Annotated in this window: 36 protein-coding genes and 1 pseudogene (1 of these 37 running past the window's edge); 26 read left to right on the top strand and 11 right to left on the bottom strand. The window is 57.2% G+C overall.

Annotated elements, in window-relative coordinates; genetic code table 11:
- From A1830_RS19920 to A1830_RS19870, 11 genes are all read left to right on the top strand, one after another.
- Positions 1–1,831: the end of an SDR family NAD(P)-dependent oxidoreductase gene (locus A1830_RS19920; protein WP_067710189.1), read on the top strand. Its footprint begins 14,525 nt before the window's first position; 1,831 of the gene's 16,356 nt are visible here — the last part of the coding sequence; the start codon falls outside the window, past its left edge; its stop codon occupies positions 1,829–1,831.
- Positions 1,828–2,847, top strand: coding sequence for an NAD-dependent epimerase/dehydratase family protein (locus tag A1830_RS19915; RefSeq protein WP_067710187.1), 1,020 nt, complete (start codon positions 1,828–1,830; stop codon positions 2,845–2,847). Before A1830_RS19920 ends, A1830_RS19915 begins: the two co-directional genes overlap by 4 nt.
- Before the next feature lie 20 nt (positions 2,848–2,867).
- Complete coding sequence (locus tag A1830_RS19910; RefSeq protein ID WP_067710185.1) at positions 2,868–4,112, top strand: aminotransferase class I/II-fold pyridoxal phosphate-dependent enzyme; 1,245 nt, start codon at positions 2,868–2,870, stop codon at positions 4,110–4,112.
- Between the two features lie 22 nt (positions 4,113–4,134).
- Positions 4,135–4,416, top strand: coding sequence for an acyl carrier protein (locus A1830_RS19905; protein WP_067710183.1), 282 nt, complete (start codon positions 4,135–4,137; stop codon positions 4,414–4,416).
- A gap of 70 nt (positions 4,417–4,486) precedes the next feature.
- On the top strand, positions 4,487–6,511 hold the full coding sequence (gene fabD / locus A1830_RS23540) for an ACP S-malonyltransferase (RefSeq protein WP_073981071.1): 2,025 nt from the start codon (positions 4,487–4,489) through the stop codon (positions 6,509–6,511).
- Positions 6,508–12,315, top strand: a complete 5,808-nt coding sequence (locus tag A1830_RS19895; protein ID WP_231877685.1) for a non-ribosomal peptide synthetase — start codon at positions 6,508–6,510, stop codon at positions 12,313–12,315. The genes fabD and A1830_RS19895 overlap by 4 nt, the downstream gene beginning before the upstream one ends.
- Before the next feature lie 103 nt (positions 12,316–12,418).
- The gene (gene solG / locus A1830_RS19890) at positions 12,419–15,910 is read left to right on the top strand and encodes a solanimycin non-ribosomal peptide synthetase SolG (protein ID WP_067710177.1); all 3,492 of its coding nucleotides are present in this window, start codon (positions 12,419–12,421) and stop codon (positions 15,908–15,910) included.
- A complete protein-coding gene (locus A1830_RS19885) occupies positions 15,907–20,790 on the top strand; it encodes a non-ribosomal peptide synthetase (RefSeq protein ID WP_082804222.1) in 4,884 nt (1,627 codons plus the stop codon). Before solG ends, A1830_RS19885 begins: the two co-directional genes overlap by 4 nt.
- Positions 20,783–22,060 carry a solanimycin biosynthesis cytochrome P450 SolI gene (gene solI, locus A1830_RS19880; RefSeq protein ID WP_067710175.1) on the top strand — a complete coding sequence of 426 codons (1,278 nt, stop codon included), beginning with the start codon at positions 20,783–20,785 and terminating at the stop codon, positions 22,058–22,060. The genes A1830_RS19885 and solI overlap by 8 nt, the downstream gene beginning before the upstream one ends.
- A complete protein-coding gene (gene solJ, locus A1830_RS19875) occupies positions 22,053–22,760 on the top strand; it encodes a solanimycin biosynthesis MBL-fold hydrolase SolJ (RefSeq protein WP_067710173.1) in 708 nt (235 codons plus the stop codon). Before solI ends, solJ begins: the two co-directional genes overlap by 8 nt.
- 76 nt (positions 22,761–22,836) lie before the next feature.
- Positions 22,837–23,439, top strand: coding sequence for a MaoC/PaaZ C-terminal domain-containing protein (locus A1830_RS19870; protein WP_231877684.1), 603 nt, complete (start codon positions 22,837–22,839; stop codon positions 23,437–23,439).
- A 66-nt stretch (positions 23,440–23,505) separates the two neighbouring features.
- Here A1830_RS19870 and A1830_RS19865 read toward each other — a convergent pair whose 3' ends face one another.
- The gene (locus A1830_RS19865; protein WP_067710171.1) at positions 23,506–24,900 is read right to left on the bottom strand and encodes an MATE family efflux transporter; all 1,395 of its coding nucleotides are present in this window, start codon (positions 24,898–24,900) and stop codon (positions 23,506–23,508) included.
- A gap of 347 nt (positions 24,901–25,247) precedes the next feature.
- Here A1830_RS19865 and edd point away from each other — a divergent pair, with 347 nt between their 5' ends.
- Both edd and A1830_RS19855 read left to right on the top strand, forming a co-directional pair.
- Positions 25,248–27,068 carry a phosphogluconate dehydratase gene (gene edd, locus A1830_RS19860; RefSeq protein ID WP_067710169.1) on the top strand — a complete coding sequence of 607 codons (1,821 nt, stop codon included), beginning with the start codon at positions 25,248–25,250 and terminating at the stop codon, positions 27,066–27,068.
- Positions 27,069–27,080: 12 nt separating this feature from the next.
- A complete protein-coding gene (locus tag A1830_RS19855) occupies positions 27,081–27,716 on the top strand; it encodes a bifunctional 4-hydroxy-2-oxoglutarate aldolase/2-dehydro-3-deoxy-phosphogluconate aldolase (protein WP_067710167.1) in 636 nt (211 codons plus the stop codon).
- On the opposite strand, the gene aceK is transcribed toward A1830_RS19855, so the two are convergent.
- The 3 genes from aceK to aceB all read right to left on the bottom strand — a co-directional run bounded on the left by aceK (position 27,668) and on the right by aceB (position 32,492).
- The gene (gene aceK / locus A1830_RS19850; RefSeq protein WP_067710165.1) at positions 27,668–29,425 is read right to left on the bottom strand and encodes a bifunctional isocitrate dehydrogenase kinase/phosphatase; all 1,758 of its coding nucleotides are present in this window, start codon (positions 29,423–29,425) and stop codon (positions 27,668–27,670) included. The genes A1830_RS19855 and aceK overlap by 49 nt on opposite strands.
- 131 nt (positions 29,426–29,556) lie before the next feature.
- Entirely contained in the window at positions 29,557–30,861 is a 1,305-nt protein-coding gene (gene aceA / locus A1830_RS19845) for an isocitrate lyase (protein WP_067710163.1), read from the bottom strand.
- Between the two features lie 32 nt (positions 30,862–30,893).
- Positions 30,894–32,492, bottom strand: coding sequence for a malate synthase A (gene aceB, locus A1830_RS19840; RefSeq protein ID WP_067710161.1), 1,599 nt, complete (start codon positions 32,490–32,492; stop codon positions 30,894–30,896).
- A 1,143-nt stretch (positions 32,493–33,635) separates the two neighbouring features.
- On the opposite strand from aceB, the gene A1830_RS19835 reads away from it, so the two are divergent.
- The 3 genes from A1830_RS19835 (at position 33,636) to A1830_RS19825 (ending at position 36,241) form a co-directional block, all read left to right on the top strand.
- Positions 33,636–34,130 carry a hypothetical protein gene (locus tag A1830_RS19835; RefSeq protein ID WP_231877683.1) on the top strand — a complete coding sequence of 165 codons (495 nt, stop codon included), beginning with the start codon at positions 33,636–33,638 and terminating at the stop codon, positions 34,128–34,130.
- An 812-nt stretch (positions 34,131–34,942) separates the two neighbouring features.
- Positions 34,943–35,404 (top strand): Hcp family type VI secretion system effector, encoded by a 462-nt coding sequence (locus tag A1830_RS19830; RefSeq protein ID WP_067710159.1) that lies wholly within the window; start codon positions 34,943–34,945, stop codon positions 35,402–35,404.
- An 18-nt stretch (positions 35,405–35,422) separates the two neighbouring features.
- Positions 35,423–36,241: a DUF4225 domain-containing protein gene (locus A1830_RS19825; protein ID WP_067710157.1), complete on the top strand. Its 819-nt coding sequence runs from the start codon at positions 35,423–35,425 to the stop codon at positions 36,239–36,241.
- Here A1830_RS19825 and A1830_RS19820 read toward each other — a convergent pair.
- Complete coding sequence (locus A1830_RS19820) at positions 36,219–36,548, bottom strand: hypothetical protein (RefSeq protein WP_067710155.1); 330 nt, start codon at positions 36,546–36,548, stop codon at positions 36,219–36,221. The two genes, A1830_RS19825 and A1830_RS19820, sit on opposite strands and share 23 nt — an antisense overlap.
- Before the next feature lie 1,426 nt (positions 36,549–37,974).
- Between A1830_RS19820 and A1830_RS19815 the strand changes: the two genes are divergently transcribed.
- Together A1830_RS19815 and A1830_RS19810 are read left to right on the top strand one after the other, a co-directional pair.
- A complete protein-coding gene (locus A1830_RS19815; RefSeq protein WP_067710153.1) occupies positions 37,975–38,808 on the top strand; it encodes an RNase A-like domain-containing protein in 834 nt (277 codons plus the stop codon).
- 2 nt (positions 38,809–38,810) lie between these two features.
- Positions 38,811–39,119, top strand: coding sequence for a contact-dependent growth inhibition system immunity protein (locus A1830_RS19810; protein WP_067710151.1), 309 nt, complete (start codon positions 38,811–38,813; stop codon positions 39,117–39,119).
- 208 nt (positions 39,120–39,327) lie between these two features.
- Here A1830_RS19810 and A1830_RS22805 read toward each other — a convergent pair whose 3' ends face one another.
- Positions 39,328–39,570: a hypothetical protein gene (locus tag A1830_RS22805; RefSeq protein WP_156485045.1), complete on the bottom strand. Its 243-nt coding sequence runs from the start codon at positions 39,568–39,570 to the stop codon at positions 39,328–39,330.
- Positions 39,571–40,461: 891 nt separating this feature from the next.
- Between A1830_RS22805 and A1830_RS19805 the strand changes: the two genes are divergently transcribed.
- The 3 genes from A1830_RS19805 (at position 40,462) to A1830_RS19795 (ending at position 46,412) form a co-directional block, all read left to right on the top strand.
- Positions 40,462–44,286 (top strand): YobI family P-loop NTPase, encoded by a 3,825-nt coding sequence (locus tag A1830_RS19805; protein ID WP_067710148.1) that lies wholly within the window; start codon positions 40,462–40,464, stop codon positions 44,284–44,286.
- A gap of 436 nt (positions 44,287–44,722) precedes the next feature.
- Positions 44,723–45,481 (top strand): tyrosine-type recombinase/integrase, encoded by a 759-nt coding sequence (locus A1830_RS19800; RefSeq protein ID WP_067710199.1) that lies wholly within the window; start codon positions 44,723–44,725, stop codon positions 45,479–45,481.
- Positions 45,482–45,716: 235 nt separating this feature from the next.
- On the top strand, positions 45,717–46,412 hold the full coding sequence (locus tag A1830_RS19795) for an RES family NAD+ phosphorylase (RefSeq protein ID WP_073981067.1): 696 nt from the start codon (positions 45,717–45,719) through the stop codon (positions 46,410–46,412).
- Positions 46,413–46,681: 269 nt separating this feature from the next.
- Here the strand turns inward: A1830_RS19795 and A1830_RS19790 are convergent, their stop codons facing one another.
- Together A1830_RS19790 and A1830_RS23535 are read right to left on the bottom strand one after the other, a co-directional pair.
- Positions 46,682–48,550, bottom strand: a complete 1,869-nt coding sequence (locus tag A1830_RS19790) for a DUF4209 domain-containing protein (RefSeq protein WP_067710144.1) — start codon at positions 48,548–48,550, stop codon at positions 46,682–46,684.
- Between the two features lie 47 nt (positions 48,551–48,597).
- Positions 48,598–48,907: pseudogene (locus A1830_RS23535) on the bottom strand (recombinase family protein); the annotation flags it as partial.
- Between the two features lie 219 nt (positions 48,908–49,126).
- Between A1830_RS23535 and A1830_RS19785 the strand changes: the two are divergent.
- Together A1830_RS19785 and A1830_RS24115 are read left to right on the top strand one after the other, a co-directional pair.
- On the top strand, positions 49,127–49,318 hold the full coding sequence (locus A1830_RS19785; RefSeq protein ID WP_067710142.1) for a hypothetical protein: 192 nt from the start codon (positions 49,127–49,129) through the stop codon (positions 49,316–49,318).
- Positions 49,290–49,580 carry a DUF3289 family protein gene (locus A1830_RS24115; RefSeq protein ID WP_082804221.1) on the top strand — a complete coding sequence of 97 codons (291 nt, stop codon included), beginning with the start codon at positions 49,290–49,292 and terminating at the stop codon, positions 49,578–49,580. The genes A1830_RS19785 and A1830_RS24115 overlap by 29 nt, the downstream gene beginning before the upstream one ends.
- Here A1830_RS24115 and asnB read toward each other — a convergent pair.
- The 3 genes from asnB to A1830_RS19765 form a co-directional block, all read right to left on the bottom strand.
- Positions 49,531–51,156, bottom strand: coding sequence for an asparagine synthase (glutamine-hydrolyzing) (gene asnB, locus A1830_RS19775; RefSeq protein ID WP_067710138.1), 1,626 nt, complete (start codon positions 51,154–51,156; stop codon positions 49,531–49,533). The genes A1830_RS24115 and asnB overlap by 50 nt on opposite strands.
- A 670-nt stretch (positions 51,157–51,826) precedes the next feature.
- Positions 51,827–52,756: a homoserine O-acetyltransferase MetA gene (gene metA, locus A1830_RS19770; protein ID WP_067710136.1), complete on the bottom strand. Its 930-nt coding sequence runs from the start codon at positions 52,754–52,756 to the stop codon at positions 51,827–51,829.
- A 114-nt stretch (positions 52,757–52,870) separates the two neighbouring features.
- On the bottom strand, positions 52,871–53,713 hold the full coding sequence (locus A1830_RS19765) for a LysR family transcriptional regulator (protein ID WP_067710134.1): 843 nt from the start codon (positions 53,711–53,713) through the stop codon (positions 52,871–52,873).
- Positions 53,714–53,872: 159 nt separating this feature from the next.
- On the opposite strand from A1830_RS19765, the gene A1830_RS19760 reads away from it, so the two are divergent.
- The 3 genes from A1830_RS19760 to A1830_RS19750 are packed head-to-tail and all read left to right on the top strand — an operon-like array spanning position 53,873 to position 57,595.
- Positions 53,873–55,081 (top strand): M20 family metallopeptidase, encoded by a 1,209-nt coding sequence (locus A1830_RS19760; RefSeq protein WP_067710132.1) that lies wholly within the window; start codon positions 53,873–53,875, stop codon positions 55,079–55,081.
- On the top strand, positions 55,078–55,881 hold the full coding sequence (locus A1830_RS19755) for a transporter substrate-binding domain-containing protein (protein WP_067710130.1): 804 nt from the start codon (positions 55,078–55,080) through the stop codon (positions 55,879–55,881). The genes A1830_RS19760 and A1830_RS19755 overlap by 4 nt, the downstream gene beginning before the upstream one ends.
- On the top strand, positions 55,868–57,595 hold the full coding sequence (locus tag A1830_RS19750; protein WP_067710127.1) for a M28 family metallopeptidase: 1,728 nt from the start codon (positions 55,868–55,870) through the stop codon (positions 57,593–57,595). The genes A1830_RS19755 and A1830_RS19750 overlap by 14 nt, the downstream gene beginning before the upstream one ends.
- Positions 57,596–57,671: the final 76 nt, after the last annotated feature.

Here is a 57,671-nt window from a genome sequence, read left to right as displayed (position 1 = left end):
CATTGAGCTGAAGGCGCTGGCTAATGCGCTGCGTCGGCAGACGGATGCCTCGCAGTTCTGCTCGCTGGGAACGAAAGCGAACCTCGGGCATATGGAGGCCGCATCCGGCATCTGTTCGCTGATCAAGGTGCTGTTAAGTATGCAGCATGGGCGGATATCGCCCTGCGCAAACCTGACCCACATCAACGCGTCTTTCGATCATCAGGCATCGCCCTTTACCTTCCCGCGTGAGGCGTGCGACTGGAGCCGCAATGCGCGAGGTTCCCGCCTGGCGGGGATCAACTCCTTCGGCATGGGCGGTTCCACCGCATTTGTCGTTGTGGAGTCGCCAGAGGCCGACGCGCCGCAGCCTGTTGCGGGCAGCGACAGGGATGTCACCCCGCAGATTGTGGTGCTCTCCGCGCGCCGGGCTGAACGCCTGACCGCTTATGCCAGCGCCCTGCGGGACTTTGTGCAGATGCAGGGCAGCAGGCTGAATCTGGCCGATCTCGCCTGGACCAGCCAGACCGGACGAGTCGCCTTTGAAAACCGGCTGGCGGTGGTGGCAACCAGCAGCAGTGACCTGCTGGCGAAGCTGGGATCCTTTATTGCCGACCCTGACGCCGGCCAGGCAAACCCTGACATTTACAGCGGCAACGTGCGCGAGCGGAGCGAAGTCTCGCAGCTGATCGCCGGTGAGGCAGGAAAAAGCTTTGTCCGCGAACTGGTGCAAACGCAGCAGCTTGCGCGAGTGGCGGCGCTCTGGTGCCGCGACTGTGACGTTGACTGGATGCTGTTACACCGCGATGCCCCGCGTCAGCGCGTGGCCTTTCCTGGCTATCCCTTCGCAAGCGAGCTGTGCGACCTCTATGCCGCCCTGCGTGTTGACGCGCCGCGCCGGGCCGCAGCCGATGAAACGGCCTCTGCTGCGGTGCCGGTTCCGGTGTCCGGGGCGATTGAGGGCCCCGCGTTTCCTCAGGCGTGGTTTGCTTCCCGGCTAAGCGACCGCAAAGCCGTGGCGCTGAGCAAAAAGCAGCTGAAAGCGTTCTGGACGAGCGAAACAGCAAGCTGCACGGAGTCAGGCTCGCTGCTGACCGCCCTGGGCCTTATCACCGGGGAAAGCCAGGAGGACGCTTTCCGCACGTTAGCCGGACATTGTCTGGTGGAGCGGCAGCCGGGTAGCGATACCGTAGCGGCGCTGCAGGCCTGCACGCAGCGTCTGGAAATAAGCCTGGAAACGCTGATCGCCGCAGGCTGGGCGCTGCTGATCAACCGCCATACGAAAGCCACCGCCCCGGAGTTCGGCTGGCTGCGATCCGCCGGATCGGATCGCGAATCGCCGCTAACCCCCCTGCCGGTGAGGATCCAGGCCGTCGGGCGACAGAAGATCGCCCCCTGGCTCGCGGCCATAGAGGAACAGCTTGCACAGCGCCTCGATCATGCTGGCACCGCGCCAGGACAGATTGCGCCGTGGACGCGCGGCATCGCCCCGTTTGAAAGCGCGCTAATCCTGACCGACCCCGCCACAGACACCGTCCCCGCCACGGCTACTGTCAGCGCCAGTGAGGCTCGCCTGGTTGATGATCTTTTCGCCGCTCACCCCACGCTGCATCTGGCGCTGTGGGTCCAGGTTGAGGCACATGGCCTGCATTTACGCCTGGGTTATCGGGCGGACAATCTGCCTGCCGCACCGCTGGAGCCGCTGCTGGAGCAGCTTGAGATCCTGCTTGAAGGACTCGCCAGCCACCCTGACCGCAACCCGGCAGCGCTGACGATGCGCAGCAAACACGAAGGGCGAAAAGCCTTCTGGAACACGCTTGAACAACTTAATCCGCAGGAGCAGGCCCAATGAAAGTATTGCTTACGGGTGCGAACGGGTTCGTCGGACTCAACGTGGTGACCGCGCTGCTGGCGGCGGGTCATCAGGTGACGGCCTGGGTGCGTCCCACCTCCAATCTGACCTTCCTTAAGCCTCTCGGCGTCGACCTGTTGCAGGGAGAGCTGCACGACCGGGTGGCGCTGCGTACGGCGATGGAGAGGCATGACGCCGTGATCCATACGGCAGGGAATACCAGCAGTAACCGTCGTGACTGGCCGCTGCTGGAAGCGGCGAATATTGCAGGCACCCATGCGGTCACCGACGCGGCGCTGGAGAGCGGTATCGCACGCCTGGTCTATACCAGCACCACGTCGACCATTGGTGCCCGTAACGACCCGTACGCCCTGGCGACCGAAGAGACGCCGCTGCGCGGTTTTCGCGCGCGCAATCCCTATGCCATCAGCAAACTCCGCGCCGAGACGCTGGTGCGCCGCGCCTGCGACCGCGGGCTGTCTGCGGTGATCCTCAATCCCGCCGAAGTGCTGGGCGCATTTGATTATTCCATGCAGTGGGGGCGCATGGTGCTGGCGGTTTACCACAACCAGCTCCCCTTTATGCCGCCGGGCGGCGCCAGCTTCTGCGCCGCCGCCGATGTCGGCCAGGCGCACGTCAGCGCGCTGACGCGCGGTCGCAGCGGCGAGAACTACATCATTGCCGGGACCAACGCGCACTATACCGAGCTGATCGCCAAAATCGAATCGGTCCTGCTGCGTAAGGTGGATGTCCCGCAAACCCATTATTCGCGTTTCTGGCTGAAAACGCTGTTGCAGGAAAAACTCCCCTGGCTGGTGCGCGGCGAACCGGTAGTCGATGCCTATCGTCTGCGCGTATTCGGCGGGGTTTATTACTTCAGCAGCGCCAAAGCAGAGCGCGAACTGGGCTATCAGCCCACTTCCCTGCGCCGAATGGTAAGCGACTGTGCCTCCTGGTATGAGGCCAATGGCTTTATTGCATCCGGGCAACCTGAAACATCCTCCGTGAAAGAGTAACCCTCTAAGGTGTCGTATTAATGGATTTCCGTGAACTGATTGAACTTGAGCGCAAACCCTTCAGGGAGCGCGTCGAACTGAAATATAGCGCGTACCAGAAAGAGGTCGAAAAGGGCCTGATGATAGGGCGTGAGGGTTCGGGGCCGGTCGATGCGAGGATGCAGTATAAGGATCTGCGCGACGAGACTTTTCGCGACGTACTGGTATTTGGATCGAACAGCTATCTTGGCATGGCTAACCATCCCTATATCAAAGCGAAGGTGATTGACGCGGTAGAGAAATATGGCATCGGCACCGGGGGATCGCCCGCATTTTCAGGCTACACCCGACAGCATAAGGCGCTGGAAAAACGCCTGGCCGCGCTGGCCGGGCATCAGGATGCCGTACTGCTACCCAGCGGCTATATGGCCAACCTCTGCTGGGTGAACGGGCTGATGAATCGTAACGATATCATCATCTATGACCAGAACAGCCACGCCAGCGTGGTGAATGCCATCAGGATGACCGGCGTGCCTTTCTTCACCTTCGATCCGGAACGTCTTGATGAGTTTGAAGCGCTGCTGCCGAAAATTCGCGAGCGATCCAAACCGGGTGCGCAGATCTTCTCAACCGTCGAGGGCGTTCGCTCCACGGACGGTTCGATCATCGATCTTAAGCGCTACATTGATATCTGTCGCAAAAACGACATCATCACCATCCTCGATGACGCGCACGGCCTGGGTACGCTGGGACGCTCCGGCAAGGGCACGCTTGAACATCTCGATCTGCTGGGTCAGGTCGACCTGCGGATGTCTACCTGCAGTAAGTCGCTCGGCGCGCAGGGCGCCTTTGTGTCCGGCAGCAATGAGTACATCTTTATGCTGCGCAACTTCTCCTATCCCTATCTGTTTACCTCGGGTCTGGCACAGCCGACCGTGGCGGCCATTTCTGCCGCGCTGGATGTGATGGAAAACGAGCCTGAACGCATGGCGCGCCTGCATGAGAATGTCCGCTACATGCAGGATCGGCTGGAATCAAACGGCTTCAATATCATTCGCGGCGAAGCCGGGATTATCCCTATTTTCTTCAGTAAAAGCGGCGTGGCCGGGAATATCAATCGTCTGATTTATGAGCGAGGCCTGTTCGCCAACATCATGGAATACCCGATGGTTCCGCCCGATAAAGAGCGGCTGAGGCTGTCGCTGATGTCCTCCCATACGCGGGAAGAGATAGACCAGGCGGTAGAGATCATCCTTGATGCCGCACGCGAATTCGATGCGATTTAAACACTGATAAAGAGGGATTGAAATGCGCAGTCAGCAGGAGCTTTTGGCCGTGGTGCTCGACATCATCAACGAGATTATGAAGACCGGCTTTACGCCCGAAACGGTGGATATGGAGTCATTCCTCGGCGGTGAGCTGGGGGTGAACTCGGTGGAGATGCTCGAAGCCTGGTACGGCATCGAGAAGCAGCTAAACATCAGAGTTAATGATGGCGAGAAGCGGGATATCTACACGCTGGGCGACCTGATTCGGGTTATTCAACAGCACCTGCCTGCGGAGGCGCAAGCCTCTGCATTCGGGTCCTGAGCCACAGGCTAGTGACGGAATAACCAGGCGGCGCCTGGTTATTATTCTGGGAAAAGGTAATAGGCGACTCATGTCTTCTTCAATTTGGGTATTTCCCGGTCAGGGATCGCAGCATAAAGGGATGGGAAAGGCGCTGTTCGATCGTTTTCCCACGCGGGTCGACGAAGCCGACAGCGTGCTCGGTTATTCGCTGCGCGAGCTCTGCCTTGATGACCCGCAGGGCGTGCTGAACGAAACCGCATTCACCCAGCCCGCGCTCTTTGCAGTTTCCGCGCTTGGGTTTCTGGCAAAGCGCGAAACGGGCCTGATGCTGCCTGACGCCTACGCGGGCCACAGTCTGGGTGAGTTTGCCGCGCTGTTCGCCGCCGGGGCCTTTGACTTTGCTACCGGCGTGGCGCTGGTGAAGGCGCGCGGCGCGCTGATGTCAGCGGCACCGCGCGGCGCAATGGCGGCGATCCTCGGCATCGATCGACTGCAAGTGACTGAACTGCTGGCCTCCTCATCCTTTTCCGGCATTGATATCGCCAACGTAAACTGCGCCCAGCAGACGGTGATTTCCGGCCTGTACGACGACATCGCTGGCTGTGAGTCGCTGTTCACCGGGGCCGGAGCGCGCTTTGTGAAGCTGAACGTCAGCGCCGCGTTTCACTCCCGCTATATGCGCGATATCGAAGCGCAGTTCAGCGAGGCGGCCTCGGGCTTTACCTTTCATCCGCTCACGGCGCGCGTGATTTCCAACTACACGTCCCTTCCCTATCCGCAGACTGATTATCTGCCGCTGCTGACGCGGCAGATAAGCCAGCCGGTGCGCTGGTACGAGAGTCTTTCGCGCCTGCTGGCGCAGGGTGACGTCGAGCAGAGCGAGATCGGGCCGGGTCAGGTACTAACCCAGCTGTTCGCAAAAATCAAAGCGCAGCCGATGGCACTGCCAGCGGGTACAGCAGCGCCGGGTACGCAGTCGACGCAGCCAGCGGGCGCAGCAGCACCTAATGCCCAGTCGACGCAGCCAGCGGGCGCAGCAGCACCGAATGCCCAGTCGACGCAGCCAGCGGGCGCAGAAGCGCCGAATGCCCAGTCGACGCAGCCAGCGACAGCGGATGCCAACGCCGTGCCGGGCAGGCCGCGCCTGGTGTTTATGTATAGCGGGCAGGGATCGCAGTATTACGGCATGGGCCTGGAACTTTATCAGCAAAACAGCGCGTTCCGCAGCGCCATGGAGAGGTGTGATGCCCTGTTTCGCCAGCATACCGGCAGCAGCCTGCTGGCACCGCTCTATGACGAGGCCCGGCGGCGAAATCCACTCTCTGATGTGATGCTCTCCCATGCGGCGCTGTTCAGCCTCGGTTTCAGTCTGACCAGCCTGCTTCAGGCCGAAGGGATCGAACCTGACGACGTGCTGGGCTACAGCCTGGGCGAATACGTCGCGGCGACCGTGGCCGGGGTACTCAGCCTTGAGGATGCGATGAATATGGTGGTGTGCCAGGCGAGCCTGCTGAAAGAGCACGCGCAGGACGGCGGCATGCTAAGCGTCCTCAGCCCCGTGACGCACTTCCACCAGCACCCCGAAATTTATCAGGGAAGTGAGCTGGCCAGCATTAACTTCCAGAAAAACTTTGTGGTTAGCGGCGAGCGGGCAAGCCTGCTGGCGGTAAAACAGCGCCTGAGCCAGCAGGGGATCGTCTCGCTGCTGCTGCCGGTTGAACACGCCTTTCACTCGTCGGGCGTTGATGCCATTGAGCAGGCGTTCTGCGCCTTTGCACACACGCTGACCTGCCACCCGGCCCGACTGCCGGTTTACTCGGCCATGCAGGGGACGTCCGTTGAGCGCTGGGAGAGCAACCGGTTCTGGCGGGTGGTACGGGAACCGGCTGATTTCTATGGCTTAGTCAACGGGATGCCCGGACGGGAGAATACCTGTTTCATCGATCTTGGCCCGGCGGGCACCCTGTCGACCTTTCTTAAATATGGCTTTGCCGACCGTCTTCAGCACCGCGCGGCGATTAACCAGTTCGGCAGAAACGTCGAAACGGTTTCGGCCCTGGTGAACAGCGTTAAAAGCCTGTCGGGCTGGTCAGAGAGGGAGCAAGGCGCATGACTTTCGAGCAGAATCCATCCTTCGGACAGAATACGTCCTGTTCCTCCACAACAATGCCGCTGCTGACGATGCCGGTGTCGCCTGCGCTGCGGGCGTCGCTGAGCGCACTGGCGCATCCTGAATCTATGGCGCTGGACGCCCTGCTGATCGCCGCCTGGGGCCTGCTGTTGAGCAAGTACAGCGGCGAGGATGAGGTGATCCTGGGCTATCCCGCTGCCGGTACGGCGGGGACCAGCCCGCTGCGCCTGCGTCCGGAGGCAAACCGTCCGCTGGCCGAATGGCTACAGGAGATTGACGCGCAGCTGCGTCCTTATCCGCCGCGACGTGCCAGCAGCGCCGATGGGCTGCCGGACCGTGCCGACGGGGTGCAGGAGCCGATGCGTTACGCCTCGCGGGTCAGCATCGGGAACGAAAGCCGCGCCGAAGCACTGCACGGCCAGCCTCCGGCACCTCACGACATCGCCAGCACTGCGCCACTGCATAACGACCCGCTACCGGCACCGCATGGCATCGCCAGCACTGCGCCACTCCACCTTACCCTGCATACCGGGGCGTCAATGTCGCTGACGCTGCGCTATGACCGGGAGGCGTTCAGCGAAGACGGGGCGCGCATGCTTCTCGAGCGTGTGCAGCAGCTCCTCGCCAACATGGTACAGGACGCCGGGCAACGGGTCGGCGAGCTGTCGCTGCTGAACGCGGCAGAAACGGCGCGGGCGATCCATGACTGGAACGCAACCGGGCTGGATATCGCGCGGGATTGCTCGCTGTATACGCTATTTGCGGCACAGGCCGCGGCCCGCAACGAGGCGACGGCGCTGGTGGCGGGCGATCTCCGTCTCAGCTACCGCCAGCTTGCCGACCGTGCCGGGCAGATTGCAGCAGGGCTTAGCCGCGTCGGCGTGGTCAGGGGCGATCGCGTGGCCCTGAGCATGGAGAAAACGCCGGAGCTGATCGCCGCAATGCTGGGGATAATCAAACTCGGCGCGGCCTATGTGCCGGTAGGACTGGACGCGCCTGCCGAACGGCGGGCGTTTATTCTGCGTGATGCGCAGGTCAACTGGACGCTGACGCGCCGCGCCGACCGGGCACATTTTGCCGCTGATGACGCCCACACCCTGCTGTTTGTCGATGACTACGCCGAAGAGACGCAGGAAGAAATCGCGGTGAACACGCGGGACGCCGTTGATGCGCACACCCCGGCCTATATCATCTATACCTCAGGTACCACGGGCACCCCGAAGGGCGTGGAGATCACCCACCGCAACCTGATTAACTTCTGCGCCTGGTGCGACAGCACCGGCATTTTCACCGCCGGAGAGGCGATCACCCAGTTCGCGCCCTACACCTTTGATGCGTCAGCGGGCGAAATTTTCGGCACCCTGACGCGCGGCTGCGAGCTGCATCTGCTGTCGAATGCGCTGATCCATAATCCGCCGGATCTGATGGCGTACATGGTCGCCAACGCTATTCGTTTTTCTGCCTTTCCTCCCTCCTATCTGCGTCAGCTGGATCCGGCCCGCGTGCCGCAGGGCATGACCATCCTGACCGCCGGTTCGGCCCCCACCGCCGAGCTGATCGCACAGTGGAGCGGGCGCTGCCGCTATATCAACGGCTATGGCCCGACCGAAACCACAATTATGTCCTCGGCGTGGATGCAGGGCTTTGAGCAGGGCGGGGATAACCGCCTGAGCATAGGCCGCCCGATTGCCAATACCCGCCTCTATATTGTCGACAGCATGGGCCAGCTCTGCCCGCCGGGCCTCACCGGTGAGATTTGGATCGGCGGCGAAGGCGTTTCACCGGGCTACATCAACCGCCCGGCGCTGACCGCAGAGCTGTTTATTGCCGATCCCTGGATAAGCGGCGGGAAGGTTTACCGCACCGGCGATACCGGCCGCTGGCTGGACGATGGCCGCATTGAATTCATCGGGCGACGTGACCACCAGATCAAGCTGCGCGGGTTCCGCGTGGAGCCGGGTGAAATCGAGTCGCAGATTGCCGCGCTTGCAACGGTCAGTGAGGCCGCGGTGTTGGCCCTTCCGGCCGCAGACGGGGAGATGCGCCTGGTGGCCTGGGTTGTGCCGGCGTCAGCCGACGGAGAGCCTCTGGTCGCCCGCTGGCGCGAGGAGCTGGCGACCCGGCTGCCGGACTATATGATCCCGGCGGCGTTTGTCCTGATGCCCGCGCTGCCGCTGACCGCCAACGGCAAGATTGACCGTAAAGCCCTGCCCGCGCCGGGAGAGAACGACCGGGAACGCCAGGACTATCAGGCGCCCGGAGCCGGTATCGAATCGACCCTGGCGGATCTGTGGCAGTCGCTGCTCGGCATCCGCCAGGTGGGACGGCAGGATCACTTTTTCAGGCTGGGCGGCCATTCGCTGCTGGCGATGCAGCTCTCCGCCAGGCTGCGTGAGCAGAACCTGCATACCGACGTGCAAACGGTGTTTGCTTACCCGGTGCTGGCGGACCTGGCCGGACGTATCCGTCAGCAGGAGGCGGTGCCGTTGGGTGATGCCCTGCCGCCTGAGCTGATTACTCCCTCAACGACGGTGATCACCCCCGATCTGCTGCCGCTTATCGATCTCACCCAGCGGCAGATTGACCTGATTGTGGCCCGGACCCCGGGCGGCGTGGCCAGCATTCAGGACATCTATGCGCTGACGCCGCTACAGGAGGGCATTCTGTTCCATCACCTGCTGAATGAGCAGGGCGACCCCTATCTCCAGGTGGGCCATCTCTCATTTACCCGGCGGGATACCCTGGAGCGCTATCTGGCGGCGATCCAGCGGGTGATTGACCGACATGACATCCTGCGCAGCGCCTTTATCTGGGAGGGGCTGGAAACGCCCGCGCAGGTGGTGCTGCGCAGCGCACGGCTGCACGTCACCGAGCTGAGCGCGGTTGCCGATACCCCCGCCGTGGCGCAGCTCAGGTCGCTCGTCGATCCGCTGGAAAACCGCATCGACCTGTCACGGCCCCCGCTGCTGCACGTCGCGGTGGCTTACGACCCGACAGAGGCCCGCTGGGAGATGCTGCTCTCCATCCACCATCTGGTGGATGACATCTTTTCACTGCAAATTCTGCTCGCCGATATTCAGGTATTTCTTCACGGCCAGGGCGACGCACTGCCGCCCGCCCGGCAGTTCCGTCAGCAGGTCGCCCAGCGGCGGCTGCACGATGATGCCCGGCGTCAGCAGCTGTTTTTTGCGCAGATGCTGGCGGATATTGATGAGCCGACGATGCCGTTTGATCTGCAAAGCGGCCATGCTGACGGGCAGCGGCTGATTGAGTTCAGCCGCGCGCTTGAGGCTCCCCTGGCTGCGCGTTTGCGCGAGCGGGCGCGGCATCTGGGCGTGAGCGTCAGCAGCCTGTGCCATCTGGGCTGGGCCAGGGTTCTGGCGGCCGCCAGCAACCGCGACAGCGTGGTTTTCGGAACCCTTCTCTCCGGCCGTATGCAGCTGGCGGACGGCGAGCTGATTATGGGTCCGTGCATTAATACGCTGCCGCTGCGGCTCGATCTGGGCGGCGTGGACGCCGTGAGCGCCGTCCATCAAACCCATGCGCGCCTGACCGGGCTGATGGATCATGAGCAGACGCCCCTGTCGCTTGCCCAGCAGGCCAGCGGTATCGCGGCCCCCACGCCGCTGTTCAGCGTCCTGTTCAACTATCGCCACAACCGTCCCACAGAGACCAGCGTGACCGGCACTCTCGAGCAGGAGGGTGCGATCTGGCACGGTTTTACCGAAGGCACGCACTACCCGCTGACTCTCTCCGTCGATGACGCGGGCAATGGGTTTACCGTTAACGTGCAGGCGGTCGGCGCCCTCTGCCCAGAGCGCATTTTTGGCTATTATCGACAGAGCCTGCTCAGCCTGGCAGCGGCGCTGGAAGACGGGGTCCTCGCCCCGCCTGCGGCAGCATCCTGGCCAGTGTGCGGACTGAACATTCTGCCGCCGCAGGAGCGTCAGCGGCTGCTGGAAACCTGGAATGATACGGCCGCGCCCTTCCCGACGGATGCCACCGTCCACCAGCTGTTTGAGCGGCAGGCCGCGCGCCAGCCCCAGGCTCTCGCCCTGCAAATGGGGGCGTGCCGGATCAGCTACGATGAACTCAACCAGCGGGCGAACCGGCTGGCGCACTACCTGATATCGCTGGGGGTCACGCCGGATACGCGCATTGCGGTCTGCACCGGGCGCAGTGAATCAATGCTGGTCGCGCTGCTGGCGGTGCTCAAGTCGGGCGGGGCCTACGTGCCGCTCGACCCGGAATATCCCCCCGCGCGGCTGGCCTGGATCCTTGAGGATGCCGCGCCCGCCGTACTGATGGTCGATGCACGCGGGCGCGAGCTTTTCGCGACGGCGCAGACGGCGCAGACGACGAGCGTCAGGCTGGTCGACCTGGCACAGGATGGCGATCGCTGGGCTGGGCTGCCCGTCGCCTGCCCGGAAGTGCAGACGCTGAACGCCCGCCATCTGGCCTATGTGATCTACACCTCTGGCTCGACCGGCAGGCCAAAAGGGGTGATGGTGGAGCATCGCCAGGTGGTGAATTTCCTCACCGCCATGCAGACGCTGTTTACCCTGACGCCCGCGGATCGGCTGCTTGCCGTCACCAGCATCTCCTTTGATATTGCCGCGCTGGAACTCTACCTGCCGCTGATGACCGGCGCAGCCGTTGTGCTGGCCAGCCGCGAACAGGGGATGGACCCCTGGGCGCTGCATCATCTGCTGACCACCGCCGACATCACCCTTATGCAGGCCACGCCGACCACCTGGCGTGCGCTGCTGGATACCCGCGCCGCCCCCTGCCCGCAGCTGAAAATCCTCTGCGGCGGCGAGGCGCTGCCGAGCGATCTCGCCACGCGCCTTTATGCCTGGGGGGCATCGCTGTGGAACCTCTACGGGCCGACGGAAACCGCCATCTGGTCAACCTGTAATCGCGTAAAGGCAGAGGATGTGGCGCTGTTCAGCCAGCCGATTGGTCATCCGATCGCCAACACCCAGGTTTATCTCCTGGACGCGCACGGCGAACCGGTGCCAGCCGGAGCGGTGGGCGAGCTGTATATCGGCGGCGAGGGCGTGACGCGCGGCTATCATCAGCGCCCCGATCTGACGGCGGAGCGGTTTATCCCCAATCCCTTTGCCACCGGCGCGTCACTCTATCGCACCGGCGACTTCGCAAAATTTATGCCGGATGGCCGACTGGTCTATCTGGGCCGCGCCGACCACCAGTTGAAGCTGCGCGGGCATCGCATTGAGCTGGGCGAAATCGAAGCCCGCCTGCTCAGCTACCCTGGCGTGCGTGACGCCGTGGTGGTGACCCAACCCGATACCGGCGGCCAGCCGCAGCTGGTGGCCTATACGGTGCCGGCCCAGGCCGACGGAGATCGGGTGCCGTTCAGCCGCCTGGCGCTACGCCACTGGCTACAGGCGGCGCTGCCGGACTATATGGTGCCGGCGGCCTTCGTGACGCTCGACGCCCTGCCGCTGACCCCCAACGGCAAGACGGATCGCAGCGCATTGCCGCTGCCGGATGATACCGCCTTTGCCCGACGCGCGTACGAGCCACCGCAGGGCGCGATGGAAACCACCCTGGCCGCCATCTGGGAAACGCTGCTCGGCGTGGAGCAGGTGGGACGGCAGGATCACTTTTTTGAACTCGGCGGCTATTCGCTGCTGGCCGTGCGGCTGCTCGAACAGCTGCGCCAGCGCGGGCTGAGCATTGAGATACGCACACTTTTCGATACCCCGGTTCTGGCCGACCTCGCGGCCCGAACCGTTGAGCTGACGGAGACGCGCTTATGAAGACCCTGATCCCGGCATTTTTGACCCGCGAGCGTACTCGCTTCCTAACGTTGCATGATGAGAGCAGAAATAAACCCATGAATATTAAAAGGAATAAACAGGCATGAGCGATTTCGACCAGTTACTGCTTGCGCTTGAGGAAGCTAAGATCTCGATTTCGCTGGATGGCGACGATCTGGTTATCACGGCGGCGAAAGGCGCCCTGACCAGCGAGATAAAAAGCGCCCTGCGCGAGCATAAGCCGACGTTTATTGATGCGCTGCGCAACGGCAAACGGCTGTCCAATGCCTTTGAGGTGGTGGTACCGGCCAACAAGATAACCCCGGATACCCAGGCGATCGTCCCCGGTATGCTGCCGCTGATCGACTTTACCCAGTCTGATATCGACTACGTCGTTGACCAGGTGCGCGGCGGCGTGAGCAATATTCAGGATATCTATTCGCTGGCCCCGCTTCAGGAGGGGATCCTTTTCCACCATATGCTGGCCAGCAAGGGCGACCCCTACCTGCAAACCGGCAGGATGACCTTTGACAGCCGTGAAAAGGTCGACAGCTATCTGGCCGCCGTGCAGAAGGTTATCGATCGCCACGATATCCTGCGCACCGGCTTTTACTGGGAAGGCGTCTCCACCCCCTGCCAGGTGGTACAGCGGCAGGCGAGCCTGCACGTCCACGAGGTCGAACTGAACCCCGCCGACGGCCCGGCTGCCGAACAGCTTGCCAGCCGCTTTGACCCGCAGCACTATCGTCTGGATCTCGCAAAGCCGCCGCTGCTGCATGCGTTTGTCGCCTGGGACGAGCGTCAGGGCTGCTGGGAGATGTATCGTCTGCTGCATCACCTCATTGACGACATTTCCTCGGTGCTGATCCTCTCCGCTGAAATTCACACCTTCCTGGCGGGACGGGGGGCGATGCTGCCCGAACCTCAGCCCTTCCGCCGCCTGATTGCTCAGGTGCGCCTGGGCAAGACGCCGGAAGAGCATGAGCGCTATTTCCGCAGCACGCTGTCCGATATTGAAGAGCCCACCGCGCCCTACGGCCTGGTCAATATGCTCGACGATTCCGCCATTATCGAGGTCACGCGTAAGGTGCCGCAGCGCCTGAACGACCGCCTGCGCGCTCAGGCCCGCCAGCTTGGCGTCAGCCTTGGCAGCATTTGCCATCTCGCCTGGGGCCAGGTGCTGGCCTGTATCAGCGGGCAGGACGCGGTGGTTTTCGGCACCATTCTGTTTGGCCGTATGCACGCCGGGAAAGGGGCCGACCAGATTATGGGGCCGTTTATCAATACCCTGCCGCTGCGCCTGGATATGTCGGGTGCCAGCGTCGAGGAGAGCGTGCGCACCACCCACAAGCGCCTGGCGGAACTGCTCAGCCATGAACATGCCTCGCTGGCGCTGGCGCTGCGCTGTAGCGGCATTTCTGGCGCCACCCCGCTGTTTAATACGCTGCTTAACTACCGCCATAACCGGGAATCTGAGAGCACCGCGCTGGACTTCGCCTCGCCGGGCGCGGATCAGTGGGATGGCTTTGAGGAGCGCACCACCTATCCGATTACCCTGTCGGTGGACGATTATGGCGATGGTCTGGGCCTGAACGTGCAGGTGGTGGAGTCGCTCGACCCCGAGCGCCTGTTCGCCTATATGCAGCAGACCCTTGAGAGTATCGCCAGGGCGCTGGATGATGCGCCGCATACGCCGATTCAGCAGATCGCCATTCTGCCTGACGCCGAGCGTAAGCAGCTGCTAAACGAATGGAATAATACCGCCCGGCCTTATCCGCAGGTGACATACACCCATCAGATGTTCGAGGCGCAGGTCAGGCTGACGCCGACCGCCACGGCGGTACGCTGTGAAGACCAGCAGCTCACCTATGCCGAACTGGACGCGCGGGCGAATCAGCTGGCGCACTATCTCCATCAGCAGGGGGTGAAGCCGGACGATCGCGTCGCGCTCTGCCTCGATCGCAGCGTTGAAATGGTGATTGGCCTGCTGGGCATTCTGAAAGCGGGGGGCGCTTACGTTCCGCTCGATCCGGACTATCCGGTCGATCGCCTCGCCTGGATCCTGGAAGATGCGCAGCCGAAGCTGCTGCTGCTCGACAATCGCGGCCGCGATGCCACGGCAGCGCTCAACACCCGCAATATCGCCACCTTCAGTCTGGATGCCGCGCAGCTGGCCGGGTCATCCCTGCCCGCTTCACCGCTGCCACCGGAGGCGGTGGGACTGACCGCGCGAAACCTGGCCTATGTGATCTACACCTCCGGCTCAACCGGTAAGCCAAAAGGGGTGGAGAACGAACATCGCGGGCTGATCAACCGACTGCAATGGATGCAGGAGGCCTATCAGCTCGACGATCGCGATGCGGTATTGCAAAAAACCACCTTCAGCTTTGACGTTTCGGTATGGGAGTTTTTCTGGCCGCTCTCGGTAGGTGCAACGCTGGTCATGGCACCGCCGGGCGCGCATCGGGACACTCAGGCGCTGGCGCAGGTGATTCAGGCGAACCGTATCACCACCATCCACTTTGTCCCCTCGATGCTGAACCTGTTTTTGCACAGCGGGGATGCCGCCGCCTGCGGTTCCCTGCGTCAGATTATGTGCAGCGGTGAAGCGCTGAGCACCGCCAGCGTGCAGCTCTGCCACAGCGTACTGCCGGACACGCAGCTGCATAATCTCTATGGCCCTACCGAGGCGGCCATCGACGTCACCGCCTGGACCTGCCCGCGGGATATGCCTTCGTCTGCCAGCGTGCCGATTGGTCGCCCCATCGCCAACCTGCGCATCTATCTGCTCGACGGACACCAGCGTCCGGTGCCGCAGGGGGCGACGGGTGAGCTGTATATAGGCGGCGTCGGGGTGGCGCGGGGTTATCTCAACCGCCCTGACCTGACCGCAGAACGCTTCCTGCGGGATCCCTTCTCGCCGCAGGCTGACGCGCGGATGTACCGCACCGGCGACCTGGCGCGCTATATGGCCGATGGCGATATCGAGTACCTGGGGCGCAACGACAATCAGGTCAAAATTCGTGGGTTCCGCATCGAGCTGGGCGAGATTGACGCCGCGCTGCTGAATCAGCCCGGTATTCGTGAAACGGTGGTCGTAGCCCGCGATGATGTGCAGGGCCAGCTGCGTCTGGTGGCCTATGTGGTGCCGGAAGTAGAGGGCGAAGCCGGGGAGCTCAGCACGCCGGTGCGCATCGCCCGGTGGCGTACCGCCCTTGCCGCGCAGCTGCCGGACTATATGGTGCCTGCGGCGTTCGTCCTGCTGGACGCGCTGCCGCTGACCGCCAACGGCAAGCTGGATCGCAAGGCGCTACCGCTCCCGGATGATGCCTCATTCAGCCGCCGCACCTTTGAAGCCCCGGAAGGCGACGTCGAAATCGCCATGGCTGAGCTGTGGCAGACGCTGCTGGGCGTTGAGCGCGTAGGCCGTCATGATAATTTCTTCGAGCTGGGCGGCCACTCGCTGCTGGCGGTACAGCTGATGGAGCTTCTGCGCCAGCGCGATTTGAGTACCGAGATCCGCGCCCTGTTCGCGAGTCCAACGCTGGCCGAGCTTTCTGCCCGCACCATTGAACTCGATGAGATGAGACTATGAGTCATCTGGATCCACTCTTAACCGCCCTCGACGAGGCCAGCATCGCGCTGAGCCTCGAGGGTGAGTCACTGGTTATCAAAGCCCCGAAGGGGGCTTTAACCCCGGCGATCAAAGATGCGCTGCGGGAGCACAAGGCGGCGCTGGTCGCCCTGCTGGGCGAGGGGAAACCGCTCTCCACGCGGGAGGGGAGCCAGGGTTCCGGCGTCCCGGCTAACCGCATCACGGCGGAGATGACCCGGCTCACCCCGGAGAAGCTGCCGCTGATTGATCTTACCCAGCAGGATATTGACCATCTGCTTGCCCAGGTGCCGGGCGGTCTGGCCAACGTGCAGGATATCTACGCGCTGACGCCGCTCCAGGAAGGCATCCTCTTTCTGCACCAGATGAACGAGACGGGCGACCCCTATTTGCAGTTCGCCAAAGTGTCGCTGACCGACCGTGCCGTGCTGACGCACTACGTCGGGGCCGTTCAGCGGACCGTGGAGCGGCACGACATTCTGCGCACGGCGTTTTTCTGGACGGGGCTATCCACGCCCGCGCAGGTCGTTCTGCGCCAGGCGAGGGTGCGGGTCACCGAAGTGGTGCTCGATCCTGCCGACGGGCCGATTATGGATCAACTGGTCAGCCGGTACGATCCGTCGCACTTCCGGGTCGATCTCACCCAGGCCCCGCTGCTGAATCTCTTTACCGCGCAGGATCCGCAGACCGGCCGCTTTGAAATGCTGATGATGCAGCACCATCTGATCGATGACATCACCTCGATGCAGATCATGATCCAGGAGATCGCCGCCTTTATGCTGGGCCGGGGCGGCCTGCTTCCGCCGCCGCAGCCGTTTCGCCGTTTAATTGCTAAGGTGCGCAGCAGCGCCTCTGACGCAGAGCAGGCGCGTTTTTTCACCGAGATGCTGGGCGATATCGACGCTCCAACCCTGCCTTTTGGCCTGGCCAGCGCCGGAGCGGATCACGCCAGCGTGGTCGCGCAGCGTGAGGACGTTGACCCGGCGGTGGTTGCGCGCCTGCGCACGCACGCACGCCGTCTTGGCGTCAGTATGGGCAGCATCTGCCACCTCGCCTGGGGACAGGTGATGGCGCGGTCAGCCGACAGCGACAGCGTGGTATTTGGCACCGTGCTGCTGGGGCGGTTGCAGGCGGGCGAAGGCGCCGATCAGATTATGGGGCCGTTTATTAATACGCTGCCCATTCGCCTTGATCTGGGGGATATCCCGGTTGAGGAGAGCGTACGCATAACGCACCGCCGTCTGGCCGCCCTGCTTAACCATGAGCATGCGTCCCTCGGCCTGGCGCAGCGATGCAGCGGGATTGCACCGCCCACGCCGCTGTTCACGACGCTGTTTAACTATCGTCACAACCGCCAGCGGGAGAGTGAAAACGCGACGCCCGCCGGTGAGCGCGATGCGGTCGAGTGGAAAGGCTTTGAGGAGCGCACCGATTATCCGCTGACGGTATCCGTCGATGATTTTGGCGAGCTGCTGCGTCTGGAGGTGCTTGCCGCGGCACCGCTTCCCGCAGCGCGCCTGGCGGGCTATCTTCAGCAGGCGCTGAGCAGCCTGGCCGATGCGCTGGATAGCGCCCCCGCCCAACCGATGCACGCGCTGAACATCGTGCCTGCCCGCGAGCGTCGCAGGCTGCTGGTCGGGTGGAATCAGACGGCCAGGCCCTGGCCTGCGAATGAGACGGTCCACCAGCTGTTCGCGCAGCAGGTGGCGCGCACGCCAGACGCCCCTGCGGTTTTCGAAGGCGAGATCGCGCTAAGCTATCGCCAGCTGGATCGGCAGGCTAACCTCCTGGCACAGGCGATCGTCGCGCAGGGCGTGGTGCCGGGCGACTTCGTGGCGATCCTGCTACCGCGCAGCCGGGCGCTGCTGGCAGCGTTGCTGGCGGTCCTGAAAGCGGGGGCCACCTGTGCGCCGCTGGACCCCCAGGCGCCGGGCGAGCGCCTGCGCTGGATGGCGGAAGACTGCGCCGCCCGACTGCTGATTACTGACGCGCAGCAGGCAAAGGTGGAGGCGATTGCCCTGCCGGTTCTCTACGCCGACGGCCCGGAAGTGGCCCGCGCCAGCGATGCGCCGCCGGTTGCGGCGTGTTCCGCGACGGCCCCGGCCTGTATTATGTATACCTCCGGCTCTACCGGCCTGCCAAAAGGCGTGCTGGTGCCACATCGCGCCATCGCACGGCTGGTGATCAATAACGGCTTTGCCGATTTTGGACCAGGCGATCGCATGGCGCTGGCCGCTAACCCGGCCTTCGACGCGAGTACGCTGGAGGTCTGGGCACCCCTGCTCAACGGCGGCAGCTGCGTGGTGATCGACAGCGATACGCTGCTCTCGCCCCCCGCCCTGGTTCGCACGCTGAAGCAGCACCGCGTGAATCAGATGTGGCTGACCGTGGGCCTGTTTAACCAGATTTGGCGCGATCTGGCCCCGGTGATGCCACAGCTGGAGAATCTCTTTGTCGGCGGCGACGCGCTGGATCCGGGCATCATCGCTCAGGTGCTGCGCGGGGCGAGACCCGCCCGGCTGATTAATGGTTATGGTCCGACCGAAACGACCACCTTTGCCACCACCTTTCCCGTTCAGCAGGCGACAGCCGGTGCCGCCAGCATTCCCATCGGGCGTCCGATCGGCAACACCCGCGTCTACGTGCTGGACAGCCATCGCCATCCCGTGCCGCTGGGCGCGGTCGGTGAGCTGTATATTGGCGGCGACGGCGTCGCGCTGGGGTATCTGCATCAGGAGGCTCTGACCGCCGAGCGCTTCATCGCCGATCCCTTTGTCGCCGACCGCCAGGCGCGGCTCTACCGCACCGGCGATCTGGTGCGCTATCAGGAGGACGGCAACCTGCTGTTTATCGGGCGTAACGACCAGCAGGTCAAACTGCGGGGCTTTCGCATTGAGCTGGGTGAGATAGAGGCGCAGCTGGCTGACCACCCCGACGTGGAGAAAGCGCTGGTGCTGGCGGTGGATCATCACGGCAGCAAGCGTCTTATCGCCTGGGTGGTTGCGCCGGAGCGGTCGGATGCGGAAGCCGGGTTACAGGCCTGGCTTGCCGAACGTGTGCCTGATTATATGGTGCCTGCGCGTATCCTGACCCTGGATCGGTTCCCGTTGACCGCCAACGGTAAAGTCGACCGCAAAGCGCTGCCCGCCGCTGACATTCGCGACAGAATACAGCGTGCGCCGCGCAACGAGCGCGAAGAGGTGCTCTGCGCGCTGTTTGCCGAACTGCTTGAGCAGCCGCAGATTGGGATTGATGATGATTTCTTTGCGCTGGGCGGCCACTCTATTCTCGCCACCGGCCTGATTGGTCGTATTCGCGCCAGGCTCGGCGTGGAGCTGTCGGTACGGGTGCTGTTTGAGCACCCGACGGTGGCGCGCCTTGCCGGGCAGCTCAACGCCCAGGCTCAGGTTCGTCCGCCGGTGCGTCGGCTGGATCCGCGTCCCGATCCGCTCCCGGCCTCCTATGGCCAGCAGCTGATGTGGGTCGGGCAAAATACCCGTGGCGATAACGCGTCGCTGAATACGCCGATTGTTGTCGCGCTGGAGGGCGAGCTGGATCTGCCTGCGCTCAGGGCCGCGCTCGGTGACCTGGTGGAGCGTCATGAAACGCTGCGCACCCGCTTTGCGGCGGTGCAGGGCCAGCCGGTGCAGCTCGTCGTCCCCTTTACCGACATCAGTCTCACCATTCCCTGTACCGACGTTGCGCCAGAGCAGGCAAAACAGGCGGTGTTTGACGCCATCACTTCGGTGTTTGATCTGGCGGTGGATTTGCCGTTCCGCCCTTCCGTGCTGCGCCTTGGGCCGCAGTCCCATATTCTGGTACTGCTGCACCACCATATTGCCTGCGACGCCTTTTCACTGGCACCGCTGACGCGGGATCTCACCCTCGCCTATCAGGCGCGGCTGGCCGGTAAGGCACCGGCATTCCCGCCGCTTCCCGTACAGTATGCCGACTATGCGGTCTGGCAGCGCAGGCTGCTTGGCGATCCCGATGATGCCGCCAGCCTCTTTTCGCAGCAGCTGACCTGGTGGAAGCATACCCTTAACGGCCTGCCCGCCACGCTGAATTTACCGCTGGATCACCCCCGCCCGGACAAACCGAGCTATCGCGGCAACATGCTGCCGCTGTCGGTTACGCCGGCGCTGCATCAGCGTCTGGCCGGGCTGGCGCGCGAGCGTAATATGACGCTGTCGATGGTATTGCAGGCCGCGCTGGGCATCTGGTACAGCCTGCTGGGCGCGGGCGACGATATCCCGCTGGGCGCGATTTCAGCCGGGCGCAGCGATGAAGCGCTTAACGATCTGGTGGGCTGCTTCCTGACCCAGTGGGTGATGCGCGTCGATACCTCGGGTGACCCGCAGGTCAACGAGGTGCTTGATCGGGTGCGCACCCAGGCACTGACCGCGTATGACTACCAGGATATTCCCTACCTGAAACTGGTCAGCGAGCTGCTGCCCGTGCGCTCACCGTCGCATTATCCACTCTTCCAGACCATGCTGATCCTCCAGAATACGCCGCCAGCCCTGTTTAATGTGCCCGGACTGAAGGCCAGCGTGCTGCCTGCGCACAGCGGTAACGCCAAGTGGGATATCTACTACACGCTGTTTGAAAACCTCTCCCCAACGGGTGAGGCGCTCGGCATGGAGGGGATTATGGAGTACGCAACCGACCTCTTCACCCGTGAGACGGCGGAGCGCATGGCGGCCGGTTTTCTTGCCACGCTTGCCGCCGTCGCCGACGCCCCATTCAGCCCCCTTTCACGGCTGGCGGTCGCGGGCCGCGCGACGCCCCTTTCTTCGACGGCAGCGGGTCAGACTCCGGTTTTATCCCCCTTCAATCAACAGGTAAGTGAACATGACTGAGCAATCACCGGCTGCGGCGGAGGATATCAACGCCATCCCGCTGGCGCAGCTTAACCCGGCGCGCAGGGATCGTTTCGCCAGTGATACCGTACTGCCGGTTTTCGCGCGTTTACGCCGCGAAGATCCGGTGCATTTCACCGCCGAAAGTGAATTCGGGCCTTACTGGTCGCTGACGCTGTGGGACGACATTCGGGCGGTGGGCACCAACCACCGCGACTTTACGTCCACGCATAATATCGATCTCAAATCGCTTGAAGAGAAGCACAAGCTTGATGCCGCGCTAAAAGCGCTGGGCCATGAGCGGCGAAAAAGCATCGGCTTTATCACCATGGATCCGCCGGAGCATACCCGGCATCGCAAGGCGGTGGCACCCGGCATGGGGCCTTCAATGCTGGCGACCATGGAGCCGCTGCTCCGCGAGCGGGCGGGCGGCATCCTGGATGCGCTGCCGGTCGGCGAGCCTTTTGACTGGGTGGATCGGGTTTCCAAGGAGCTGACGGCAACGGCGCTGGCGACGCTGTTCGATTTCCCGTTTGAGGATCGCCGCAAATTAACGTTCTGGTCAGATATGCTGATGGCCGAGCCGGGGCACGGCCCGGTTAAGAGCTGGGAGCACAAAGCGGAAGAGACCATTAAGTGCTATCACGCCTTTGAGGCGCTGTGGGAGCAGCGCCGTCATGCGCCGCCCGGGAATGACCTGATCTCGATGCTCGCCCATCACCCGGAGACGCGCGACATGTCGCTGGAGCAGTTTCGCGGCACCCTTGTTCTGCTGATTATCGGCGGCAACGACACCACCCGAAACACCCTCTCTGCCAGCCTGTACTGGCTGAACAAGTATCCCCAGGAGCTGGCGAAGCTGAGGGCCAATCCCAGGCTGATGCTGCCGATGATTTCGGAAACCCTGCGTTTCCAGACGCCGATTTCGTTTATGAGCCGCGTGGCAACGCGGGATGTAGAGATACGCGGCAAAACGATCCGCGAGGGTGACCGCGTGGTGATGTGGTATCTGTCCGGCAACCGCGACGCCTCAGCCATTGACGATCCCGATACCTTTTGTATTGACCGGGAGCGGATTCGCCGACATCTCTCCTTTGGTGTGGGGGTACACGCCTGCGTCGGCAGCCGGGTTGCCGAGATGCAGCTAACGGTTATCTGGCAGGAGATCCTCAGGCGCTTCAGGCGTATTGAGGTCCTGAGCGAGCCTGCGCGTAACTACTCCAACTTTCTGCACGGCTTTGAGAGTCTGCCGGTGATTATCCATGAATAAGCCTGAAAGTGACCCTCTAAACCCGGCCGCAGAGGTGACGATCACCACCATCAAGGTGAGTCGTGCCCCCTTTATTAATAACAGCTATATGGTGCTGGATCCGCGCACGGGAAAGGCGTTACTGATTGATCCGGCGTGGGAAATGGCGGCCTATGAACGGGCGCTGGAGGCGGCCAGCGCAGAGCTTGCGGGGATCCTGATCACCCATGCCCATCCCGATCATATCGATCTGGCCGCACCGCTGGCCGAACGGTATCGCTGCCCGGTGTGGATCTCACATCAGGAAGCGGAGTCGTCGGGATTCCGCGTTCCCACTATGCGCACTTTCGGAGAGTGCGCCTGGGAAGTGGGGGGCATCCCGATCCGCCCCATTATCACGCCGGGCCATACGCCCGGCAGCACCTGCTACTGGATCGGTCAGGCGCTTTTTACCGGCGATACGCTGTTTATTGAGGGGTGTGGCCTGTGCCCCGATCGCGCCGCCGCAGAGAGCATGTATTCGAGCCTGGAGCGACTTAAGACGCTCCTGCCCGGCGGGGTATGCATTTACCCGGGGCACAGCTACGTGCAGCCACCGGGTTTGACCTTTGAAAAGGTGTTTGATTTTAACCTCTATTTATCGTTTAGCAGCGCGGAGGTGTTTGCCAACTTTCGCCTGCGCCCGGGACAGTCAAAGGCGGGCTGGATGGCCTTTTCATAGCAGGGGGCGGGCAACAAACAGTGCGCAGCGGTATTACGCGTGGTTATTTAGGGGATACTTTTAAGGGGTTTTGATCGTGAACATACGTGGGGAAAATGCGGTAAAAATGGCTTCAGGCCGTGGTAATTGCGGCGCGACGGGGAAAGTGCCGACCACGGGAAACCCGCAGGCGGCAGGGAGTGCGGCGACAGCGAAAAATCCGGTGACGGCAGCAGGTCTGGCGGCGGCGACTGACCCCGCCCCGCCCCGGCTGCATTTTTGCGATCTTACCGTAGGCCAGGTGTTTCACAGCGCTGAGTATTACGTCGGCGCAGATGAAATCATCGAATTTTCAAAAAAATACGATCCCCAACCCTTCCATATGGACGACGAGCTGGCGAGGGATTCTATTTTTAATGGCCTGGCCGCCAGCGGATGGCATACCGTGGGAATTACCATGAATCTGCTGGTAAAAAGTCTGCCGCTGGCGAACGGCATTATCGGGACCGGGGTGGAAAAAATTAGCTGGCCCAGGCCGACGCGGCCCGGCGATATTTTGCGTATTAAAGCTAAAATCACCGAGATTGCGCCCTGTCCGCTGCGGCTGGACAGGGCACGGGTGAAAATTCACATCTGCACCTTCGGGCAGGACAACCGGCTGCGTCAGGATCTGATGGGGAACCTGCTGATCCTGAAATAGCCCATCGGCCGCAGAGACGCGGCGGGTTAATCTCAGCAATATCAGCCCGCGCGATCGTCAGCGAAGCTACTCGTCTGCGGTCACGTATTTGATGACCTGCGTGTTCTGCCAGTCCGTTCGGTTAAACCACAGGATGGTCATCACCGCCATAAACAGGTTGGTGAGCGGAAAGGCCCACCACAGCCCGGCAATACCCAGCGCGGTATTGTGCGACAGTACCCACGCCAGCGGGATTTGAACCAGCCACTGCGAAATCATTGCCAGCGTCATGGTGGTCATGGTGCGCCCTGCCGCCCGGAAGGTGCCGCAGAGCGCCATTTGCAGGCCAATCAACCCGTAGCTGGGGGCAATCGTATGCAGGAACTGCGAGCCATAATGGATGATGCTCTGCTGACCGGGCGTAAAGAACGCGATAAGAGAGGGCGCAAAGACAAACGCCAGCAGGCCGACGGCGCTCAGTCCGCAAAACGAAATGATCGCGCTCAGGCGTCCGATAGCGCGCGCGCGCTCAAACTGCCCGGCCCCGATGTTCTGCCCAACCAGCGCAGAGGTGGCTATCGACATGCCAATCGCCGGGACGATAACCAGCGCATTAATATTGTTTACCACCCCGTAGGACGCGGTCACCACCGTGCCCAGCAGCGTCACCATAAACATCATCACGTTGGCGCTCAGCGCATAGGTCACCAGCTCAATGGATGACGGCAGCCCGAGGCGAAATGCGCGGCTGATGGTTTCCAGCCGGGGCTTCATCGCCCGCAGGTGAATGGTGATCCCCACCCGGCCATAGCGCGCAAAGAGCAGCCCTACCCCCATCGCAAGGCACTGGTTGATCAGCGTGGCGATGCCCGCGCCGGTCACGCCAAAGGCGGGGATAATGCCCCAGCCAAAAATAAACAGCGGCGCGATAATCGCATTAAGGATCAGCGTGCCGAGCGTGATTAACAGCGGGATACGCACTTCGCCTGCTCCGCGCATCAGTGATTGCAGCATTGAAAAACCAAAGGTAAAGACCAGGCCACCCAGGGTAATGCGCAAAAAACTGAGCGCTGCGGCCATCACATCCGCCTCGGTGCCCAGCCGGTGCAGGATCCACGGGGCCAGCAGCTCGCCCGCCAGCGAGACGGGAAGCGCAAACAGCCACGCCAGCAGCAGCACCTGAGCGGCGATCTCATCGGCGAGACGTTGCAGACCGGCACCGATGCACTGGGCCACCAGCGTCGATCCGGCCACGCTCAGGCCAATTCCCATCGCAAAAGCCAGAAAGAAGATCGGCTGACTGACCGAGATCGCCGCCACGGCCTTATCGCCCAGCCGCCCGACCCAGAACGCGTCCACCGTGATATACCCGGACTGTAAAAGATTAGATAAAATAACCGGTATGGCGATTTTCAGCAGGGAGCGCAGTATCGATCCTTCCAGCAGAGTATTCGGTGCATTGTCAGTAACGGCGGAAGCCAAGAGTCAATTCCTTAACCTGTAATAGTAGCGAATCGCCCCGCACGGTGGCGAGCGGAGCAGCAGTAAACCTCATGAATATTGAAGTATTTCTGATAAATTGCCACTACTGAATGCGTTATTGATCCTAAATGCATTTATGAGGGCGCTGTCGCATTAGCCCAGATAGCGTCGGCATGTGCCCCCTTCGATATCTGCTGCACGAAAACTTGCACAAGATCATAAAGAGGTCGATTGGTTATCGCTTCCGATTGCACACGGCGAACTTTCCTACAACAATAGTCATAACCAAATGTTACCGGTAACAAACAGGCCGGGGCATTATGCTTTTTCCTTAGGGGAGCCGGGCAATGAACCTTCTTAACAGCACGCTAAACCGCGTTACCCAGCGTATTATCAAACGCTCTGCCGCCACCCGCAGCCGCTACCTCGCCCGTATAGACGCTGCGCGCGACCATACCGTTCACCGATCAATGCTCACCTGCGGCAATCTGGCCCACGGGTTTGCGGCCTGCCAGCCGGATGATAAGGCGGCCCTGAAGAATTTGGTTCGCAGCGATATCGCCATCATTACCGCCTACAACGATATGCTGTCTGCCCACCAGCCCTACGAACACTATCCTGAGAAAATCCGGCGTGCGCTGCGCGAGGTGGGTGCGGTTGGCCAGGTCGCTGGCGGCGTACCGGCGATGTGCGACGGCGTGACCCAGGGCCAGGACGGGATGGAGCTGTCGCTGATGAGCCGCGATATCATCGCGATGTCCGCCGCGGTAGGCCTCTCTCATAATATGTTCGACGGGGCGCTGTTCCTTGGTATCTGCGACAAAATTGTTCCCGGCCTGGTGATGGCCGCGCTCTCCTTCGGCCATTTACCGGCGGTGTTCATACCCTCTGGCCCGATGAACAGCGGCCTGCCCAATAAGGAGAAAGTCCGCATTCGCCAGCTCTATGCGGAAGGTAAGGTCGACCGCCGCGCGCTGCTTGACGCCGAAGCGGCTTCCTATCATGGTATCGGGACCTGTACCTTTTATGGCACCGCCAACTCCAACCAGATGGTGATGGAGATGATGGGCCTGCATCTGCCCGGTGCCTCTTTTGTGCATCCTGATACGCCACTGCGCGAGGCACTGACCGATGCCGCTGCCCGCCAGGTTACCCGTCTGACCAGCAGTGCGGGCAGCTATATGCCCGTTGGCAGGCTGGTGGATGAGAAAGTCATCGTTAACGGCATTGTTGGACTGCTGGCAACCGGCGGCTCGACAAATCTGACCATGCATCTGGTTGCCATGGCGCAGGCCGCAGGCATACTGATTAACTGGGACGACTTCTCCGAGCTGTCAGAAGCGGTGCCATTGCTGTGTCGGATTTACCCTAACGGCCCGGCGGATATTAACCAGTTCCACGCGGCGGGTGGCGTCGCGCTGGTTGTTCGCGAGCTGCTCGACCATGGGCTGCTGCATAACGAGGTCAATACCGTGGCCGGTTACGGTCTTGAACGCTATACCCAGGAGCCATGGCTCGAAAAGGGTCAGCTGGCATGGCGCGACGGTCCGACGGCATCGCTGGACGATAAGGTGATTGCCCGCGTGGCAGCGCCGTTTGAACAGCACGGCGGGACAAAGGTGATGTCGGGGAATCTGGGCCGCGCGGTGATGAAAACCTCCGCCGTCCCGGCAGACCATCAGCTGATTGAAGCGCCCGCCGTGGTGTTTAACAGTCAGCACGATATCCAGCCCGCGTTCGAGGCGGGCGAGCTGAATAAGGACTGCGTGGTGGTGGTGCGCTTTCAGGGTCCGCAGGCCAACGGTATGCCGGAGCTGCACAAGCTGATGCCACCGCTGGGCGTGCTGCTGGATCGCGGATTTAGCGTGGCGCTGGTGACCGATGGACGTCTTTCCGGCGCATCGGGTAAGGTACCTTCCGCCATTCACGTTACGCCGGAAGCCTGTACTGGCGGTATGCTGGCGAAAGTGCGCAATGGCGATCGCATCCGGGTGGATGGCCGCACGGGCGAGTTAACGCTGCTGGTGAGTGACGCGGCGCTGGCCGCGCGTGAAGCTGACCACCCCGATCTCAGCGCAGAACATATTGGCTGTGGCCGCGAGCTGTTTGGCGCGCTGCGCAGCCAGCTTTCCGGGGCCGAACAGGGCGCCTGCTGCATCAAATTTTAAGGGAACCATCAGATGAAAAACTGGAAAACGAGTGCTGAAACCATCCTGACCGCCGGTCCGGTCGTACCGGTGATTGTCCTGAATAAGCTGGAGCATGCGGTGCCGATGGCCCGGGCGCTGGTCGCGGGCGGCGTACGCGTGCTGGAGGTGACCCTGCGCACCTCATGCGCCCTGGAGGCGATTCGCGCCATCGCCCAGGAGGTGCCTGAGGCGATCGTGGGGGCCGGAACCGTGATCAATCCGCAGCAGCTACGCCAGGTGACGGAGGCGGGCGCGCAGTTCGCCATCAGTCCCGGCCTGACCCCGGCGCTGCTTGACGCCGCCTGTGCCGGTTCGATCCCCCTGATCCCGGGGATCAGCACCGTTTCAGAGCTGATGCTGGGCATGGATTATGGCCTGCGTGAGTTTAAGTTTTTCCCGGCCGAGGCTAACGGCGGCGTTAAGGCGCTCCAGGCCATCGCCGGCCCCTTCCCGCAGGTGCGCTTCTGCCCAACCGGGGGGATCTCTCCCGCCAACTACCGCGACTATCTGGCGCTGAAAAGCGTGCTCTGCATCGGCGGATCCTGGCTGGTGCCCGCCAGCGCCCTGGAGTCGGGCGATTACGCGCGGATTACCACGCTGGCGCGTGAGGCGGTTGGCGCAGCGTAGCGCTGACAGAAGCGCTGCCGACGGCGATAGGCGTAGACATCCTCAATGTGGCCTTCGCGGATGCGCTGCTGTACGCCCCGCCACCAGGACGCGCTAAACAGATCGCCGTGCATCTCATCAAACAGCGCGGCGATGGCGGGATCCGCGCAGAGATAGTGACGAAACTCCTCCGGGAAAATATCCTCCGGCGACACGCTATACCAGGGCTCGTGACTCAGCTCATCTTCCGGGTAGCGGGCCGTCGGAATATCGCGGAAGTTCACCTCCGTCATCGCGCTGATCTCGTCGTAATCATAAAACACCACCCGGCCATGGCGGGTGACGCCAAAATTCTTATACAGCAGGTCGCCAGGAAAAATATTGGCCGCCGCCAGCTGCCTGACCGCATTCCCATACTCCTCAATGGCATCGCGCCGCTGCTGCCCGCTGGCCTGCTCCAGCCAGAGGTTAAGCGGCGTCATCCGTCGTTCCAGATAAAGGTGGCTGATAATCAGCCTGTCGCCGTCAATGCGTAGCTTCCCGGCGATCGCCTGCATTTCAGCCAGCAGCTCATCGCTTATTCGCGCGCGTTCGATGGCGAAATGTTCAAATTCCTGCGTGTCGGCCATCCTGCCTACCCGATCGTGCTCCTTCACCAGCTGGTAGCACTGCCGCACCCGCTCCGGGGTCACCTCCTTCTGTGGGGCAAACCGATCCTTAATCACTTTGAACACCCGATCGTAACCCGGCAGGGTAAATACCAGCATCACCAGCCCTCTGACGCCAGGCGCAATCGCAAATTTATCCTGGGTGGTGGCGATCGCAGTGAGATATTCGCGATAGCACTCCGTTTTGCCATGCTTCTGACAGCCGATGGCCATATACAGCTCGGCGGTAGTTTTTTCCGGCAGGATCTCCCGCAGCCACGCCACCAGCGCCGCAGGCAGCGGGGCATAGACCATAAAGTAGGCGCGGGCGAAGCCAAAGACGATGCTCGCTTCACGTTTGCGGGTCAGGCAGGTATCAATCAGCAGCTCCCCCGCCTCGCTGCGATGCAGCGGCAGGAGGAAGGCGTACACGCCGGAGGGCAGATGCAGTTTACCTACCAGCCAGGCGGCTTTGTTACGGTAAAAAAGCTCCTGAAAAACCTGCAACCGCCCTGACGCCAGCTCCTGCGCCGGGAAATTTTCATGCAGATGCGCGACGACATAAGCAATGTCCCGCGCCCTGTCCTGCCAGGGCAGACGCAGGGGCAGCTCGCTCAGCACGCCTTCCAGCAGCGACGTCCAGCCGTTTTCAGCGGAAAATTCTTTTGCCAGCGGACGCGGAATAGCGCGGAAGCGCCCCTCCGGCTGGGAACTGAAGATAAACAGCCGCTCGGGCGTCAGCAGCTGATGGCCATACAGGCGGCAGTAAACCGAGTTGAAGAAGCTTTCGGCGATCTCAAAACGTGGGTAGTCGGCCAGCATATCGGTGTACAGCGCCTTAACCCGCAGCAGAAAATCACCGTCAAAGGCCTGCTGGCCGGTAATGCAGCGTAATTGTTCCACCACCAGCCCAACGTGGCGATCGTAAAGATGAATACGCGCTTTCATTGCCGCCTGAACGGCCACCCAGTCAGCCTGCTCGAAACGGTGCTGAGCGCCCGCCGTGATATCCAGGAAGCGTCCATACTGCGCATCGAATCCCTGAAGAATGGTTTGAGCGACCAGCGTTTCCAGGTGTGCCATAGCTCCCCCTCTACCCTGTCTGGCCGGCTGCTTTGGGTCAGCCGGCCATGCGCGATTACGTTTGTAATCCGTCATGCCTGCGGGCGCTGAGATATCAGGCGCGGATATGCCTGAGCGCCCCGCTGTCTCCGTCAGAACTGCTGCTCTTCGGTTGAGCCAGTCAGCGCGGTCACGGAGGAGACGCCCCCCTGAATAATGGTGGTGACGCTGTCGAAGTAGCCGGTGCCCACCTCCTGCTGGTGCGAGGAGAAACTGTAGCCCTGCTCGCGCGCGGAAAATTCCGGCTGCTGCACTTTTTCAACGTAGTGGCGCATCCCCTCGCCCTGCGCGTAAGCCTGCGCCAGGTCGAACATGTTGAACCACATGCTGTGGATGCCTGCCAGGGTAATAAACTGGAAGCGATAGCCCATCTCCGCCAGCGACTGCTGAAAATGCGCGATGGTGCTGTCATCAAGATTTTTCTTCCAGTTAAACGAGGGCGAACAGTTATAGGCCAGCAGTTTTCCGGGGAAGCGCGCATGGATGGCCTCTGCAAAGCGCTTCGCCGCCGCCAGGTCGGGCGTGGAGGTTTCGCACCACAGCACGTCAGCATAGGGCGCGTAGGCCAGCCCGCGGCTGATCGCCTGATCCACCCCGGCCCGCGTACGGAAGAACCCTTCCGGCGTGCGCTCGCCGGTAATAAATTCGCCGTCGTACGGGTCACAGTCGGAGGTGATCAGGTCGGCGGCATCGGCATCGGTACGCGCTATCAGCACCGTCGGCACGCCCATCACGTCGGCTGCCAGCCTGGCCGCCACCAGCTTCTGGATCGCTTCCTGGGTAGGCACTAATACTTTACCGCCCATATGGCCGCACTTCTTCGCGGAGGCGAGCTGATCTTCAAAATGGACGCCGCCGGCACCGGCCTGGATCATCGCTTTCATCAGCTCAAACGCGTTGAGCACGCCGCCAAATCCCGCCTCGGCGTCGGCCACGATGGGCAGGTAGTAATCGACGTAGCGCGGATCCTCCGGCGCTATTTCGCTGGCCCACTGGATCTGGTCGGCGCGCTGAAAGGTATTATTGATTCGTTCGACCACGTTCGGCACCGAGTTGGCCGGGTAGAGGGACTGGTCGGGATACATGCTGCCAGCGAGGTTAGCATCTGCTGCCACCTGCCACCCGGAGAGATAGATCGCTTCAATGCCCGCTTTCGCCTGCTGGAGCGCCTGCCCGCCGGTGAGCGCGCCCAGGCTGTTGATGTAGCCCTTCTTCGCGCCGCCGTTCAGCAGCGACCAGAGCTTTTCCGCGCCAAGCTGCGCCAGCGTACAGGCCGGGACGATCGATCCCCGCAGTTTTACCACTTCCTCTGCGCTGTAGGGGCGGATAATGCCCTTCCAGCGTGCGGTTTGCCAGTTCTGTTCTATCTGTTCAGTCTGTTGGGTGCGAGAAGTCATAGCGGGTGCCTCTTTTTGATTAACGTGGGAGATCAGTGAAGTAAGCGATAACCCGGCAGCGTCAGGAATTCGATCAACCCGGATTCCGTGGTTATGTGTTCCATCAGGTCGGCCGCTTCGCTAAAGCGCCCCTGGCAGTAGCGCTGGTCCCCCAGCTCGTCCTGAATGACGCGCATCTCTTCTGCCAGCATCTGGCGGAACAGCGCAGCGGTGACCACCTCGCCGCTTTGGAGCGTTTTGCCATGGCGGATCCACTGCCAGATTGAGGTACGGGAGATTTCAGCCGTCGCGGCATCTTCCATCAGGCCGTAAACCGGCACGCAGCCGTTACCCGAGATCCAGGCCTCGATGTATTGCACTGCTACGCGGATGTTGGCGCGCATCCCCGCTTCCGTGCGCTCACCGGCACAGGGTTCAAGAAGCTGTTCCGCGGTAATTGGGGGATCGTCCTCGCGCAGCACGTCGAGCTGATTTTGCCTGTCGCCCAGCGCGTCGCTGAACAGCGTCATGACGGCGTCCGCCAGTCCCGGATGGGCAATCCAGGTGCCGTCATGTCCGTTAGCCGCCTCACGTGCTTTGTCAGCCCGCACGCGGTTGAGCACCCACTGATTACGCTCGGCATCTTTGCTGGGGATAAACGCCGCCATGCCGCCCATCGCAAAAGCGCCGCGTCGGTGGCAGGTTTTAATCAGCAGGCGGGAGTAGGCATCAAGAAAGCCTTTATCCATTGTGACCAGCTGGCGATCGGGCAGAACGCGATCCGAATGGTTTTTCAGGGTTTTGATGTAGCTGAAGATATAGTCCCAGCGGCCGCAGTTGAGACCGACGATATGATCGCGAAGATGAAACAGGATTTCATCCATCTGAAATACGGCGGGCAGCGTTTCAATCAGCAGCGTGACCCTGATGGTGCCGCGCGGCAGGCTGAAACGATCTTCAGCGTAGCTAAAGACGCGATGCCACCATGCGGCCTCCTGCCAGCTCTGGGTTTTTGGCAGGTAGAAGTAGGGGCCGCTGCCTTTCGCCAGCAGGGCCTCAACGTTATGGAAGAAGTAGAGCGCAAAGTCGAACAGGCTGGCGGGGATCGGCTCGCCCTGCCAGGTGACGTGCTTTTCCGGCAGGTGCAGGCCACGGACGCGGCATACCAGCACTGCAGGGTCGGGCTTGAGCTGATAGATTTTGCCCGCCTCGTTGCTGTAGCTGATGGTGCCGTTGACTGCATCACGCAGATTGATTTGTCCCTCTATCACTTTTTCCCAGCTGGGTGCCAGCGAGTCCTCAAAATCTGCCATAAAGACGTCAACATTGGCGTTTAGCGCGTTGATGATCATTTTGCGTTCTACGGGCCCGGTAATTTCTACCCGGCGACGCTGAAGATCGGTCGGTATTGGGCGGATTTTCCAGTCGGCGTTTTTAATGGAATCCGTTTCCAAAAGAAAGCCTGGCAGCTCCCCGTCATCATAACGTGCCTGCGTTCGTTCTCTTTCTTCCAGTAACGCATTCCGCTGGGGGGTGAATTGCTCCACCAGCGCGCTAAGAAAGTCGATGGCCGCATCGGTAAGGATTTCCTTTTCGGCCCTGCCGAAGGGGCGTTGGAACGCCAGTTCCCGGCTGATAACCTGTTGTGTCATAGCTCCACTCCCGTCATCTAAGCTGTTTGCCTGCGTCCCGACGCGGGCCTGTTTTGCCGCTGTGTATTTATTGACCGGCTGTTCCAAATATAATCATTCGATTTCTAAAATCAAAAACTATTTCCATTTTTAACTGGTGATCGTTGTAACTTTATGATTTTGTGATTAATAAATTTTATTTATGAAAGGAAGGTGTTTTCATATAAGGGGATTGCGGTCATGGGGGCGTCAGGGTCATTGCGTTCGGGCCGGGGATGAGTAGAAAAAAGCAGGGGAAAGGGCTCTGAAGTTGGCCGGGGTGTCCGGTGCTGCAAAGGCCGGGGAGTCGCCTGCGGGTGGGGCCCGGTGCTGCGAAGTTCGGTGGTATCGCCTACGGGAGGGGCCCGGTGCCTGGCGGTCCTCGCGCCGCGCGTGGCGCGGTGCCTTCGCTCCGCTCGTCGACCTTTCGGACCGGGCATGACGGGTCGTCCCTGTCCCGGCATGCCCTTGGGCCAGCATCCCTGCTGGCCCATCCGGGTCTTCCTCCCTGCGCTCTGCGCTGCGGATTGCCTGTCACCGGGCCCCTCCCGCCGGCTCCTTTTACAATATGCTCGCTGTAGGTTGAAGCGGTTCAGGATATTCCTTTTGCAATGTGCTGGCTGGGGGTTGAAGTGGTTTAGGATATTCCTTTTGCAATATGCTGGCTGTAAGTTAAGCCATTGATAGTTAGATTCTTTGTTGTTTGATGTGGCTAAGCAGATTAGCCAAAAACAGTGGGTATGATCGAGGCAGCCCCTGACATGGGGGTAAACGGCGTTCGAAGCCCAGTTAAACGGAAACTTATGATAAGAACCTAGCCATATGATTTTTAGTCCGTAAAGTTGTGGCATTGTCAGTCAGATTTACGTTGATCTGATTAACGGGTTTATTAACACAAGATGTGCCGAAAACCGCATGATTACTGGCATCAACGGAAAGAGTAAACAAAACCCTCGTGATCATTACTCGCTCAATCTGCTCAAAAAATGCACTTAGCGTACGATCTCGCACGGTTGGGCTTCAAACCCCTACGACGTGGCGCTTAATGCTCTGAGAGTTCTTGAGCAGCTGGATTATGTTGTTATCCATCGCGATCGTGACACGGACTCGGGCCAGAACAAGCCGATGCGTATCTTTCTCACTGAAACCTTCTTTACCACCCGCGGCATGTCCGTAGAGAATATCCGTGAGTGGCTGCACAAATACCGACAGTGGGCGGTGGCTTCAGGTGTGGCCGAATCGATGCGCGACAAATACGCCCGTCACCAGCTCAGGATGGCCCGTATGGGCATTAGTATCGACAGCCACCACTCTCTGAAGAACCGCCTTAAGCAGATAAAACGCTGGGTGGTTAATGCTGACCTGCGCGCAGAGAAACAGCGCGTTACCTCCGACATTGAGCGCGCGCTTGACGGACAAGCTGACAAGCTGAGCCCGCGCAAAGGCTACGATCGTTATCAAAATGCCTGGCGTCGCTATACTGCCGGCGGCGAACTGACGATGGTTATGCAGATGAAACTGGAACAGGACCTAAGGGCTGAATTCCCGCAGCTGCAGGTGACTGATGCAGAAAAGCATTACCGCCTGCTGCTTGAGCGTGCCGGCGTACCGCTGTCCTGATCAACTCTGGTTCCTGACTTACCCTTCACATCCCCGCGATTTTCGCGCGTCTTATGCTGGCACTTTCCGGTCTCCGGGTGCCCGGCAGGATGCCCCCTGCGCGCAATATGGACAAAACCCATCACACAGCCCTCATCCGCAGTTAATTTTCTCTGCTCGTGCAGCTAAATGCCCTGCCAGTTTTTCTTCAGTATCAGTTAACTTCGAAACCTGTATGTTACGACGCAATAGACATCAGTTAACTTCGAAATATATCCTTTTGAATCTGTTAATTTCGAACGTTACTTCTGAACAAAACATGCTTTCTAAAGAAAGAGCATTCGGAGCCCGCTACGCAGGGCGTCTGATAAAAGCAAAAAAAGGTATCTTCAGCTTCAGATAACCCTCAGCCCTACTGAAAAGCCTCGCCGCTCCGGGCCATAGGCCCGGAAAAGAGTGGCTTTATAATGCGTCCTGTAACTAAACATCGATATCGCTTCAGGAGTAATGCCTGGGCTACTGATTACACTCACGTAAGCGCTAGAGGCGCTAACGCGGAAATACGCCCGGTCTGCGACCGGATCACTCCGACAGCGCAGATTAAGCTTCTTCATCGCTGGTAGCTGGTCTGGTTTAGCAGGGCTGGAGGTTGGATTGGTGATATCTATCAATGCAGGCCAGCTGACGCCGCGTCACCGGCACCAGCTGGCGACTGCGTTATTTTCAGCTCCTGCTGGCGCCTTCATGCGCTAACGCGCATCAGAAAAGATGCGTCAGGGTTCAACTTTTCAGGTCCGGTGGTATATTAGAAAAATTAATAAAATTCGCAGGATATGGCCATGAACAATTTATTCATGAAACTTGATAACGTTTCCGGTGAGTCCAGAGATGCCGGTCATTCAGGCTGGACGGATATTCAGTCATGTCACTGGGGCGTGAGCCGGAGCGAAGCCGGTAACAAGGGTGCTAACCACCAGAACCTTATCGTTCACGCCGCCGTTGATAAATCCACGCCAACGATTTTCTTATACGGCTCAAACGGCAATAAGATCAGAAAAGTCGAGATTTCCGCCTGCAAGGCGGGCGGTACTCAGGTGGAATATTATCGCATCACGCTGGAGAACGTCTTTGTAGCCGGGGTTATGCTGACGGACTGCGGAGAAACTTCAGTTGTACAATATGAATTTCAGGCGGACGCCGTAAAAATCCAGTACTGGGAGCAGGGAACTGCGGGCGGGAAAGGCGCCGAAACACGCTCCGGTTGGGATATCAAAAATAACACATCATCATTCTGAGCACAGGGAGATTTTCAGATGGATACAGCGCTGTTATCAATGATGCGGTCGGGCGGAAGAAACCGGGCCTGGGCTGAAACCATGGTCAACCTGGAAGCCCGCAAGCTGGTCAGCCTGGCCAATCAGCTGGCCGGCATGCACCTTAGCGACGGGCTGACGCGCGTGAAGTTTGTGGAAGAGATCAAGAGCGTTATCGACCAGCAGTTTTCCACAACCCGCCGGGCAAAGACGGATGAAGAATGTGTGGCCTGCATCTCCGTTCTGAGGTCCGAACTGGAAAATCTGAAGGAGCAGGACCAGCAGCTGCGCATGAAGGCCGCCAGGCTGTATGCGAAGGTCGAGTTCGTCCGGGAAAACAATAAAATTGTGGGCTACGTCATTTCTGCTGTTAACGTGGTTCTGTCCGGCATCGAAATAGCTGCTGGTTTAACGCTTATCAGTTCTATGACGCCTTTGGGCGTTCTGGCCGGTGCCGTTCTGGTTACTGATGGTGCAAACGGGATAAGCAAAGAAATTGCGTACCAGGTAATGGATAACAAGAACTCGGAAGGGCTGGTTGCTGATGCTGCAATGTCCACGGCTGAATTCATGGGGTTCAGCCGTAACAGCGGACTGGGGATCTATAAATCAGTCTCGCTTGTGGCAAATGCATACAGCGTATTCGGTCTGTTCAGACGCCCCGGAACCTGGCGCTTATTTCGATATCTGCCTGCGGATTATTACAGGAAGGTAAGCACGATGAGCCGTCCGAAACTCACGATGAAAATCATCGGTTATGGCGTTAAAACCAAGGTCATAATTGACCTGTTATCGGTTAACGGCGCTGTTCAGAATTAATGAATAACTTGCGATAGCGCCATGACCTGTATGCAAGTTTTGCTGGCGCCAGGTACCATATAAATGGCAATACAATAGCAAGCGTGGCTGCAAGCGTGATGATGGTATCAATTGATGCCAGCATCAGCGTGAGAGCGAGTACAGTAAAGGCAACGACAGTAATCCATTTTGAGGCGTTATAGCGGTTAGCAAGAGCATGGGTCACGGAATCCAGCGTTCCGCCATAGTTAGCAATATTGTTTTTCAGTTTTTGCAAATCAGCGTGGCTGAATCCTGACTGCAAAAGCTGTTCTTCGGTAATTTTCATGTCAATCCTTTATGAAAATTGAATCATTGGTGTTAATTTTATCATGACGGTGGCCCAAGTCGGGCCCCGATGTTGTCCTGCCATTGGCTGCCGGGCAACAGGAATTTTCACTGAACGATAGTATAGTCCGGCGCCACATAAGCTTCGTTTGCTCGCATTTTAAAGTTACGATAACGCTGTTATGCATTGCAGGTAACCTAAAGAGCCCCTGCATGGCATATCCTGCCGTCCTCTGAGGGGAGTATTCCTGATGCTTAATATACTTGAACTGTTGTCTGACATTCTCATCTGGTGGCCGACCCGGGAGAAAAAGCGCACTCGCAGGATATCAGGTGATAAAAACGGGATTGCGCCCCTTGAGTACAGGCCTCTCAGCAATATTTCGGGAGAAAATCCTGTGGATCGTTCTCATCCCCTGAAAAAAGAGTCTGACGCTCAGTAGAGGGGTTTGAAGGCCAATGGAACGAAAACGTACGTTAGTGAAGTAAATNCTGTGGATCGTTCTCATCCCCTGAAAAAAGAGTCTGACGCTCAGTAGAGGGGTTTGAAGGCCAATGGAACGAAAACGTACGTTAGTGAAGTAAATGTCTGATATATCGAACATAATGGACTTATGAAAATGCCCTCAAAATGGTGTCTTTTTGATCGAAATATGGCATTTAACGGACAGTATTGTCTACTAATCGATTTTTCAGACGTTCATTTTTCGCTTACCGTACGTTTTCGTACGGCTGGCCCTCAAACCCCAAAGAGTATCCGGAGCCCGCTACGCAGGGCATCTGGATAGCTCCCTTCGCTTTGCTCAGGGCAACTCCTGCAGCTTCTTCAGCAACAGAACCATACGCCGTAAAAAGAAGAAGTAGCACCACGGACAAGCCGTGGCAGAACTCACCTCACGTACCCGACAAACACGTCTCAAAGACGCAAAGCAAAAGCCGGATGCAGCTTCAGATAACACTCAGCCCCACTGAAAAGCCGCCCCGCCCCGGGCCAAAGGCCCGGAACAGAGTGGCTTTAAAATGATTGTTGTAACTAAATACCTGAGTGGCTGCAGGGAGTATCGCGACAGGTGATTGTGTACACGCCCGTAAGCGGCCCTGACGGCCCGCATAACGCGGAGATACGCCCCGGCTGCGGCTACGCCTTGCCGTGACCACTTCGACGGCGCATGTGAAGCTTCTTCATCGCTGGCAGCGGGTCTGGCCTGGCAGGGAGAGGGGTGGGATAGGTGAAATCTATCAATACGGAGCGGCTTCGCCGCGTCACCGGCGCCATCGAAAAACGGTGTTATTTGCAGCTCCGGCAGGCGCCTCCATGCGCTTATGCGCATAAGAAACTCTTCGGCCTGTTTGTGATTTATTCTGCGGAAACAAATATGCCATTGCTGATATAATCGCGACTCAATTAAGGAAGAAAGGAATGTCACATGGATAAGGATGAAGGTGTGAAGATTGTCATGTCCCCGGTACAACTGGCGGCGCTTTTATCTGACAAAAGCGTCAGCGAGGGAGAAACCATGAGTAACCGACTCTATGGTGGTCTGGGACTTGGCAGCGGCATTGTTGAAATGTTTGGGGCCGGTGCGATGTGTATCGTACCGGAACCTACGATGCTGACCAAAGTGGGATGCGTCATCGTGGGCACTCATAGCCTCGATACAATCCAGTCCTCCCTGCGTCAGGTCTGGTCCGGGCGTGATACCCGCAGTGATACGTATAACGCGGCGGTTTCACTGGCCAGCTCTCTGGGGGCTGACAGAAAAACGGCAATGAAGGTGGGATTTACGGTCGATCTGGCCATCCCTGTTGCATTTTCACTCGCAATAGGTGCCGTGCGGGTTATTGCGATCAGAAGTGGCCGGATAAAGTTGTCGTCTTATGAGGCTTCTTCCGGAAGCCGTTCTGGCGGGCACGCCATTGAAAAGCATGCAGGTAAATCAGCAGATGAGTTATTTGCACGACTGGAGTCGTCCCCGAGGCTCATGCAGTCGAGTAGCTTCATCTCAGTGCAGGATGCAGAAATCCTTATTTCAAAAGTACTCAGGAACAATAAAAATCAGATTGCCATTCTGGCTAAAAATGTCCCACAAGGACAAAATCTTAAAATGATATTCGACGGCAGCTTTGCCAGGAAGACAGGCATTTCTGTTAGCAGAGGGGCAGAAGAAGTTAAAGATTGCTATAAGGTCCGTGTGGTCCTCAAGTTTGAATACTGGCACGGGAAACCCTATTTCGTGCTGACGTCTTTCCCGATGGTATAGGCATGAAAAATTTAAATACGTTCGGGCTGGACAGCCTGATAGCCATTTATTTTGGGCAGGATTACGATCTGTTTGGTAGCGGCGAGAGTGTCAGTGCCCAAATTGACGCCTGGATTTCTGAAACCCCTGCTGCTTTCAGGGAGGGGATGCTCGGTGATATAGAGCAGTTCTGCCGGGAATGTGATGATGTTGATGAAGATTTCGAGGCCCGCTATGGGGATGATTTTTCGACAGCTCTGTGGGACACGACTCCGGGCGATTTTCTTGAATTGCTGAGGGAAAAAATAAAAGCTTCCCTGCCGGGATATTGAGCAGGGGGAGACGCCGGAATCGCAGATTTTCCGTTATCGGCCCAATGGCATCAAAGAGGTTTGAGGTCCAGTTAACGTGTGAAACTGTTCCGTTGAGCGTCAAGCCCCTATAAAGGGCAGCATCCAAAAATAAGGTGATTAAAAAGGCCACTTTTACAGCCGAAAAGTATTATTTTGTATAAAGCTTCTGTAATTAAATGAAAAACAATTATTTTAATGAAATTCTATTAAATTCAGGGTTGTATTTTTTCCAGCATTCCCACTCTGCCCATGTAAATTTACGATTAGCACAACCCAAACATGCACATTCACCCCCATTGGCATCACACCATAGACGTGGGTAATACCCATAGATTTCTTTGAATTCGTCAAACTTGAATTTAACAATTGGGTAATCTGATTTACTAAGGCCTTTACTTATTTTAAATGGGTGTTTTGTAATATCACTCACAATTTCTCCTAATCTAATTTATAATCCGAAAATAGTAATAACATCCATCAATTCCTTTTAATTATCTGACGTCTATTATAAAACATTTAATGTGCATCTGCTGGAGTAATGCACTTATTTATACGTCCGTTAGTGGGTTGAGGGCCAATGGGAATGACCGCTTAACAGCGGTAACTGTTCCACTGAGCCTCAAACCCCAATATTCATGTGCAACTCTTCTTTTGAAATTAAGAACTGAGGATAAATATAAAGCTACCAGCCATAGAAAACGCTCAACCATAAGATTTAGCATGTTACCTATAGCGATTTTTTTGCAAAGTCGGGATAATATTACCATCTTTATGAAGCGTGTCATTCAAAACCTGTTCCCTTTAACTCGAGTCAAGATATAAGTATCTTATCCTGTCCGAAGTACGATGAAACCAGAACTTACTATTATGAAGTAAGTGACTAATATACATATAAATATAATAAAAATAGCCGCAATTTGGAAATGGCGTTTTTAATCTAAAAGTGGGGTTTCACGGACAACACTGTCAACTGAACGATCGATTGTACGCTCATTTATACTTTTACCGTGCGTGTTCATGCAGTTAACCCTCAAACCATAGAGTCAGTATCTTATGTGATTTCCCACGCTCCCTGCATTACCGTTCGTGTTAGGCCCGTGGGCATGGTGCAGCTTCTGCTGTTTGCTGAACTATATGGTATATTCCCGTACGACAGAATTCAGCGCACCGTTGTGCGATGCGAGATGCAGGCCACATCTGCTTAACCTGCCACTGTGTATCAGGTTTGAGTTTTAAGTTAACTGATCACCCACCCGCGCGTCCACCCTGTGACGACATTGGACTTTTGTTGCAAATTTCATAGCAGGGATCAATTGAAGGAATGATGATGGAAGAACGTAATAGAAGATTTTTGGAATATGCTGCAGGCAGGCTGAATAAGCTGGCTTCAAGAATTGAAGAATACCTGAAACTGGATGCCCCCCCACCTTCATCGAAATATACCGCGCTGACGCCATCTAAAATTGAAGGCCCGAATGAATACTTCTCCGCCATGGACTATGCGCTGTTACAAAAAGATGTCAGGAACATTGCGGTAACGGGAGCTTATGGCGCCGGCAAAAGCACCATTATTAGTTCCTACATGGATACGATCAGTAAAGGGCGGCACATCAGCGTCTCTCTTGCCGGTTTCGATATGGAAAAAAAGGGTGATCCTAAACCACAGGAGGTGGAGTTAAGCATCCTTCAGCAGATCCTCTACAAAGAAAACAGTGACGCGCTCCCTGACTCCAGGATAGACCGCATTCTTAACAGAAACGGGAGGCACATCAGACGGGTTTTCTTCTCGGCCTTAAAGCTCGCGGTTCCGCTCAGTCTCCTGCTGGCGTTCATTTTTCCGGATAAGGCCCTCAGTATTGCAGGTATACCCGCCAGCATTGTCAGCTGGTTTGACTGGGTAGTTCCGCTTAAGCCATTTTTTCTGCTGTTTTCATTCGGCTTTTCACTTTACTCTATTTCCGCATTCACCTCTCGGATAGGAATATTTGACAAGAAAATAAAGCTCAACAAAATTTCGATTCTGAGCGGAGAGGTCGAGACCGGAAGCGGTGAATCAAGCTCTCTTCTCAATAACTGCCTCGACGAGATGGTTTACTTCTTTTCAAAGATTCAGGACTACCGCATCGTGGTGTTCGAAGACCTCGATCGCCTCAAAGATCATGATATTTTTGTAAAACTAAGAGAAATAAACACAATAATAAACAACAATCTTTCTGAAGATAACCCGCTGCGTTTTATTTACGCCGTCAGGGACGATGTTTTTCCCGGTGCTGAATCACGCACGAAGTTTTTTGACTTTATCATCCCTGTCGTTCCTGTTATGGATGTAAGAAATGCTTTTTCCCTGTTAAATGACAAGCTGGGTGGGAGCGTTGCAGGGATTCAGGAGTGCCTGCGGGGAACGGCAATGTATATAAACGATATGCGAAGCCTCCAGAATATCGTCAACGAATACCTCATATTCGAAAGTGTGGTTGATAATACTAAACGAAAAGTCAATATTTACAGCCTTGTTTTTTACAAGAATATATTTTCCCATGACTACGGACTGATTGACAGGGGAATAAGTGTGCTGTATCGGTTTGTAGATCATTACCGTCAACTCAGGTTGCATGATGAACACTTTTTAAACTTAGAGGAAAGAGTGTCGCTTCTTTCTTCTAAGTTAAATGCAACTATTGACGAGCACGCTAGTACATCTCAGGAAATCAGGGAGGATATTATCTCTTCACTTATTCCAGAAAGGTTGAGGGGGCTTGTAAAATTGCAATATCCTATTGTTAATGGTTTCAATTCTCGCCATCATATATATGATATGAATAAACTCATCAGTAGTGAAAAGGACTTTATTGAGTTTCTGGAGAATAAAGTAAGGATAGAATTCGTAGGTTATGGTAATAACAGTAATACACAACATCAATTATCCGAATCTGAAAGGACGGCTCTGTTGAGTGATTACGAAAGACGGAAGACTCTCATCGGAGATGACAGAAGCAAAGCCCTTCAAAAGGTAAAATCAGACCTGGCCGAAGCTAAGGAAAAACAGCGTCGGAAAAAAACGATATCGCTGTCCGGCCTGGTCTCGCTGATGACTCTGGAACAGTTCTCCGCCAGAGCCGATGGCTATCTTGACGATCTGGACACGCACACATTTCTGTCCGAAGAGAAAAAGAAACTTATTCGGGACGAAATGCGCTACGGCGGGACCAAAGCGCTGTATCTGTTGCTGTCCCGGGGGTTCCTCGACCAGGATTACATGCGTTCACGCTCCGTTTTCCATGAGGGCGGCCTGTCTGTTAATGATAACGAATTCATTAAGCAAATTCCTCTCGGCCTCTCGTTCGAAAAATCGAATGACAGCCACGTCATAGATGACGTCAGGGGGGTTATTGACGAAATCTGCATACAGCATTTCCTGCATTTTGATGCGGTACTGCATCATCAAATTCTTGCTTATCTGCTCCAAAAAGACGTCAGCAGCCTTGATGACATGATTGCCGCGCTGTTTGGTAAAGCAGGTGACAGGATTCTTGAAGTGCTGAACGCGCTGGAAGATCGCTTCAGGGAACCAGACAGCTACGTCCTGCTTCTTCTTCGTATTCTCGATAAAAACCGTTACCTGAATGATTTGATTACCCACCTTCAGGCCGCGGATAAAAGCGATGAAAATACCCGGCTCGCGGCGGCGGTGGTCTCATATGGCAAGGCAGGCTGGGCGGATAATCGCGACGCGTTCCGGGATTACGTTGAGGCGCTCGGTCCCGGTATCGTGCACCATGTCCAGGCACCGCGCATGCAGGCATTCCTCACCCTCATCCGCAGCCTGGGAGTGCGCTATGAAACGTTTACACCCGCCGCCAGTGACGGGGAGCGGGAGCTCCACTGCTTCGCAGGGGCACACCATTTATACCGGCTTACCAGTGAAAATGTCGGGCACGTTCTGTCGGCGCGCCTGAGCTCGCACGGATATACCGTCAGTGAATGCCGAGAACTCCCCTGGTCACTGGCATCCTCGCACGATGAGGCGACGCATCAGTACTTCCTGCAGGATCCGGAGACGTTTGTCAGAGAGGTGTTTCTGACCTCTCAGGAAGATGCCGCGGCCGCTAATGCCGTACTTCTCCTCACTCCCCTCAGCGATGACCTGAAGTTAAGGATCGTCAGGGAAATGAGCTTCTGCCTTGATTCGCTGGCGGATATACCCCGTGAGCCCGGGGCTGAAGAAGACGGCGTAACGCTTTCGTTTCGTGACCTGTTTTACCGCTATGACCGCGTTTATGCCCGCTGGGCTGAGCTGCTGGAAGACCTTGAAAACGGCGGCGATCTGAAGGTGATTACGGGCTTTATGGCCCGCCATGCCGACATACTGGGTGAGGACCGCCTGGAGGATTATGATGAAAAAATGTACGCCAATGCCTATCAATATGTTATCTGCAATTTTGGATTAGATGAGAACAGCTATAAAAAAATACTCAGAAATACTGAAGTCAGAACCGAAATGTTTGACAATAAAATAACAGCGGCTGTCATCATCCGGCTTCTGAAAAACAGTAAAGTAGAACTTAATAAAATTAATTACAGCAACGTTATTAGCCGTGCAGGAACCGGTGCTGACATGCTTGAGGCGATAACTTTCTGGTTTAGTTGTTATCAGGAAGAGTTCATGGCCGACAGCGCAGTCTATCTTCAGGCCACTGAGGATAATAATGTTTTTGAACTATTGCTGAAGAGTATTATTGGAAGCAATTATTTCCCGGATGACATGAAAAAGGCATTAATCATTCAGCAGACGGAATATTATCTGTCGCTTCCAGATGATGAGCTGACACTCTCTGAGGAGCAGAAACTTGGCGTATTTTATCTTTCTCAGGATGAGATGTTTAAAATTAAAATCATGCGTTCGCTCATATTGTCAGGATACCGTAACAGAGCGGTACTGGGACAGATGGCTGAAAAAATGCAGGAGAGCGAACTGAAGAAAATATTCATCAATCAAACCAGCGCGACGCTTACCCTTAATGACCGGGACAGCTGCATTCCACTACTCGATGATTTGCGTCAGGCCGGAATGATAAAAGCTTACGCCCTCCGTGATGAGGATAGAATCTTTCTGACGATTGGGGACTCCGCTACCGGCGAGTCTTAACAGACCACTCAGCCGGTTACGGGCCTGCACCCGTACTGGCTGCTACTTCACCACGTATCCTTATCTACCGGCTCTAAGGCCCTTTCCGCTTTCCGTTATACCCGGAAAGACGGCGTCAGGAAGTGGGTTTCCCGCCCGCACCCCATGATATGGTGCCCGGTCGCCTTCCGTACCCCACTATCCATGCATTCAGGATCCCGTGCGGATCCTGAACCGTGAGGCCCCGCCTGCTTTCTGCTTCCGCTTTATGGTACATATCCATAAAGCGGTAAATGACGCCCTGCCGCTCCGCGGATTATTGTGGTGGCCCGAAGCCCCCGATCCGGGCGAAAATAGGCGCAGACTGCCACAGGCGTCGCTGCGTGAATTCTGTGAAAGATGCAGGGGTAAATCCCGCCAGAATTCACGCAGCACTGTTAATAATAAAAGAGGTGTTATGTCGCTTCCGACCGTTAACGGTTACACCGCCCCGCTGCCGGCCCAACCCGACTACGGGCGGGCGCTGTCGCTGCGTGCTATGGCCACTGCCTACACGGAGCTTCCCCGCTATCTGCTTGCGCCGGAGGTCAGCGCCCTGCTGCACTACGTGACCGACTCGAGCCAGCACGCCCTCATCAACACGCTCTGGAACACCGGCGGACGCCTTAACGAAGTGCTCGCGCTGCGGCGGCGGGACTTTCACCTCAACGATGCGATCCCGCACGTGGTTATCCGCACCGCCAAGCAGCGGCGCGCCGGCAGCGGGCGCCCGAAGAAAGGAAAAAGCCCGAACCGCGTGGTACCGCTCTCCGATCCGGCCTGCGTCGATGAGCTGAGAAGGCTGTTTGCTAGCGTCAGGGAAGAGTTTGAAACCGGGCCCGACGGCGAACGCCGCGCCCAGCCCGTCTGGACCGTATCCGACCGCACGGTACGCAACTGGATCAGCCGTGCCGTGGATGACGCCGCACGTGCCGGCATCCGCCTCAGCATCGACGTGTCGCCGCACACCTTCCGCCACAGCTTTGCCATGCACATGCTCTACAACCACGTTCATCCGAAGGTGGTGCAGTCCCTGCTCGGTCACGAAAAGTTTGAGTCAACGGAGGTCTACACGAAGGTTTTCGCCCTGGACGTGGCCGCCAGCCACCAGGTGCGGTTCAGCCAGGATACCGAAACGTCCCTGCAGCCGCTGCGCGGACTCTCGCAGCCTTTATAAAGGGGTTCTATGCCGGAACCTCAGAAAATTCCGTCACCAAGCTAAAGACTCACATGTTTTGCATGATGTTAAATAAATTACAGGTTATATGACCGATTTCAGCATCAAAATGAGTGTTTTGAACATTGTCACGCAACTGGTCGTTTTGTAACAACCCCGCAGTTACTGGGTGCAGAAAAATCCAGGTTTCCGTCGCAGAACCCCATCTAGCCTCAAACCGACCAAAACACGATAGTTGAAGAGGCACTTCGGCCCACCACCTCATTCTCTGGCAACATCCGGGCGCATGAACGCGCGGGGGATCCCTGTTTTTTACGGAGCCACAACCCCGGATATTGCGATCGCAGAGATCAGGCCCGCAGTAGGCACTTACGTAGTTGTGGCGAAGTTTATTCCTCTGAAACCGCTGCGCATCCTCGAAATGTCTGCGCTAGACACGCTCGGTCAGGTCAGCGGAAGCCTGTTCGATTCTGCAATGGAAGAAAAACTTAGTACTGCATCATTTCTGAGAAAGCTGTCCCGCAAGCTGACATTGCCTGTGGCAGGAAACGCAGATAATGAGTATCTGATCACTCAGGCGGCGGCAGAGTATCTTTCTGTTGCTGTGGCCTGTGAACTCGACGGACTTAGTTTTAAGTCAACACAGCAAGCTGCTGAAAAAAATGAAAAATCGAGTTCTTTGAATATTGTTCTATTCAGTAAATCATCATCCGTTCAGGATGCAGATCTTAACGGGAACCGATATGCAGTAAAACTCTTTGAGTACGACTATGACGAAAACGGATCGCACTCATGGCCTGAACCCGTAATTAACAAAATACAACATATTTCCAAAGAGTTATCTGTAAAAAGGAAAAGCGAAAAACAACTAAATGAATATGCACTTCAACTGGATGCCGGTGAGCTTATTTTTACAGAATCAAAGGCATAATGTTCCAAAAAAATGAGTATCCGGTCAAACTTGGCCATCCCATCGATTCAAAAAACTGATACCGGTCATAAGGGGGCAGTTTGGATATAGAGAATTATTGTACGATAAGCCTGTTTTTTTAACAGGCTTATCTATAGCGACAGGGTGTACTCCCGCGCTAAAAGCGTTTGACGTGCATTTTGTGCAATCGGATAACCTAAATGCGTGTCATTTTCAGAAAATGACTGCACGGAATGTCAGCAGTCAATAACACTACTGATAACAGAGCGTCATCGTGTTCTTGCCGCATTCCAGAAGGCATGGCAAACCAACCGCAATCCTAGCCACCAAGCATAGATAGCCTCAATTGACTGGCAATCAGTATCATTCAGCAGACCATGAGCCAGCTTGTTGCGCAGATTCGGGCCCATGGCCGTGCAATACAACGCTTTGATTTCGAATACCAGATCTTTTCCAAAGACCTTTTCTGCCTCTGGCTGATCAATGAGCGTACTGATTCCGTTTTCAGTCTGAACTCCATGCTCGTCGAGATGAGTAGTGCGCGCGCCCGCATGTTTGAGGTGATAGCGCACCATATTCTCGACTTGCGGCACCAGCAGGTGCAACGCGGTGACAAAGTCATGGTTAAAGCCTGCAAACAGCGCTTTGCCGAACAAACGCTCCCGACCAATTGGGACAATTGGGGATCGACTGGCAAGCTCGATCAGGTCGGCTTCTCGCAAGCGGTGTTCCAGTAGAAGCGAACCCAACGCTGGCCAGATAAATGCATTGACGTAGAAGTTTAACCACGCACGGTACATCCTCGTCATTTCCCAGAAAACACGTGCTCTGTTTGCCTCGTCTACAAGGTCGGCATTGGTGTCCAGGCAGGGGATTCGGGCAATGACCCGTCCATTTTCGGCTAGCACGGTCACCGGGAAAATATGCATAAGAGATGGCTGTTTGAGTTGCGCCACAATCTGCTGCCACAAATCCTGATACTTGAACGGCGTAAGGACGATACGAGAGAAAGCTTGTAGCGCCTCGGTAAGTGTTTTGTTCTGTACGGCCTGACTAGCCCACACCATCTGTTCGCGAAAATCCACCTCGGGAAAGGGAATTCCCCCCAGGTCTCCCAACGATTTTTCGCCAGCCTCATCCATCTGCTTCCGAAGTGCGGTGATCCGCACCTCAATGCAAAGTGCCTGGCGTTGTTGCCGTGAAATGGTGCGATACGTCTGAATGGCTTGTTCGTAGAAGCTGGCCGCAGCACCATAGCTGGGATGAGGTGTTTGGATACGTGACCTCCCTTCCCGAACGTAGCATTCCGCGACCTGCACCGTCATGGCTGCAGCCTCTGCTTTATCGTCGGCGATACCAAACCAGATCGCCGCGTGCCTGAACAGCCTCCCTGCGGTCATGATTTGCACTTGCTCGGTATCGGTATCGTAGTCGCGTGCCAAAGTCGCCAGTTTGTTTGCAACTTCTGCGGACTGTTCCATTTCCAGTCCAACCCACTGCAACAGATCCGACACTTTCCATGCCAACCAACCTTCCGACTTTGTCACGGTATGCAAGGCATATAGGAGCGGCTGCCTGGTCTCATTTAGCTTATCGGCTGCCCCTTTACCAAGCATCTTAACCAAGGTGATTGCCCGCTCCCAACATGCTTGCCAGTCATTCTGCAAAATTTCCGTATTTATTGGAATCCGCTGATAGTTATCAATCGCGTCCAGTGCCATGCAAATGGCTTTTGTATCATTCGATTTATACTTCCGTACCCATAGCAGGTCCGCCAAGCGAGCCTTGAGCCACGAATTGTCTGTGGACCTAACTACCTGAGCAAAAAAATCAAGGTCCGCTTCTATAAAATCATCCGGCCCGGCCGTTCGCCAGCCAAGATGGGTGATGGTAGATGCAAATGGTTGCTGCCGATTGTCAGGGCTGGACAGCAGACGCATGGCACACGCATCAGCCAAAAGCCAAAGCGCCTTGCCAGGCCCGTTCATTTTCGCTTCCACGGCAAGTTCAGCGGCCTTGGAAAAGGCGCGCCATAGTGGCTCGTAGCCAGCCTCGGCAGTGTCAGCAAGAATGCTTTGCCAGCCGCAATCAGCAAAATCCTGCGCTGTTACTTCCAGGTCAGACGGGTAACGTTGCATGTTTATTTTCTCTAATTTTTTTTAGACAGATTTTTTGTGGCGATAGCTCAATTACGATTGAGCAACTTCACACCATCAGGGCGTAGCTCACATCTCGGTGACACATGCCGGTATAACGTCTGCCTGGTAATGCCAAGTTCCTGACAGAGGTCACCGACCTTGGTTTCCGACTGCCCCATGGCCGCCATAGCAGACGCAACTTGGCCGCTGTCATCTTGAATGGTCGACCGCCGCTACGCCCTCGCGCACGGGCACGGGCAGAGTCAGGTCATGCACGGTGTTGATGAGATGACGCAGGCTTCGACCGAGACGGTCGAGCTTCCATACCATCAATGGGGTTCTATGCCTGAACCGCCGAAATTTCCGGCATCAGGAATCAGACGGCTTTTTGAGAATATTTCCTTGTGCTGACGTATACGATTATGGTGCCATTAATGAGAATTTCTTCGTACCAGCTATATGAGACGTTGCAATGAGTTATTTTTCGTACTGAATGCCGGTTTATCTGCTGTCCGGTTAACGACGGTCTTACGTACAGGATGCCGAACGCCAAAATTATGCTTCACGGAAATTTCGGTGGTTCCGGCAAACAGCCCCAATATCGACAGCCACCACTCTCTGAAGAACCGCCTCAAGCAGATAAAGCGCTGGGTCGTCAGTACTGACCTGCGCGCAGAGAAACAGCACGTTACCTGCGACATTGAGCGCGCGCTTGACGGACACGCTGACAAGCTGAGTGATGTACCCGACGAAGAACCCGATGGATGACTATCAGGCCAGAGACATACACCACGGTGATCTGGATATCCTGGCGTTATGTAATCAGTTTCATCTCGACGTTGATACGGTCTCGACAAAGGTCAATGCGTACACGCTCAGGCTGGTCAATCCGCAGAACCCTTACGGCCCCCTATGCGAGGCCGGGAACGCAGAAGCAGATGTCCTTTGTCAGCCGGATATTCCTGTCCCCCTGCGAATGATCAGGAACGGGATTTGTGCAGCGGTGCCGTATGATGAGTCCATTCAGTAAGGAGCGGGGTGATGTCTTCTTCACACTCGCCGGTTCCACCTGTTTCAGACGTCCGTTTATCTATCATTTCCTGCATCACCGGATAGTGGCCGCAAAGTTCAAATGACCCCGCACCACCCGTTTCGCCAAAGATATCGCGCCAGATAAAGTAAAAGACCAGCGTCGGCTTATTGGCAATACGTGCAGCCGGATAGCGATAGCGCGTTTCTTCAAATGCGGCGTCAGTGACCCTGTCTGCCAGGGTATCAAGCAGCGCCAGGATGCCGCTGCCGTGATCGAAGGCCAGTTTTACCCGCTGCAGAATGTTTTCGGGCAGTAAATCCCGGCAGGCTTCGCGCAGTAACCATTTTTCGGTCGGTCGCTGGCTGCTTTTCTGAATCAGACCTGACGCGGGGAGGTTAACGGCATATTCCACCAGCAGCGGATCCAGAAAAGGCACACGGGCTTCGACACTACAGGCCATAGTTGCGCGATCCAAACGTCGGCATTCTGTCTTGTGGAGATGACCCAGCAATTGTTTGAGCTGGCCGGAAAGGCGAGCGGGTGGAACGCAACGCAGCAGCCCGTAGCCAGCAAATATCTCGTCTGCGCCTTCGCCCGATAATATTACCTTTATCCCCTCCTCTGCCGCAGCCTGGGCCAGTTGCATTGTCATCAGCCCCTCCAGCACCATCACCGAATTGTATGACTCAGTGACCTGAACCGCACGCCGGAGCTGCGCCAAAGCCTGCGTCACGGTAAAACTACACTCGACAAGCCTTATACCGAGATGACTGGCTACCTGACGCGCGGCGATGGTGTCCGGTGAACCCGGCATGCCAATGGTAAGGGCCACCAGATCCTGCCGGTGGCGTGCCGCCAGGGCAGCAATAATACTTGAATCCAGTCCGCCGGACAGAAATACGCCGAATTTCACCTGGGGATCGGCCTGCATGTGTTTTTCCACCGACGCTTCGAGCAGCGCGCGCACGAGGCGTGTATCGGGCACAGAGCGACGCTGGCTCATGTTAATATCAAACCAGGGACGAATCCCCTCAGACGTTGCCATCCAGCCCGGCGGGAGTTCTTTAATCAGGGCAGCATCTTCGCTGAGCGCTTGCAGTGCCTTAATTTCAGAGGCAAAGAACCAGGCCCCATCCCGTTGAAGATAGTAAAGCGGTTTTATGCCAAATCTGTCCCTGGCGGCAAGAAAGTCCTGTCTGTGCTGGTCATAAATAAAAAAAGCGAACATGCCATCCAGCCGGGGAAGTAGCTCAGCACCATACTGATGATAAAGATGAGCAATGACTTCTACATCAGACCCTGAGCTGAAAATGACGTCATTTTCCAGGTCTGCGCGTAACGCGGCATGATTATATATCTGGCCGTTACACACCAGGTGCACCGTGCCGTTTGCGATGTGGAATGGCTGTGAACCACCTTCTATATCCATGATACTCAAGCGGTTTATGCCAAAAGCGCAGCGTTCAGTTACCGTTGCATGTGTTTCATCCGGTCCCCTGTGCTGGATTTGACTTAACATAAGTTCAACCTGGCCCGCGTCACTGGTTCCGTATAGTGCTGCAATTCCACACATGTCATGCTCCTGATGGTAATGATTTCAGCCTATCCAGGCGGCGACGCATCCCGTCGTGGGACAACGGAACCGCTCCTTAAACTGAGTGAAATAGGGGGTAATTCCGTTCCATGAGTAATATTGATGGTCATTCTAAGTACCTGAAAGGCTGGCGAGGAACGGGTTGGTAAGATAACTGCTCAGCCTCAGAAAGCGGTGCGGCCTCACGGAGGAAATAGTGTCAGTGTAGTGGCACGCTGAATTCAACACCACCCGCCAGGCGATACTCAGGATCAAAGTGGCAATGGAGGATGCTAATGTTCAGCCATAATCTGCTCTTACAGGGCCTGTGTGCTTTGTGCCGGGTGCGGAGTGCAAATAGCGTATTTGAGACCATTCCATACAAAATTGGGACGAAATTGGAGTGCCCGCCAGAAGACTGTAGGTTTTATTGAAAGTGACGCAGAAGCCTGCGGAAAACTGTCGGGTTTTGCTCAAAGCACTGTTGTAGGGTTTTACTCACAGCACTACAGGAGCCTGATGAGGTGGATAATCCCTGCGGTTGACGGGCATTCCGCAGCGCTGCGGCGGAGACGGAGGGCCAGGCGAGGGCAGCAGGGATGCTGCTCTCAGGGAGCGGCGGGCAGGGATTATCCACCGGCACAGCAGATATCTCAGCCCCTACAGCCCATTACTCAAGCGTTGGATTCATATGACGTAAATCGTACGGGGTTATCTGGTAAACGTAATAATTCAGCCAGTTCAAAAACAACAGATTCCCATGGCTGCGCCAGCTGAACCGCGGTGGCAGCGCCGGATTATCCTGTGGGAAATAATTATAAGGGACTTCCGGGTTCAGGCCCGCCTCATAATCGCGGTGAAACTCACCCGCCAGCGTCAGCGCATCGTATTCGGGATGACCGGTGACAAAAGCCAGACGCTTATCCTTACTGGCAAACAGATAGGCCCCGGTCTGCTCAGACTCGGCGAAAATATCCAGATCGGTATAATCACGCAGCAGCTGAGTGGGGAAATCTGCATAGCGCGAATGCGGGGCCAGAAAAGTATCATCAAACCCCCGCGTCAGCAGCGCGTGCGGATGCAAAATTTGGTGCTCGTAAACGCCTGACAGCTTGGTTTCCCGCGTTTGCTTAGGAATGCCATACAGAATATTCAGCGCCGCCTGAACCGCCCAGCAGACAAATAGCGTTGAGGTCACGTGCTCTTTCGCCCAGTGTAGCACCCGCTGGATCTGCGGCCAGTACGCCACATCGTTAAAATCGACCAGCCCCAGCGGAGCGCCCGTCACGATCAAACCATCAAAATTATCGTGCTGGATATCTTCAAAATTACAGTAGAAGTTATTCAGATGCTCCATCGGCGTATTGCGCGACTCGCGGCTGTCGATGCGCAACAGTTGAATATCGATCTGCAAAGGAGAATTGGAAAGCAGACGTAAAAATTGATTTTCCGTCTCAATCTTTTTCGGCATCAGGTTCAGCACCAGTACCTTCAGCGGACGGATTTCCTGAATACTGGCACGCGATGAGGTCATGACAAAAACATTCTCATTGCGCAGAAAATTCACCGCTGGTAATTCATCGGGTACCCTGATTGGCATAACCTACTTCCTCAACTCACCATTTATACGTTTAGACATCCAGACAGCCAAAGATAACGTGGCAGGCAGCGAAAGTCGAGTGCTCATCCGGAAGTTGAGAATCTTTCATCTCCCTCAGTTAAAAAGCTCCACAAAGGGCAGTATCACCGGAGCCTCCGTGCTTGCATGACGGTAAAGTAGCCAGGTCCGGCTCTTAACGGGTTCCCCCGCGACCACAATCGGCATCCTGCACAGGGTATCGGGCAGCGGACGGTAGCTGGAAATAATCGCATAGCCCAGCCCCTGTTCCACCATCGCCAGGCAGACCTCCAGCTTATCCACCCGCATGGTTACGCGGGGTGCCTGCGAATAGCTCGCATTCCACCATCGCTCTATCAGCCCGGTGGTATGACCGCCATGGTTAATTTTTATTTGCGGCAGCCGCGGAAGCTGCGTGAGATCGACCGGCCCCCGACTAATCAGATAGAAATCATCTTCATCGACCAGCCGCCTGCCCTCTTTCCAGCCGTAGTCATCTTTAACCAGCGCCAGATGGATCTCTCCACGCTGTAGCTTCAGAAAGATCTCTTCACTCAGGCCGCTCTCCAGCCTGACGCTGATATCGGGGTGACGTTCGCTAAACATGGATAGCAACGCTGGCAGGCGCCAGGCGGCAAAATTACTCGATGAGCCAATACGCAGCTCTCCCTGCTGAGGGCCGTCCAGCCTTTGCAGCGTGTTCCTGAGCTGCTGAAACTGGCTGATGACGGTTTCGGCATGTTGGGCCAGATAGCGCCCCTGAGCCGTAAAGGTCAAACCCCGCCCGCTCTCTTCAAAAAGTCGGATATTGAGTTTTCGCTCGATCTGTTTGAGACGATAGCTCAGTGCGGGCTGCGAGGTAAAAAGCTCCCTGGCTGCCCGGGTGATATTTTTATACTGCCAGACGGTACGAATAATTAACCAGTCTTTCTCATTCATGATGCTTCCCCCCGCTGACTTCTGACCTCCATAAAATAATTTTTGGCCTGGAGACGCAAGTGATAAAAAAGCTCAATTGGGAATTGACTGTAAAAAAGCCTATATCTGTATAACTGTCTGGTTTTACAGAATTTACATGCACCTGATTGGGGAATAAACATGTCTGAACGCACCATTAGCGCGCAGAAGGATAAAATTATTAATGCCGTCGACGCGGCTGGCGATACGCTGCACAGCCTGGCCCTGAGTCTGCATAAGAATCCGGAACTGAGCTTTCAGGAGCACCGCTCCGCTGGCGAACTTATCGCTCCCCTGCGTGAAGCGGGATTCACCATTGAAACCGGGACGGCCGGGCTGGAAACGGCCTTTCGGGCCAGCTGGCAAAAGGGCGTTGGCGGCCCTACTATCGCTTTACTCGCCGAATATGATGCGCTGCCGGAGCTGGGCCATGCCTGTGGTCATAACCTGATCGGTACCGCCTCGGTAGCGGCCGCGCTGGCGCTCAAAGCTGCTGACGTCGACTTTACGGGCCGCATTGAGGTAATTGGCACGCCTGCGGAGGAAGACGGGGGCGGCAAAATTATCATGGTGGAAAAAGGCGTTTTTGAAGGTATTGATGCGGTGATGATGTTTCACCCGCGTGAAAAAAACATGGTGGTGCGCGGTGCGCTGGCCTGTTACGACGCGACCTTTAAGTTCTTTGGTAAGGCGGCTCATGCTGCCTCGGCACCGCAGCTGGGCATTAGCGCGCTGGATGCGGTGATCCACAGCTTTAACGGTATTAACGCACTGCGTCAGTTCTTTACCGATGATGTTCGCGTGCACGGTGTTATCACCCACGGCGGCAGCGCAGCAAATATTGTTCCCGCCTATGCTGAAGCAAAATTTATCCTGCGCGCCGCAACGGTCGGCGGGCTGGCAGAGGTGCGTCGTAAAGTCTATGCCGCGGTGACCGGCGCCGCTGAAATGACCGGTGCGCGGGTAGAAATTGAGGAAGGGCTGGTATATGCCGAGCGCAATAATAATCTGGCGCTGGCAGCCAGCTTCACCCGTAATCTTGCGCTGCTGGGTGTAGAGAGTAACGATCCGCCCGCGGGCGGCGGCGTGGGCTCGTCGGATATTGGCAACGTGAGTCAGGTCACTGCGGCAATCCACCCCTATTTGCGCATCGGCGATGTTACGCCGCATACGCCGGAATTTGCCGTCGCTGCGGGATCCCCGGCTGGCCTGGCGACCATGATAACCGCCGCCAAAGCGCTGGCCATGACGACATTCGATCTTTGTCATGATGCAGATACGCTACGAGCGGTAAGAGATGAATTTACGCAATGGCAGTCACAAACGAATGCGGCAGGAGAAAAGTCATGATCAAATCCCGAATAGTCATGCTGGCCGCATTGGCCCTGAGTTGTTCGTCCGCTATGGCAGCAGGTGAAACGCTTCGCGTCGGCGCAGATCTAACCTACCCGCCTTTTCAGTTCCGCGATGTCAACGGCAAGCCAACCGGCTTTGAAATCGATATTACCAATGCCGTATGCAAAGCCGTAGAGGTGAAGTGCGAATACGTGGTTAGCAGCTTTGATGCTGAGATCCCCTCGCTGCTGGCGAAGAAGGTTGATTTTATCTCACCGCTAGGTGCTACCTTGAAGCGGAAAAAATCGATCGACTTCAGTGATTTCATCTTCCACATCCCCTCTCAGCTGGTTGCCCGTAAAGGGGTGAATCTGCTGCCTACCCCAGAATCGCTTAAAGGCAAAAACATTGCCGTACAGCAGGGTTCGATTCAGGAGATGTATGCGAATAAATACTGGGCGCCAGCCGGTGTCGTGGTCAAGACCTATCCTGACCAGGATGTGATTTATCAGGATTTAGCGGCGGGCAGGCTCGACGGGTCACTTGCGCCAGCCGTAGCGGTGACCTTTGGGTTTCTGCAAACGCCTGAAGGGAAGGATTTTACCCTGACCGGGCCGGAAGTGCGTGATGACGTGCTCTTTAGCAGAGGTTCCGCTTACGGCGTTCGCAAGGACGATGAGAAAACCCTGACCCTGCTCAATCAGGGGCTGGCGAAGATTGTGGCTGATGGAACGTGGGAGAAGATCAAGCAGCACTATTTTGGCGATATCGAGATGAAGGTGACGCCAGTTAAGGCATCCGATGCCGCTCAATAAGCCGGATAACGCCGCATTTCCTCTCCATTCTGATGCCGATACGGACGTACTGCTACCGTTGATGGAGAAGCTGCTGGATGCTTTTGAGCCTCTGCATCGGCTGTCCGGCAGCGTTGATGCGGAGCGTGCAGCGGATAGTCTTATAGAACAGCTTTCCGCACTCGGTCTTACGCCCCGTCGTGAAATCTGTCCGTTATTGCTGAGCGATCCCGTTCTGGGCACGCTGGAACTACCCGACTTTCCGCACTGGCAGGCGAGCGCTAAAACGCGCTCCTTTTCTGCTCATTGCCCTGAAGGGATCACTGGCCCTCTTTATTATGACAGCCGATCGCAGGAGACCCTTCCCGACAGCGAGCTTGCTGCCTGGCAGAATACCGTTCGGGGCAGGATCGTAGTCGCCGATCGCGGCCTGGAGGACTATGTGCAACAGCTATGTCGCGCCGGGGCACTTGGGCTGGTGCATATCTGGGGTTCGGCAGAAGAAGCACTGCATGAAGAGACCGTTGGCCCCATCTGGGGAACGCCTGTCCCCGACGATGGTATACGCTATCCTTCCGTGCCAGTAGTCTGTATCAATCAAAGACAGGGCCGATCGTTACTGGAAATTTTTGTTCGGCAGGCCCACCCTGTTACCGCACGGTTAGTGACCCGGCTTAATGTACATGTTGCCGACTGTAGCCTGCCTGTTGTCGATATACCCGGTGAGATCGACGAATTTGTGCTGCTTTCCTCTCACTATGACTCATGGCATCAGGGTCTGACGGATAATGCGACGGGTAACGCACTCTGCCTGGCAATGGCTGCCTGGTTTCATCGTTCACTCCGGCCGAAAAGAGGCCTGCGTATCGCCTGGTGGCCGGGCCATTCTAATGCCCGCTATGGCGGATCGACCTGGTATGCCGATCGCTATCGCGAAGAGTTACAGCAGAAGTGCATCGCGCATATCAATGTCGACTCTCCCGGCTGTGAAGATGCGACGGAAGTGGTGGTGAATGCCAGCGGGGCTGAATCATTCGACTTTCTCAACCAGGCGATTATCCATGAAACCGGCACGACGGCGCGGCGTATCACTCCATTAGGTAAAGGGGGCGATCAGTCGTTTTGGGGATGTGGTATTCCCTTGCATTTCGCCTTTCGCGTGGAGCCGGGCATTCGTATCAGCCACTCTCCGGGAAGCGGTGGAGGATGGTGGTGGCATACCGAAGCCGACACGCGAGATAAAGTGGACAGCCACCTGCTGTTGCGGGACTGTCGGATCCATACGCGGTGGCTTGCACAGCTGCTATATAAAGAGTGCCTGCCGCTGGATCCCGGTGGCTATCTGGAGCGGCTTACAGAGGAACTGGATCGGCTTCAGTCTGCTTTGGATCCGCAGTTTGATCTTTCACCGGTGAGACACGCGTTGCTGGCTTTGCAGCAGCAGGTACAGGATTTGGGCCGGTGGCAGGATAGCGGCGCACTACGAGAGGACATAAAGCAGGCGATTGCGCTATGGCATCGCGTCCGCTATAGCTCAACCGATGACTTTCATTATGATTATAGCTACCACGGTGGTGCCTTTCCCGGCCTACAGCTGCTTCGCGATCGGTTTCAGCATACTACCTCAGCCGTCACGTTTTTGATGCTGGCCACCCAGTTTACCCGACAGCGCAGCAGGGCTCTGAGCCTGCTAGTGCAGAGTGGCGAGGTACTGCGTAGTTTCCCGCCCCCATAACGCAAAAAACCCTGACCGTGAGGTCAGGGTTATTGCTTTATTTGATGCCTGGCAGTTCCCTACTCTCGCATGGGGA

This window comes from Erwinia sp. ErVv1 (assembly GCF_900068895.1).
GTDB lineage: Bacteria > Pseudomonadota > Gammaproteobacteria > Enterobacterales > Enterobacteriaceae > Erwinia.
The sequence above is the reverse complement of the archived record's forward strand: the minus strand, read 5'-3'. Positions and strand labels throughout refer to the sequence as shown.

Excerpts from the sequence above, each read along its gene's own strand:
- metA (WP_067710136.1), bottom strand. The coding sequence starts at position 52,756 with ATGCCAATCAGGGTACCCGATGAATTACCAGCGGTGAATTTTCTGCGC.
- A1830_RS19790 (WP_067710144.1), bottom strand. The coding sequence starts at position 48,550 with ATGCAACGTTACCCGTCTGACCTGGAAGTAACAGCGCAGGATTTTGCT.
- A1830_RS19750 (WP_067710127.1), top strand. The coding sequence starts at position 55,868 with ATGCCGCTCAATAAGCCGGATAACGCCGCATTTCCTCTCCATTCTGAT.
- A1830_RS19825 (WP_067710157.1), top strand. The coding sequence starts at position 35,423 with ATGGATACAGCGCTGTTATCAATGATGCGGTCGGGCGGAAGAAACCGG.
- aceK (WP_067710165.1), bottom strand. The coding sequence starts at position 29,425 with ATGGCACACCTGGAAACGCTGGTCGCTCAAACCATTCTTCAGGGATTC.
- A1830_RS19820 (WP_067710155.1), bottom strand. The coding sequence starts at position 36,548 with ATGAAAATTACCGAAGAACAGCTTTTGCAGTCAGGATTCAGCCACGCT.
- A1830_RS19760 (WP_067710132.1), top strand. The coding sequence starts at position 53,873 with ATGTCTGAACGCACCATTAGCGCGCAGAAGGATAAAATTATTAATGCC.
- A1830_RS19815 (WP_067710153.1), top strand. The coding sequence starts at position 37,975 with ATGGATAAGGATGAAGGTGTGAAGATTGTCATGTCCCCGGTACAACTG.
- A1830_RS19905 (WP_067710183.1), top strand. The coding sequence starts at position 4,135 with ATGCGCAGTCAGCAGGAGCTTTTGGCCGTGGTGCTCGACATCATCAAC.
- A1830_RS19765 (WP_067710134.1), bottom strand. The coding sequence starts at position 53,713 with ATGAATGAGAAAGACTGGTTAATTATTCGTACCGTCTGGCAGTATAAA.
- A1830_RS24115 (WP_082804221.1), top strand. The coding sequence starts at position 49,290 with ATGTACCCGACGAAGAACCCGATGGATGACTATCAGGCCAGAGACATA.
- A1830_RS19915 (WP_067710187.1), top strand. The coding sequence starts at position 1,828 with ATGAAAGTATTGCTTACGGGTGCGAACGGGTTCGTCGGACTCAACGTG.
- asnB (WP_067710138.1), bottom strand. The coding sequence starts at position 51,156 with ATGTGTGGAATTGCAGCACTATACGGAACCAGTGACGCGGGCCAGGTT.
- A1830_RS19885 (WP_082804222.1), top strand. The coding sequence starts at position 15,907 with ATGAGTCATCTGGATCCACTCTTAACCGCCCTCGACGAGGCCAGCATC.
- A1830_RS19830 (WP_067710159.1), top strand. The coding sequence starts at position 34,943 with ATGGCCATGAACAATTTATTCATGAAACTTGATAACGTTTCCGGTGAG.
- solG (WP_067710177.1), top strand. The coding sequence starts at position 12,419 with ATGAGCGATTTCGACCAGTTACTGCTTGCGCTTGAGGAAGCTAAGATC.
- A1830_RS19910 (WP_067710185.1), top strand. The coding sequence starts at position 2,868 with ATGGATTTCCGTGAACTGATTGAACTTGAGCGCAAACCCTTCAGGGAG.
- solI (WP_067710175.1), top strand. The coding sequence starts at position 20,783 with ATGACTGAGCAATCACCGGCTGCGGCGGAGGATATCAACGCCATCCCG.
- A1830_RS19800 (WP_067710199.1), top strand. The coding sequence starts at position 44,723 with ATGTCGCTTCCGACCGTTAACGGTTACACCGCCCCGCTGCCGGCCCAA.
- edd (WP_067710169.1), top strand. The coding sequence starts at position 25,248 with ATGAACCTTCTTAACAGCACGCTAAACCGCGTTACCCAGCGTATTATC.
- A1830_RS19895 (WP_231877685.1), top strand. The coding sequence starts at position 6,508 with ATGACTTTCGAGCAGAATCCATCCTTCGGACAGAATACGTCCTGTTCC.
- A1830_RS19810 (WP_067710151.1), top strand. The coding sequence starts at position 38,811 with ATGAAAAATTTAAATACGTTCGGGCTGGACAGCCTGATAGCCATTTAT.
- fabD (WP_073981071.1), top strand. The coding sequence starts at position 4,487 with ATGTCTTCTTCAATTTGGGTATTTCCCGGTCAGGGATCGCAGCATAAA.
- aceA (WP_067710163.1), bottom strand. The coding sequence starts at position 30,861 with ATGACTTCTCGCACCCAACAGACTGAACAGATAGAACAGAACTGGCAA.
- aceB (WP_067710161.1), bottom strand. The coding sequence starts at position 32,492 with ATGACACAACAGGTTATCAGCCGGGAACTGGCGTTCCAACGCCCCTTC.
- A1830_RS19855 (WP_067710167.1), top strand. The coding sequence starts at position 27,081 with ATGAAAAACTGGAAAACGAGTGCTGAAACCATCCTGACCGCCGGTCCG.
- A1830_RS19805 (WP_067710148.1), top strand. The coding sequence starts at position 40,462 with ATGATGATGGAAGAACGTAATAGAAGATTTTTGGAATATGCTGCAGGC.
- A1830_RS19755 (WP_067710130.1), top strand. The coding sequence starts at position 55,078 with ATGATCAAATCCCGAATAGTCATGCTGGCCGCATTGGCCCTGAGTTGT.
- A1830_RS19835 (WP_231877683.1), top strand. The coding sequence starts at position 33,636 with ATGCGTATCTTTCTCACTGAAACCTTCTTTACCACCCGCGGCATGTCC.
- solJ (WP_067710173.1), top strand. The coding sequence starts at position 22,053 with ATGAATAAGCCTGAAAGTGACCCTCTAAACCCGGCCGCAGAGGTGACG.